Here is a 52,021-nt window from a genome sequence, read left to right as displayed (position 1 = left end):
GACGGCGTCGCAGAATCGACGACGCCAGCTAACCGCGCCGCCTGATCGGCCCCATCACCCAATTTCGGCCATAGCTCATTCCCGCATGACCTCCACCGCACCGGCTTCGCTGCGAAAGACAGGATCTCTCATCGCGAAAGTCCCAGTTGCAGCTCGATAAGCTCGAGCAGCCTTGCTGCATCGGACGGAGCAGCGATGAGCACGATCTTCAGATCGCCGCCGGTCGGATCAAAGGCCGTGTTGAAATGTAGCGGTCTGGTTTCGGCGTCGCCTCCCAGCGCCGCGGCGCCGAGAAAGGTCGCCATGCGCTCGGCCGCTTCGGTAGTTAGGGCCGGAATCTCAACAATAACCGTCGCACGGACATCGCGAGGAGGCCGGGTCCGCCCACTCGCCATACCGGCGAAAGCGTCAAGCTTGGCGCGGTCGATACGATAGGCCTTGCCAATCCGCGTGGCTTGGAGGCGGCCTTCGCGAATGTACCGGAGGACGGTTTTGGGATGGACTTTCAGCTCTTCGGCGGCCTGTTCGACCGTCAAAAGCATGTTTGACATGAAAATAGAGTCCACAATGTTCCCAAAAATTCTTATAGAAAGGAGCAATTAGGAGCAATAGGTTATATGAACGACGTTGTGACTGAGAACGCGGGCGAGGCGATGAAAGCCCAGCTTCGCCGCGACCTACGCGCCGCTATGAAGCGGGGCGACAAAGACGAGACTGCCGTGCTTCGGGAGCTAGTTGCGGCGCTCGACAACGCCGAAGCTGCGCCGCTTCGTCAGGAGCGTCCATCCGTCGATCGTCATTCCTTCAGCGACGGATCGGCTGAAGGTGTGCGTCGGGCGCTCACGCAGGAAGACGTGCACGCCGTGTTGCTGGGCGAGATGAAAGCGCGGGTGGAGTCCGCTGCCGAGTTCGCGCGATTGGGCGCAGAAGCGCGTTCCATCGCGCTCAACGCCGAGATCAGAATTCTGCGCCGCTATGTCCAACAATAGCGTCGCTACTTCTGGGGAGGACGATTGGCGCAGTGCTGGCCATCGAGGCCGCACGGCGTTACGGGACGTCTTGACCTCAAGGGCTTTCACGCCGGCCGCTAGCTAGGCCTGCCCAAAGCCTTCGTCGGCCGCACCCATTCGCAGGTCCAGGCCTCGCCATCCGCTGTCCCGGCGACATCACACGCGAAAGCACATCAGGCGTCGATGAACATTGTCTTCCGCCCTCATGGCTTTGTTGAGTGTAGGGCGGATCAGTTTTCCGTCGCTGCTCGCAGGGTCGATTAGCCGAAGGCGTAATCCATCGCCCTTGGTCAAGCGGCGCTGCCGGAGTGGCGGGTTACGCTTTCGTTAACCCGCCCCAGGGTTGCTCAATGTCCAAGCGGGATGTCCCGGCGAGCTTCTAGATGTTATTCACTAGTCCGCCAAAGCCCGGCCGGCGGGGTAGGATTCGAACAGCTTCCATACGCCTTCGATTACTGCTCCTTCTTGAACAAATCCTGGAAGATGAGCTGGCCCCAAACGCGGCCGCGTGCGTGCACCAGCGCGCCACCCTCGTTGAGCTTTCCCAGCTTGACGGGTGCAAAACCGAGTTGTTTGGCCAAAGCCATCACGGGAGCGATCGCGTCCTCGTCGTCACCACACAGAAAGACGACCCTGTGCCCGCCCTCGACGATCGGATCGGCAGCCAGCGTGGCCGCAATCAGGTGATTGAAGCCTTTCACGAGCTTGGCGCCGGTGAATGCCTTCGCAACGAAGGCGGAGGACGGGAGACCGTCCAGCTCCTCGGGAGGAAGCAACGCGTTCATCGCGTCGATGATCGTCTTGCCTTTCCAGCTCGGCAGGGCCTTCGCAACCTCGCGATGCTCCCCGAACGGGACCGCCAAGATGATCGTGTCGGCCTCGAGTGCTTCCCGCAGCGACTTGGCGACGACCGTGGGGCCAATCGCGCGAGCCTGCGGCGCCAACGCCTCGGGCGGCCGGCGGCTCGCGACGGTCACGTCGAGGTTCTTGCGGGCGAATGCATGGGCGAGGGCCTGGCCTATCTTGCCGAACCCTATAATTGCGTAGCTCATAACGCTTCTCCAGTTTTCAGATGGCCGAGAAGCCGCCGTCCACAGACAACTCCAGCCCATTCACGAAGCTGGAATCGTCAGACGCAAGAAACAGCGCGGCCGCCGCAATTTCCTCAGGACGACCCATCTTTCCTCGCGGGATCAGGGATTCGAACATGCGTTTCGCCTCCTCGGTGAGAACTTGGTCCTGCATCGGTGTGGCGATCGGCCCAGGGTGCAGCACGTTCACACGGATATTCCTGCCCTTCAGTTCGTTGAGCCATCCGCGTGCGAATGCGTGCAGCGCCGCCTTGCTCGCCGCATACACGCTGTAACCAGGAAAACCTTTGATCGAAGCAACGGACCCGGTCATGAAGATCGATCCGCCATCGTTGAACAGCGGCAACGCCTTTTGCACCGTAAACAGCGTGCCGCGCACATTCAGGCCGAAGGTCGAGTCGAAATGCTCCTCGGTAATCTCGCCCAGTGGGAGGGCTTCGCCCGTGCCGGCGCTCGCGTACAGGACGTCGATCTTGCCCTTTTCCCGTTTGACTGTGTCGAACAGGCGGTCGAGGTCGTCGAGATTGGCCGCGTCGCCGCGCACGCTGGTCACGTTCCGGCCAATCAGCCTGACGGCCTCGTTGAGCGCCTCCTGCCTCCGGCCCGTGATGAAAACATAGGCGCCTTCTTCAACGAACCGCTTGGCGCTCGCCAGCGCCATGCCGCTCGATCCACCCGTGATGACTGCAACCTTACCCTCAAGCTTTCCCATGACTTTCCTTCAGACTCCGTCTTTGGCTGATCGGGGAGGTTCCCCGAGAACTCCGAAATGGGTCTGCCCGTGTCAGGTGTTGAGTGCGGAAGCGCGCACATCCGTGGTGCGAAATCGCTCCGACTGGACGACTGACGCCAGCCGCGATCGGTGCGCGCCGTTCGGAATTGGCCGTGCTCGTCGGCATAGGCAGTGATCCCCCGACCGTGCTACCCCACGTTCGAGAGGATGTTCGATGGTGTTGGGCACGGACTTTCGAAGGCAAACCCCGCGGTGCAGGATTGCACCATGATCGACTGGGATGACGTTCGCTACTTTCTGGCCGTCGCGCGCGAAGGCTCGGTGCGGGCCGCCGCCGAGCGCCTCGGGGTGAACCACTCGACCGTGCTGCGACGCATCGCCCAGTTCGAGGAACACCTCGGGGCGCACATGTTCGAGAAGCTGCCTTCGGGCTATCGCCTGACGGCTGCTGGCGAGGAAGTCATCGAGCTCGCGCACCAGATGGAAGCGTCGTCGCACTTGCTGGAGACGCGCGTCTTCGGACGCGACCAGAGCGCGAGGGGGCTTCTGCGGGTGACGCTGCCGCCGTTCCTCGCGGCACACCTGCTCATGCCGGACTTCGCCGATTTCGCGCGCATGCATCCGGACATCGAGATGGAAATCCTGTCGTCCGGCGAGCCGGCCAATCTGACCAACCGAGAGGCCGATGTCGCGATCCGCATCGTCTCCGACCGCAAGACCCTGCCGCTCAATCTTCACGGTCTGATGGGACCGGAGCTGTTCGGCGGCGTCTACATGTCGCGCGATCGACTAGCCGCGTGGCGTGCGGGCGCGTCTGATCCCATCCGGTGGATCGTCATAAACAATCATGGACTCCCGGACTGGGCCCGCGAGGGAGAGGTTCGTACCACGGGGGTTCCGTTCAGGACCCCAGACGCCGAGGCGCAGATCGTTGCAGCACGGCAAGGGGTCGGGATGACGAAACTGCCGTGCTTCGTCGGAGATGCCGACCCCCTATTGGTGAGGGTGCCGGGCACTGACCTGCACATGTACGGAACGCTCTGGCTTCTCACCCAGGGGGAGACACGTAAGACGAAGCGCGTGCGGCTCTTCACTGAGTTCGTGTCCCGCAGGCTCGCCGCGTACGCCCCGCTTCTCGCGGGGCTGTCCGTATCGCGCGACTGACGCGCGGCCACGGATATTCTGGAAATATTGATTTCGCGCCACACAAACGATCTCGACGGAGTGCGATCCATAATCAACAAGACCGGCCTTGCGCTTGCGCCGCGCCGGATATCGGATCGCCCACATCCGCATTTTCTGAAGTGGCACCGCGAGCATTACTTTAAGCAACAGCAAGCGTAGAGCGGATTAGCTTTCCGTCGCGGCTCGAAGAGCTGCGGCGGAAAGCGTAATCCGCCGTTCCTCGCAGACGCGCGTCGTTCAGCAATAGAACTCGGATGGCGGTTTTCCAAAATGCCGCCGGAACATCGCGGTGAATGCGCTCTGGCTGGCATAGCCGCAATCGAATGCGACATCGATGACCCGCTCGCCATTTGCCAGCTTGCGGAGGGCAAAAAGAAGCCGCGCCTGTTCGCGCCATTGCGCAAATGTCATGCCGGTTTCTTTGACGAACAATCGATGTACGGTCTTGGCCGTCACGTTCAATCGCGCTGCCCACTGTTCCGCGGTCGAGATGTCGGATGGTTGATCGATCATTGCTTCGCAGATGAACTTGATGCGGGCGTCGCCCGGCAGAGGCAGATGCAGTGGCAACACGTCCGACACCGTGACCTCGTCGGCGAGCAGGCGCATCAGGCGTTCGTCCCGGCCGCCGTCCTGGTAGTCTGGCGGAATGCAAACCGCCGCAACGATGAGTTCGCGCAACAACGGTGACACGTCGATCACGCAGCTCTTCGTCGGCATATGTCGGATTGCCGTCGCATCGATGAAGACAGTGCGGATTTTGACGGCGCCCGACATCTTCACGTCATGCTCCAGCCCTGCGGGTAGCCAAAGCGCCCGGTTCGGCGGAACGACCCACGTTCCTTCCGCCGAGCGCACGATCATCACACCTTCGATCGCATAAAGCAGTTGCCCCTTGGGATGCGAATGCCATCCCGTCGAGGCGCCATCCGGATAGTTGACGTCCATCGCAGCCATGGCGCGGCGGGTGTCGTGAAAATCCAGATGTTTGCGGGTTGGATCGCTCTGCATGTCCCATTCTCTACAGCCACGTTCACTCTAGAGCGATACGGACAGTGGTGAAAGGTCGTAAGCGCGGGCTTCAACAATGAGCGCGTCATCGGCCATGAAGAACAAGTTCGCCTTTCTGTATCCCTTCTCCGCCATCGTCCTCTGGTCGGGAAACGTGATCGTTTCCAGGATGTCTGCCCACACGATCGGCCCGGAGGTGATCACATTCTATCGTCTGTTGCTTGCCGTGCTTTTGATGAGCACGTTCGTTGCAGGGGGAGCGTGGCGAGATCGCGCGGTGATCTGGCCTCATCTTGGTCAATTCGCCATTCTTGGCTTTCTGGCCATGTGCCTGTTCCAAAGCCTGTCCTACCTCGCGGCGGAAAGCACCACGGCAACCAACATGGCCGTGTTCACCGCGCTTACGCCGCTGCTCACCGTGGCATTGAGTGCGCTTCTGCTGAAGGACGCGCCGACCATCGGGATGGTCGGCGGCGGAATCCTGTCGCTTCTCGGGCTCGTCTATCTGGTCAGTGCGGGCGATCCGGCATCGCTCGCGCAGAGCGGCGTCCACCTCGGCGACCCCCTTATGTTTCTGGCGGCGCTGGTCTATGCGCTCTACGGCGTGCTGTTGAAGCGTTGGAGCCTTCCGGTCGCCGGGTGGCAATCGACCTACATGCAGGCGCTTTGCGCCTTGGCGATTATGTTTCCAGCCTTCCTGGCGACGCCCGCGCCGATGCGATCGCTGAACGCCGACACGCTGCCGCTGATCGCGTATGCAGGTAGACTGGCTTCAGTCGTTCTTCCGTTCTTGTGGGTCCGCGGCGTTCACATCCTTGGGCCGAACCGCTGTGCAGTCTTCATGAACCTGCTGCCGGTCCTCACCGCGCTCGGAGCCATCGTTCTGCTTGGAGAGCCGGTGCACGCTTATCACGTGATCGGCGGCGGCGCCGCTCTCGCCGGCGTAGCTTGTGCCGAGATATTCCGTCGCCCTTTACGCGGCGCGCCTGCTGCGATGCCCGAGATCGTCGATTGAGTAGGGACGGTAACCGCCACGAACGAACTGAGGTCGGAGCAACCCTGATGCAGGTCGCACTTGGATGGCTGCTGGCAAAAGGCGTCGTGCCCATTCTCGGCCCGCGCACCCGGTCGCTTGAAGCCAAAACCACCGCCGTCATTCCGGGCTCGTCCTTCGGGCGCCCCGGAATGACAAGCGTGGACTTGGCGCGCAGCGTGCGACAAATCAACCCGACGGGCAAATCACCAAAAGTCTGTCCATCCCTTCGCGCAGAAATAAATCGCTTAACCCGTCGGGCAAATCATCGCTATGACTCCGCGCGTCTCACCCGAGAAGAGGGGCGGGTCGCGATCGTCACGAACGTTGCGGTGAGATGCGGTGGACGCGGCTGTTGCGAAAGACGAACGCAACATCCGCGGACGGCGAAGTCGTGTGGTCCTGGCGCCCCGACGCTGGCGCTAAGTTTTTTGCGCGAAGAAGTTCGTGCGAGAGATGACGGTGGCAAAAGAGCCCGGTCACCGGGGAGAGCACGAAGTAAGCCGTAAACCATCGCGCAGGGAAAGCCGGAATGCTTCGGTTGAACCTGTGGTCCTACCCCCGTGCTTTTTGCTGCACGGGACCCATGGGTGCAACCGGCACCCGGCTTTCCCTGCGCCCTCTATTCGATGAGAGGGTGGAAAGTGACACAAAGCTCGGACGCAACGCGTCGCGAGAATGCGAACTCATATCCTCTCTCAACCGTCAAAAAAATCGCGAGACGATGTCGACCTACGAAGATCCCGTTCGTCGTTCCGATGCCAAGCCGATGAGGCCGGCTCGAACAACAAGGAGACAGGCGATGCGTGTGATGGTGCTCGTGAAGGCCACCGAAGACAGCGAAAAGGGCTTTGTCCGCACGCCCGAGACGACTGAGATGCTCGAGGCGATGGGCAGATTCAATGATGAGCTGCGTAAGGCCGGCATCATGCTCGCCGCCGACGGCCTCAAACCGTCCTCGCAGGGTAAGCGTATTGCGTTCGATGGTCACAGCCGGACGGTCGTCGACGGGCCTTTCGCCGCAACCCGCGAGCTGGTAGCCGGCTTCTGGCTCTGGGAAGTCAAGGACATGGACGAGGCGGTCGCCTGGGTAAAGCGTTGCCCCAATCCCATGCCCGGACCGAGCGAGATCGAAATCCGGCCGCTATACGAGATGGCTGATTTGCAATGAGCGAGCGAAGGGCGGATTGCGCCGCAGTTCGAAGAGCGGAGGCGGAGAGTGACCGCAGGGACGACATCTACGGCCTTCCGGAGTCGCGGGCGACTTGCGGAGTCTTGTCGGTCCACTCCGGCGGGGCGCCGATCTTGCCGGCGAGAAGTCCCGCCAGACCGGGCGCGCGGCCAAAATTGTCGCATGTCGCATATTTCGGTTCGCCGCCCAGCCACGACTGCACGCGCTGACCGGAGGGCAGCGAGATATCCAGGGCTCCCGGCTCCTTGCCGGTCGCGAGCATCCGCGAGAACTCGTTGCCGAACTTGGTTGCCAAGCCATAGGCGTCGCCGACTTCGGAAACGCGAGGGTTGTCCATGATCGAATTCGCACCGCGGGCCCATACCATCGCAGCGCGCTGCACGCCGCTCCGGTCGATGGCTTCGGCCTCGACGGCAAGGCCGCCCAGGCCAATGGGAAGACGCGGAACGCTGACCGGCAAGGCTGCGCCGGTGCCCAAGGTCACCGCTGTCGACACGCCGGCTGCGGCCTTGTCGGTCGGCAATACGTCGGTGACGACAGTTCGAACGGTCAGGTCGGCATGTTCACGTGACGAGACGATTTGAAACTTGTCGCTCAACGCGACACAAACCTCGCGATCAAGTGCGTTTGCGACCAGCGCGCGATCCTGCGCCGCCTTCACCTGCGCCAACGCGCCATGGGCAAACGTCGTCGGAACGATGCGTACGGTTTTCACCGACGCCATTGCGTTGGCGTCGACGTAATTTCTCGACTTCGAGAGCATGCCCTTCTGCTCTCCCAGATTGTTGTAGGTTGCCAGCGTGCCCGCCGTTTTCTGAGGCATGGAAGCGCATCCGGCAACCGTCAGAGCGAATGGCAGAGATATCGTTCGAAGCCACGAATGGGGCGTTCTTGTCACAGCGTGGCTCCGGGCATAAGATGCATTGATGCATCTAGTTGGAACCAGGATGCGGAGTCAAGATGCATTAATGCATCTTATTTAGAGTGAGCATAGTTATGGGCGAGCGGCGGCGCGGCGCGGAGTTGGAAGAGGCAATCCTGGAGGCCGCGTGGCTCGAACTGGCCGAGCGCGGTTATGCCGGGCTGACGATGGAGGCGGTCGCGGAAAGGGCGGGGACGAGCCGTCCCGTGCTTGCGCGCCGATGGGACGGGAAGGCGCCGCTTGCCGTCGCTGCCATTCGGCAGCAAATGGCGAAGCACCCGCTGGAGGTGCCGGATCGAGGCGATGTCCGGACGGAGCTGCTGGAGTTTCTGAAGCGTGCGGCTGATCGCGCCGCCGGAACGGCGGCGGCCTTCACCCTGTTTTCGAGCAATTATTTCTCGGAGAACTGGTCGACACCGAAGGATCTGCACGCCGCTCTCATCGAAGGTGGAGCACGACCTTTCTCGGCTATTCTGGAACGCGCCGTGAAGCGCGGCGAGATCGATGCAGCAAAGCTGACGCCTCCGGTGGCTTCTCTGCTCGGTGACCTGTTTCGGTACCACGTCATCATGAACTTTTCGGCGCCGCCGCCGGCCTTGCGAAAAGCTTGGGTCGACACCGTGTTCCTGCCGCTGGTCAAGCCGAGATAGGCGAGGGGGTGGTTGACCAATGAATCATCACGAACTATTTGAAGTTACATGAGACGAGATAGCCGACTATCTGGGGTGCTTCACGTGCTGCTGCACATGGCCGAGCACGGCGGGCCGGTGACATCGGAGGTGTTGGCGAAAGCGATGTGCACCAATCCGGTCGTGATCCGGCGGATCATGGCGGGGCTGCGCGACTGCGGCTACGTCCGATCCGAAAAGGGCCATGGCGGCGGATGGGTGCTCGCGCGCGATCTCGAAGAGGTGACGTTGCGCGATGTCTATGATGCGCTGGGCTGCCCGTCATTGCTTGCGATAGGCAATCGGACCGACGCGCCGGATTGCCTGGTCGAACAGGCCGTCAATGCAACGCTCGACAAGGCATTTCACGATGCGGAGGCGCTTCTGCTCGCGCGTCTTGGCGAAGTTACCCTGGCGGCGCTGAGCGCCGACTTTCACGCGCGGCTGACTGCCCGCAAAGGCTCGCGCCGAACGGAGATCGATCATGTCCACTGAAGACGGTGCCAGGTTCTTTCTGAGCGCCTTCTGCGACCTCGCAAAAAAGTGAGCCCCTGCATGTCGTCTTTGGCGCCTCGCGTTCGTCTTGGAGCCAGGGATAGCTGCAGTGGAGACAGGAAATGAAGGATGCTCACTATCGCTGGGTGATTGTCGGAGCCGGCGGGCTTCTGGGCTGCGTTGCCATCGGCGGGATGTTCTCGCTGCCGGTTTTTCTCCTGCCGATCACGCGGGACACCGGCTGGTCGGTCACCGGCGTGTCCAGCGCCATGACCATCGGCTTCCTCGCGATGGCGTTCACCAGCATGATCTGGGGGACCTTGTCCGACCGGCTCGGGCCGCTGCCGGTGGTGCTGACCGGCTCGATCGTGCTTGCGACAAGCCTTGGGCTGGCCAGCCTTGCCTCATCGCTGGTCGCGTTTCAATTCATCTTCGGCCTGATGGTGGGCGGCGCGGCCGCCGCGATCTTCGCGCCGATGATGGCCTGCGTCACCGGCTGGTTCGATACCCATCGCAGCCTTGCCGTGTCGCTGGTTTCGGCAGGCATGGGGATGGCGCCCATGACCATGTCGCCGCTCGCGGCCTGGCTCGTCTCGATCCATGACTGGAGAACCTCGCTTCAGATCCTTGCCGTTACTGTCGCCTGCATCATGATTCCCGTATCGCTGTTGGTGCGCCGCCCGCCGGCGCTCGAACGCGAACACGCCCCTGCCGCCGGCGAAGGCGAGCCGCAACCGGCGATGTCGCTGGCGCAAGCGCTGCGCTCGCCGCAGTTCATCGTGCTGCTTGCGACCAATTTCTTCTGTTGCGCCACGCATTCGGGACCGATCATCCACACCGTGAGCTATGCGATAAGCTGCGGGATACCGATGATCGCCGCAGTCACGATCTATAGCGTCGAGGGTCTGGCGGGGATGGGCGGCCGTATCGCGTTCGGCCTGCTCGGCGACCGCTTTGGCGCCAAGCGCGTGCTGGTTTCGGGACTGTTCGCGCAGGCCTTCGGCGCGCTCGCCTATGCCTTCGTGCGGGAGCTCTCCGCGTTCTACGCCGTTGCGGCGGTGTTCGGCTTCATCTATGCCGGCACCATGCCGCTCTATGCCGTGCTTGCGCGGGAGAATTTTCCGTTGCGGATGATGGGCACCGTGATTGGCGGAACGGCCATGGCCGGCAGCCTGGGCATGGCGACAGGGCCGGTGGCGGGAGGTCTGATCTACGACACCTTCGCCAGTTACGCTTGGCTCTACATCGGCTCCTGGGCGGTTGGACTTGGCGCGTTCCTGATCGCGCTGACGTTCAGGCCGTTTGCCAAGGTCAAGGCCGATGCGGCGCCAGTGCCGGCGTGAGGGATGACGCGACGGAGCATGTCATGGTGAAAGTCACTCTTCAGATCGTGGTCTGGACCGCGATCATGGGCGCTATGATCCTGTGGCCGGCCGGGACCCTGGCTTATCCCGGAGGCTGGGCGTTCCTCGCCATATTCGCGATCGGCGGCCTTGCGATTACCCTGTGGCTCGCCAAGCGCAATCCGCGGCTGTTGCGCGAGCGCATGAGCTCACCGGTGCAGCGCGACCAAAAGCCGTGGGACCGGATCTGGCTGACGCTCTTCATCGTGCTGTTCTGCGCCTGGATGATCTTCATGTCATGGGATGCCGCGCGCACCGGTTTTACCGCGGTGCCGGTCTGGCTGCAGCTGGTTGGCGGTGTCCTCACTGTGCTCTATCTGCTCGGCGTGTGGTGGACCTTTCGGGAAAATACCTTTGCCGCGCCCGTGGTGAAGATCCAGGACGATCAGCGGGTGATCGATACCGGACCGTACGCCATCGTCCGCCACCCGATGTATGCGAGTGCTTTGCTCCTTATCGTCGGCCTGCCGCTGTTGCTCGGTTCCTGGATCGGTCTTGCGATGTCGGTGGTGTTTATCCTCGGCATCGCCTGGCGGACCCTGCATGAGGAAAGCGCGCTGAGGGCGGAGCTGAAAGGTTACGAGGAGTATGCTTCGCACGTGCGCTATCGGTTCATCCCGTCGGTCTGGTAGCGGCGGCCCTCGCTGACCACGCAGGCGGGCCGCGATGATCTAACCGATGGCTTTGGAAAGCCCACGGGCCGACAACAGCTCTCGAATGGCGGTGAGAACCTCGGCTGGCGCTTCGCGCGGGATGAAATGTCCTACATCGGGAAGGACGCGTCTCTCGTAGCCATTCGCAAAGAACCGCTCCTTGCCCTCCGAGGTCTCCGCAAGATTATCTGAATCGTTCGCGCCGTGCAGCATCACGGTAGGAACTCGGATGAGTGGAGTCTCGCTCAGCCGCTCTTCAAGCCGCGCGTGCTCTGGCGCGCCTGGAACCTCTCCCCAGCGCTGCAAATAAGCATGTATGCTGATCGGCGCCCAGTCGTCGTTGTCCCAGGATACCGCGCTGCTTGAGAACTCGGCGTCGGTGAACCTCCAGCCTGGCGACCATGTCTGCCAGAGATAGCGACAGAGCCGGCGCCTGTCTTTGTCCATCGCTTCGCGGCCTTGCTTGGTCGCGACAAGCCACTCGTACCAATAGGCCTTGGCCAGATCGTAAGGCATATCGCGGATCGGCGTCGCCGTGGCATAGCCGGCCGACATGGCAAGCAAAGCTCGTACGCGGTTGCCAAACAGTGCGCCGACGACGTAACCGGCCCGGGCGCCCCAGTCGTAGCCGACGACGAGAGCGTCCCTAAGGTCCAGGCCTTCGATAAAGTCTGCGAGGTCTTGCCCTAAAGCCGCAATCGCTCCGCTTCTCAACGTCTCCTTGGAACGAAAAGTCGTAGGGGTGCAGCCGCGCAGATAGGGAGCGAGAACCCGGCAGCCTAAGCCGGCAAGCTCAGGCACGATTTTGTCCCAGCACCGCACGTCGTCGGGCCAACCATGAACGAGCACGATAGGTGGCCCTCGTTGATCTCCAGCTTCTTCGTAAGCGATGTTGAGGTACGGCGTCTCCATGTACTTTGTCATGGACGTCTCCGTCTGGTCGACCGTGCACCATGGGCCGACAGGTATCGGCCTTTGCGGTCAGAACCAGTGCTTGCGACAGAGGTTCCTGTTCGGCTCAGGAGTTGATCACTGACAAAGAGCCTCGCCGATCGCTGTCGAGAGCCGTGGCGGGATGTCATGCTTCAAGAGCACTGGTTGCTTACGAACCGGGAATATGATTGGTTCCCTGCACTCGAACTGACAGGAAATCCAATGGCACGCGTTCGCTGTATCACCGAGATGGGCATGGGCGTCGATGTTCACGGCAAGGATGCGACCAAGGCGGCGCGGCGCGCGGTCTCGGACGCGATCCGTCACTCGAGCCTCGGCTTCTTCCGCATGCTCGGCAAGACTGCCAACGACATGTTCGTCGATGTTACCATCGCCGTGCCGAACCCCGATGCGGTCGACACCGCTGTGGTCGCGAAGGAATTGCCTTACGGCACGGTGACCGTCACCGCGGTCAAGGGCGGGCTTGAGATTCCGGCCGAGCAGGGCAGCGATGCCATCATCATCGCCAACGCCGCTGTCATCGTCAGTCTCGACGACGGCAAACCGGCTTAGGCACCTCATGCCTCATAGTTAGGCTTGCCAATCTGTTTTCGCTGTGAAAAACAACAAGCAGACGGTCTGCTCGTCGAGCTTGCCGCGTAGGCGTTAACGTCAACCAACGCATGTCAGCACAACGGGAGTTTGTGCCATGCCTGGTTTGACCGAAATTCAGACGCCTTTCGTGCTCGGTGTTTTCCTCAGCGGCACGCACAGCTTCACCAAACATCGGCAAGACGTCGTCGTGCTGCGCAAGGGGCTCGGCATCGAAGGCGACGCGCATTGTGGGCCGCTGGTCAAGCATCGCTTCGATGCGGCGCGTGATCCGAGGTGACCGAACTTGCGGCAGGTTCATCTCATCCAGGCCGAGCTCATCGAGGATCTGACCAGCAAGGGCTTCGGCGTGCAGCCCGGCGACCTCGGCGAGAACATCTCTACGTGCGGGATCGACCTGATGGCGCTGCCCGTGGGCACGCGGCTGCACATCGGGCGCGATGCGGTCGTCGAGATCACCGGCTTGCGCAGTTGTTGCGTGCAGATCGATACGTTTCAGCCGGGGATGCTGCGCGAGATCATCGCGCGCGTCGATGGCAAACTGGTGCGTAAGGGCGGCGTGATGGGTATTGTCGTAGAGGGCGGCGAGGTGCGGCCGGACGATGCCATTGTCGTGCGGTTGCCGGATGGACCATTCGTGCCGCTCGAAGTGGTGTGACTGTAGCCATGTCCTTCGCGCCTGCGCGACGACGTCGGTGCGTTTATCGCTCCAGTCATGTTTCGTTAACCGTTCCTTCATCGGCGCGGGTAAAGCTGTCGCGTGATCGCAATGGCCGTTTGGCAGTCGACTTGCTTTCGCCATGACACGGCATCGCGCCCAGGAGGGGTAGCAAGAGATGAGTGTGATCAGCGCGACCAGTTCATCGGCCTATGGCTCCGTTGCATCCTTGCTCGTTGATGCCGCCTCGTCCGTGACAGACGATCTTCAGCCGGACAGCGCAGCCTCATCTGACACGAAGTCCTCGGGCGATCCGGCCGACATTGTCGATCTCTCCGATCGCGCGAAGCAGGTTTTGGCCCAGTCAAAAATAGATCAGGTCGCGGCCGACACGCTGTCGGCCCTGGTCCAATCGCTGAGAGCGGCGGGCAAGCCGCAGCCGCTGCATTCTTCGTTCGACAAGGCACAACCGTCCTCTTCAGGCGGCAAGCCAGTCAGCTTCGAAGAACTCGCAGGGATTTCGCTGACCAGCACCACCGAAGTGAAGGTGACTGCCGGCAACCCCAATGCGGCCTCGACCGACGCGAATGGCGACACGCCGCCGTCCGGGACGATTCTCCCGAAGCGCAGCTTCTCGGAGACGCTCTCCTTCAATGGCTTCCACGTCACCGCCACGGGCAACGCGCTGACCAACAACAGCGACGTCCAGATTTACGGCCCCGATGGCTCCAGCGCATCGTCGACGCTGTTCGGCGGCTCCGCCGGAGTTGGCAGCGGCGGCGCGGGAAAACAATACACGATGGTATCGAGCGCGAAGGTCGGCAACCGCCAGATATTCACCTTCGCCATGAACAGCGCCGCCGTGTCGGCAACCGCGGCGCAGAATGCGAGCGGAAGCGCGGTGCAGGCCACGGCGGCCGTGAAATCCAGTGTCGTGACATTCGTCGTCGACTTCAACACCGGCAAGATCTCGGCGATGGAATCGGATGCCTCCGCCGCTGCGACCTTGAGCGCAGTTCAGAGAACGGCGTGAGAAAGGCACGGCTACCCACGACAGGGGGCGAGAGGCTGGAACCGACCGCGATGGTACTCCTTTCCAAGCAAGTCTCGGCTCACCAAAATTTCTGTTGAAAAGAACCGGACCTTCGCAATGAACCGGCGCGGTGGGGCTCGGCCGCGCCAGGCAAATTTGCACCACGACTTCGGCGCATTACTATGACCAAGCTGTTCGGGCGGGCGTGATTGCGAAAAGTCACGGATCCCGCCAGTTATTGCCGGATCATAGCAAATGTCTGTAGTCGAGGATTTCGGTCAGGTGCTCCCGGATGTCGTGAAGACCAAGGACATCTACAGCTTCTTCAGCCGTTCTGCATTTGAGAAGGGCTACGCCTATCAGGCCCAAGGGCGCGTCACGGGATTGGAAATCAGCGACGACCTCACGCGCATTCGCAGCAAGGTACGTGGAGGTGAGCCCAGCCCTTATCGTGTCGACATCGAGCTCGAATTCGACCATGGGCGTCTAATCGACCTCGACGGCACGTGCAGTTGTCCGATCGGAGCCAATTGCAAGCATGTCGTGGCGACGATGCTCCAGGCGCTGAGCGGTGTATTGCCGTCCGAGCGGAAAACGGACATCGGCAAGACGCCCGTCCGCTCCGTGTCGATTCTGCCTTACGATGTCACCGCATGGCTCGACAGTATCGGCGCCGCCATGCGCGGCGACGATTATCCCGTCGATGTGACGCATCGGTTGCTCTACTGCCTGCAGCCTGCTCAAGCAGGCACGCAAATGCCGTTGCTGGGAGTGTCGCTGCTCTCGGTCCAGATGCGCAAGGACGGGACGTTCGGGAGCAGTCCCACGCGTCCGAACATTTCCGGTTTCTCGGCCGAACGTGCACCGAAGTATTTTCGCGATACCGACATCGACATTCTGATGCGGCTCACGAGAGAGGGATGGGCGTACTATCACCCACCTCGGTTGCAATCCCTCGCGCTCCTGCAGCAAATCATCGCGACCCGACGTGCGTTCTGGCGCGATCACAAGGGGCGGCCGCTACAGTGGGGCGAGGCGCGCGAGGGGCGCATCGATTGGCAGCAGGCCAGCAAGCAAGGAGTTTCCCCGCAACTGACCGTGCCGGGAGCGACGGCCCTCAACGCCGAGCCGCCGGTTTATATAGATGAGGCCGCAGGCGTGATCGGCCCGGTCCAACTGGCCCTGCCGCCTCGACTTTCCTATCAGCTCTTGTCGGCGCCCGTCATCCCGCGCGCGCAAGTTGCGGAAGTGGCGCGCCGCCTCGGCGAGAGATTGCCGCAGCTTCATCGTGGCCTGTTGCCGGGACCGCCGGCAGCGGCGGTGAAGATCGACGACGATCCGATTCCGATCCTGCGGCTTAAGCGGGGACGCGAGGGCCCAAGTGCCCACTTTTTCCACGACAGGCCCGAACGGACCGCGGTTGCCCATCTCAGTTTCCGCTACGGCCCGATCGAGATCGAGCCCAGGGAAAGGGAAAATCCGCTCGAAGCATTTCAGGCCGGCGAGGTCTACACGATCACACGGCGGCGGTCGAAGGAGAAAGGCACGCGCAAGCGGCTGTCAGAGTTCGATTTCCGCGAAGCGAAATTGATCCACCCGTTTCTCGATGCCGGTCATGTCGACGATCTGACATTCGGGGAGCCTCACGCCTGGCTCGATTTTCTCGAGTTCGGCGTTTCCGAATTGCGCGCGGAAGGCTTCGATGTGCTGGTCGATGATGATTTTCCGTATCGGCTGGTGCAGTCGCAGGGCGTCTTCGATGCCGAATTGGAATCCAGCGGTATCGACTGGTTCGAGTTGGCGCTCGGCGTCGAAATCGACGGCGAGCGACGCGATCTGGCGCCGGTCCTGGCCGCCCTGGTTGCGACACCGAATTTCACGCCCGATCGGATCAAGCAGCTCGCCGAGGCAGGGGACCACTTCTATCTTCCGCTTGCCGACGGCCGCCACCTGTCGCTCGCGGCAGATCGCTTCCTGCCGCTCGTGCTTGCGCTTCATAGCCTCAGTTTGAGCGGGCTTTTCGGTGACACATCCGGAAAGATTAGGCTCTCGCGCGCGGATGTCGTGCCGCTGCTGGCGCTTGAAAATGACGAATTTGCTTTCCGCGGCGCCGACAGTCTTCGGCGCCTCGCCAATCTGCTTCGGGATCGCGAATTGTCGAATCCGCCGTTGCCCGCAAATTTTCGCGCTGAACTGCGGACGTACCAGGCGCAGGGGTTGGGCTGGCTCGACTTGCTGCGCGAGAGCGGTCTTGGCGGTGTGCTGGCCGACGACATGGGGCTCGGCAAGACCGTCCAGATACTGGCGCTGTTGTCGCTGGAGAAGGCGCGCGGTCATCTCAGCGAGCCCGCCCTTGTCGTTGCGCCGACCAGCCTGATGACGAACTGGTTCAACGAAGCGCAGAAGTTCGCGCCGGATTTGAGGGTGCTCGTGCTTCACGGTTCGGATCGCAAGCAGAGCTTCGCCGCCATTGCGGACCATGATCTTGTCCTGACTACCTATCCGCTGATTGCGCGGGATCACGAAGTCCTATTGTCTCGCGATTGGCACATGGCCGTGCTGGACGAGGCGCAGACGATCAAGAATCCCAATGCCGCGACCACCCGCTGGTTGCGCGGCGTCAAAGCGCGGCATCGCTTCTGCCTGACCGGGACGCCGGTGGAAAATCATCTCGGCGAGCTCTGGTCCATCATGAGCTTTGCCAATCCGGGATATCTTGGCGACAAGGCGGATTTCAGCCGGCGCTGGCGCATCCCGATCGAGAAGCGCACGGATACGCGACGCGCAGCAGCGCTGGCGCAGCGCGTGAAACCATTTCTCTTGCGCCGGACCAAGGCGGAGGTGGTTAAGGAATTGCCGGCCAAGAGCGAGATCGTCGAGCGCATCGCATTGGAAGGCAGTCAGCGTGACCTCTACGATTCCATTCGCCTGTCGATGTCGGACAAGGTCCGTAAGGCGATCCAGGAGCGCGGCCTGGCCAAGAGCCACATCATCGTTCTCGAAGCGCTGCTCAGGCTGCGCCAGGCCTGCTGCGATCCGGCGCTGCTGAAGCTCGACGATCGCGCCAAGCGTCCATCGGCCAAGCTTGAGCGGCTGATGGAAATGGTTGTCGAACTCCTGAGCGAGGGCCGGAAGATCATCGTCTTCTCGCAGTTCACCTCGATGATCGACCTGATCAGGGGCAGGTTCGATGCGGAAGCTATCCGCTACAGCGTCCTGACCGGACAAACGACCAATCGCAAGCGCGCGATCGAAGCGTTCCAGGACGGCAACAGCGATGTCTTCCTCATCAGCCTGAAGGCCGGAGGCGTCGGGCTCAACCTTACGGCGGCAGATACGGCGGTCATCTTCGATCCCTGGTGGAATCCGGCGGTCGAGGAACAGGCGATCGATCGCGCTCATCGTATCGGCCAGGACAAGCCAGTTTTCATCTATCGGCTGGTGGCATCGGGTACGATCGAGGAGAAGATGGACGAGCTCAAGGCGCGGAAGCGCGCCTTGGCCGACAGTCTGTTCGATCGCGAGGGACGCATCGGCGCGGCACTCACCGAAGAGGACGTGCGCGCGCTGTTCGAGGAATAGCGAAACGGGGCGGGTGCAAGGCCGAACAGGAAAGACTGTCTGACGACGACGCGGTCGCGTCAGCTCGCGTATTGAGCGATGCCGTTGCCGAACGACCAGTTTTCCTTCTTGACCTCGACGAGGTTGATGAAGATGTCTTCACGGCGTAGCCCGAGCGCGGTGTGCAGGCCGTCGGCGATCGCCTTGTAGAGCGCCTGCTTCTGCGCGGTGGTACGGCCTTCGTTCCAGGTGATCTGGATGATCACGAGATCGTTGGTGCGGTGGATGCCGAGATAATCGGGATCGAACAGGAAGCCATCTGCGTCATGCTCGTTGATGACCTGGAACCGGTCTTTCTCCGGCACGCTCACGCTGACGAGTGCGTCATATACGACGCGGCCGATCTCGCGCCGGAAAGCCGCGTCCTTGCCCTTGCGAAGATCGATGCGAACGAGGGGCATGGTCCGTCTCCTGTCTTCCAATGCGACTTCGTCGCGACCGCCGCGGCGATTGTCTGCATATGCTCTCAACGTTAGCTGCATATGCTGATATTGAAGGTCAAGACGTGCATCGTAGAATATAGCCGTAGAAAAAGGAGCGGACGTGTCCTGCTATCTCGGTCTCGATGGCTTTCGCGGTGGCTGGGTAGTGGCCTGGATCGACGATCAGGGCACTCACGGCTTCGATTATTCGCCGCGCCTGGATCGGCTTCTTGCGGCTGCGTATAAGCGCGCCATGATCGACATGCCGATCGGCCTGACGATGAGGGGGCACCGGACCTGCGATCTGCGTGCCCGCGAATTGGTCGGCGCTTCCGTGTTTCTCGGCGCGCGGCGCAATCTTTGGGAGTTTTCCGACCAGGCTGCGGCGAACCGCTACTATTGGCAGCACGAGGGCCCGGGCATGGGCGTGTCCTGCCAACTCTGGAACATCAGGGACAAGATCAGGGAGGTCGACGATTTCATCACGCCGGAGCGTCAGGCGACCATCGGCGAGGCACATCCGGAGCTGATCTTCCGAAATCTCGGCAAGCAGAACCGCCTCGAAGGTAAGAAGTCGGAGCGAGGCCGCGAGCAGCGCTTGAAACTGTTGGCCGAGCGGGGCTTCGTCAAGCTTTCAAGTTGGCTGGCGCAACGTCGCGGCACCGGGATCGGACGCGACGATCTGATCGATGCCTGTGCCTGCGCGGCGGCGGCCCGCGACAGCAACGCGCGGCTCGGCGGCGATGAGATCGACGTTCGCGGCTTGCGGATGGAGATCAACTACTGAGAAACCAAGCGCTTCACTTCCGCGTAACTTCCGGGAAGATCCACATCGCGATCACCATGAATGGCGCGAGCACCATGATCGCGATCTGCGGACCATGCTGCCCGATCGAGTCCTGGTAGAAATAGGCAGCGCAAGCGACGAGCAGCACGATGATCGATAGGGCTGTCTTGATCGGGAAGGGCATCGGCACACTCCTCTATGAGGCGGTAAACCCCTGCAGCGGGGAGAGCATCAGCGCGAGCGCGGCGATCTGGACCAGGCCAAGGACGGCGAGCCCGCTGCGGCTGTCGCGCCACGCACCCGGAATGACCTGAAACACCGCGGGAATGAACAGGAAGATCAGGCCGCCGAACACCACGACGGAGGTCCAGCGCAGCATCTCGTGTGCGAACAAGATCACACCCGCGAGCAGGATCACGAGTAACGCGAGATTGGCGAGCACGAGCACCCCGCCGGCGGCGCCCGCGATCGATTGCGGCCTGGCGCTTGGCGGAAACATGCCGACCAGCGTGAAGAAGCTGAGGCAGCAGGCTGCGAAGGCTGCCGCGAACAGCACCAGCGCGAGGCCATTCGGCTCGATGCCGGCCATGGTGGTCACTCCGCCGGCACGGAGCTTACGGCCGGATCGATCCGCGGGGTACGCGCGGTCTTGCGCATGTTGCGCTTGACGAAGCGCGTCTCGTAGCCGTTGAAGAGATGACCGAGCAGGCCGCGATCGAGATCGGACGTGCCGAACAGCCAGTCCATGATCGGGAAGGTGAGGTTCATGTTACGCTCCATCATGATCGATTGGTCGTGATGGGCGGTGTGATGACGGCGGATGGTGTTCACCATCGGCACGTTGCGGACGAACCAGTTCTCCTCGACATGGCAGCAGAAATGCATGAACTCATAGATCAGGTACATCGACGTCGTCGTCGCGATCAGGAGCCATCCGACATTGGCCGAGATGAGATAGCCGGCGACAATCGCGAGCGGGATCGACATCAGGGTGAAGGTCGCGAGGGCGTAAGGCGGGAAGAAGGTCACGCGCCAATCATGATGGTCGGCGAAGCGCATCTCCTGATCGGTGAAGAACTGGTGATGCATCAAGGTGTGGCGGTTATAGATCGCGCGGAACGCCTTGATCTGCGAGGGGCGGTGCATCACGTAGCGGTGGATCCACCACTCGAAGAAATTCGCGCCCAGGAAAGTCACGGGGACGATCAGCAATTCCCATGCGCGCAGGTCGCGGACATTGGCGAGGTAGATGTAGAGCGCGGTGAAGCCGATCACGTAGATGATGAAGACGTGCAGCCAGCCATTGTACCAGCCGGCGACCCGCTCGCGGTAAGTTTCACGGTAGCGGCGCTGCCGATCCGACATGGCGGTTGATGCGAGTTCCATGGCCGACCTCCCGATGTCGAACTTGGATGACATTTGAATTTGCGTGTGATATATCACTAATCTATCAATACTGCAAGATGGCGAGTAACGCCTTGAGATGTCGGGAGGAACCACGCATGAAAAGATTTTGCGGAGACCGCACCATCGACGGAGTCGTGGTCACGGTGGATGGCCGGCCGCTCGATCAGAGGCTTGATCTGCACCGCTACACCGCGAACGGTTTTGAATGGAGCTACGAGGGGGAGGAGCCGCGACAACTGGCGCTGGCGATCCTGGCCGAGCACTTGAACGATGACGCCACGGCAAAATCGCTGGTCGAGCCGTTCATGAAGGCGGTGGTTGCCAATTTCGGCAACGAGTGGGAAATGAGTTCCGCCGATATCGACGCGGCGCTGGCGGCGCTGCGGAAAAACAGTGGTGCTTTTCGGGCCGCATCCTGAAACAGGGCGGGGCGGGAGATCTGGAAGTGGGGCTCAAATACAAGGCGGCGGTGCTGCACGCGCCGAAATCGCCGCTCGTCATCGAGACGGTCGAGGCGGGCGAACTCGCGGCCGAGGACGTGCTCGTCCGCGTCAAGGCGGTGGGGCTTTGCCATACAGATCTCGAAGTAATCGAAGGCAGCCTGCGCAATCCGATGCCGATGCTGCTCGGTCATGAAGCGTCCGGCGTCGTTGAGCAGGTCGGGCCGAATGCGCGCGGCGTCGCGGTCGGCGACCACGTCGTCCTCTCCTGGAATCCGCATTGCGGGCATTGCTTCTATTGCGATCGCGACCTGCCGATCCTCTGCGAATCCTACCTGGGACAGGCGCCGCTCGCGGTGCAATTCGACGGACGCAGTCGCGCTAGGCTGGGCGACGGGCGTGAGCTCAAGCATTTGATGTATCTCGGCGCGCTCGCTGAATACTGCATCGTGCCGGCGCAACAGGCGATCGTGGTGCCGAAGGAGCTTGCCTTCGATCAAGCCTGCCTGATCGGTTGCGGCGTCATGACCGGCGTGGGCGCCGCGCTCAATGTCGCGTCCATCCACTACGGCGACAGCGTGATGGTGATCGGATGCGGCGCGGTCGGCCTTGCGGCCGTGCAAGGCGCGCGTATGGCCGGCGCCGGCATCGTCATTGCCGTCGATCTCGACGACAACAAACTCGATCTGGCCAAGCAGCTTGGGGCAACGCACGCGATCAACGCCGCCAAAGAGGACGTGATCGATCTCTCGCGTCAATTGACCGATGGCCGCGGCGTCGACGTCGTTCTGGAGTCGGCCGGCAGTGCGCGTGCATTTCGGATGACGAGTGAGGCGGTGCGGCCGAGCGGCGAGGTCATCTGGCTCGGCAAGATCGATGTCGCGCAGGACGTCGCGTTTCGATGGGGTTCCTTGATGCAGGAAAAGCGCATCCGGCGCTCGAGCTATGGCGGCGCGCGGCCGCTGCGCGACTTTCCGATGCTGGCGCAGGCCGCACTCGACGGCCGCCTCAAGCTGGATCAGTTGATCACCGCGCGCATCTCGCTCGAAGATGTCAACGCGGGTTTCGAGGCGCTGCGACGCGGCGCTGCGATCCGCAGCGTCGTGATGTTGTGATCACGTCTCGATGGTCTTGCGGGTGAAGCTTTCGATGTAGTCGAGCAGGCGATCGGACGCTTTCGCTGCGGCTTCCGGATCGCGTGCGGCGATCCGCTCGGCGACGTCGGCGTGCAGGCGCGCCGACAGCGGCAGGTCGCCGACTTCCCGGTAGTGCTGGTACCAGAAGCGTCGGGACAGGCCGTGCATCAGGCCCATGGCGCGGGAGGCGAACTCGTTTCTCGCGGCCTGGCTGACCAGCTCGTTGAAGGCGCGATCGAGCCGCATGAAGGTCATGTCGTCGGCCTCATCCGAGGCGCGACGCATGTCCCCGGCAATGGTCGTAAACTGAGCGATTTCCTCCGGCGTTGCGCGCTCGGCAGCGCCGCGCGCCATCAGCCGCTCGAGCTCGCGGCGTACCTCCAGCAGACGCATCTGAGTCCTGAGGTTGATCTGCGACACCAGGATGCCCCGTCGCGGCAGGATGACGACGAGGCCGTCGCGGGCCAGCCGCTGCAGCGCCTCCCGGATCGGGGTGCGGCCGATGCCCAGTTTCGCCGCCAGCGACTGTTCCGACAGGATGGTCTCGGGCGGCAAGGCAAGGGTAACGATCAGTTCCTCGAGTTGCCGATAGGCGCGGTCGGTCAACGTCGCCTGATCGCGCTCGTCGCGTTCGAGGTCGACGCTACGCGGCACGTCGCGCGAGTCTGGCTCGCTCTTCCTGGACTTGGCAGTCTTGCTGGTGCGGGCTCGTGGGGTTCGCCTGTCCGCGGCCATCTGCCGTGATTCTCCCTTTGCTCGTCACGACGATATTTCACGCGTGACGAAGAGGGTCAATCGGGCGTCGGTGTGGCCATCGTGGCCGCGATGCGTTCGATCAATGCGAGATGCTTTCGAGCGTTCGACCGTTGGCTTTCTGGCCCAGCGGGAGCACGACAGGGGCGATCGCTGATGTCTATGAGGTCGATGTCGCGACGTCCGCGCGTGGAGGGTGGATTGCTTCGCGGCGCTCTCAATGACGACGGAGAAGGCGCGCGCTCACATCTATCCCTCAGCCTGAGGAGGCCGCTCCGCGGCCGTCTCGAAGGCCGAGGCCACCGGCGGGGCCTCATCCTTCGAGACGGCACGAAGGCGCGCTCCTCAGGATGAGGGTCTGGCAGCAGTGCCGTCGCGGCCTTTCGGGTTTTCTTGAAAGATTGTGCTCGCGCAACGTGCTAGGCTAGCGAGGTTAGGGTCGATTATTCCGCAAAGCAGCATGAACAGGAACGTGCATTGTTCGCGGCGCTACCTCATTCCAGGATGGCGCCATCCTGATCCCTCCATCCGGCAGAGCTATCATGACAGCAGAAGCGATCCGCCCCGCCGCCCATCACCATCCCTGGTACAAGGTCCTCTACATCCAGGTCCTGATCGCGATCGCGCTTGGCATCCTGCTCGGCCATTTCTATCCCTCGCTCGGCAAGGAGATGAAGCCGCTCGGTGACGGCTTCATCGCGCTGATCAAGATGATGATTGCGCCGGTGATCTTCTGCACCGTCGTGCACGGCATCTCCTCGATGGGCGACCTCAAGCGCGTCGGTCGCGTCGGCTTGAAGGCTCTGATCTATTTCGAGACCGTCTCGACCGTGGCGCTGGCGGTCGGCCTCATCGTCGGCAGGACCCTGCAGCCCGGGAGCGGCTTCAACATCGATCCGTCCTCAATCGATGCCAAATCGGTCGCGACCTACGTGACCAAGGCGAAAGAGGAGGGGATCGTTGCCCATCTGATGGCGATCATTCCCGACAGCTTCTTCGGCGCGCTGGCGCGCGGCGACCTCCTGCAGGTGCTGTTGATCTCGATTCTATCAGGCTTTGCCATCGCCTTCATGGGCAAGGCCGGCGAGCCGATCGCGTATGTGATCGACCAGGCCGCCAAAGTGTTCTTCGGTGTGATCCGCATCATCGTGCGCGTCGCGCCGCTCGGCGCGTTCGGTGCGATGGCGTTCACCGTCGGCGCCTACGGGCTGGGCTCGCTCTGGAATCTGGTGGCGCTGATCGGCACCTTCTATTTGACCAGCGCGCTGTTCGTCCTGATCGTGCTCGGCTCGATCGCGCGGCTCTCGGGATTCTCGATCATCCGCTTCATCGGCTACATCAAGGACGAGCTGTTGATCGTGCTCGGCACCTCGTCGTCGGAGACGGTGTTGCCGCAGATGATCCAGAAGATGGAGCATCTCGGTGCCTCGCGCCCGGTGGTCGGCCTCGTCATCCCGACCGGCTACAGCTTCAATCTCGACGGCACCAACATCTACATGACGCTGGCGACGCTGTTCCTGGCACAGGCGACCAACACACCTCTGACCATCTGGCAGGAACTCGGCATTCTGGGCATCGCCATGATCACCTCAAAGGGGGCGTCCGGCGTCACCGGGGCGGGCTTCATTACGCTGGCGGCAACCTTGTCCATCGTGCCTGACATCCCGATCCAGTCGCTCGCCATCCTCGTCGGCATCGACAAGTTCATGAGCGAGTGCCGCGCGCTCACCAATTTGATCGGCAACGGCGTCGCCTGCGTCGTCATCAGTCTCTCGGAGGGCGAGCTCGACAAGGCGAAGCTGCACGAGACCATGGCAAACCCCCTCGAACTCGGCGAGGCGCTCGAGCCGGGCGGGGGCTCGTAGCGACGCCATAATGCATAACCAGCCGGGTATAGCAAAAAGCGTGTGGCACGCTTGCTATGGCCGGTGGGCGCCGCTCCACGTGCCCGCTTGACTGACGCATATCTCGCCGGTTATAGATCGATCAATAGCCAACGGGTTATCGATCCCAAATGCCAAACGCTCACGATGAGCTCTTCAGGGCGCTCGCCGATCCGACCCGGCGGGCCATCTTTGAGCGATTGTGCCGCGAAGGAGAGCAGACGGTCGGGGCTCTGACGGCTCTGGCCGGGGTCTCGCAACCGGCCGTCTCGAAGCACCTTGTCGTTCTGAAGCATGCGGGACTCGTGCGCGACCGCCACGAAGGCCGCCAGACGCACTACAGCGCGCAGCTCGGCGCGTTAGCCCCGCTGATCGACTGGACCAGCCAGATGGCCGGCTTCTGGCAAAGCCGGTTCGACCATCTCGAAGATCTGCTCAAAAGGATGGACCAATGACCAACATTGCGACCGAAACGCGCTCCGTCATTGTCGAACGCGAGATACCTCATCCGCCGGAAAAGATCTGGCGCGCGCTCACGCAACCGCATCTGATCGAGGAATGGCTGATGAAGAACGACTTCAAGGCAGTCGTGGGTCACCGTTTCAATCTTCGCGGCGAGTGGGGCGGCGTGCTCGACTGCGAGGTCCTCGCGATCGAGCCGAACAAGGCGCTTTCCTACACCTGGAATTTTGCGCACGACGATGCCGCCTTCAATCTGAAGAGCGTGGTGACCTTTACCCTCACGCCAACGAGCACTGGCACTCATCTGCGTATGGAGCAGTCGGGCTTCCGTCCCGATCAGAAGCAGGCCTACGGCGGCGCCAACGCCGGGTGGCAGCAGTTCTTTGCGAATCTGGAGCAGGTCTTGGGACGGACAGAGTGAGCTCTGCGGGTGAACACAATGGCCAACAGGACGTCCAGCAAGTCAACGAAAGTTGCGAGAAAGGCGGCCAAGCCGGGCGCGGCGAAAGCGGCCAAACCGCGCAAGGCGGCGGCCCCGACGTTGCAGTCCGGCAAGGACGCAAAGCCTGTTCTCCTCACAGGAGGCAACCCACAGATCGCGAAGGCGGACGGCGACGCCCCGGTGCAGGCCTACATCGCCGCCATGCCGGGGTGGAAAAGCGATGTCGGACGCCGCCTCGATGCGTTGATCGTGCGCACCGTCCCCGGCGTGCGTAAGGCGGTCAAATGGAACTCTCCGTTTTATGGCGTCGAGGGCCAGGGCTGGTTCCTCGGCATCCATTGCTTCACGAAGTAGGTCAAGGTGGCTTTCTTTCGCGGCAGGTCATTGCGTCCTGTTCCGCCCGGCGAGTCCAAGAGCAAGGACACGCGCTACCTCGACATTCATGAAGACGACGAACTCGACGAAGCGCAGTTCGCCGCCTGGGTGAAGCAAGCCAGCGAAATGCCCGGCGAATGGATGTGAGCGGCGGGTGCGAGGACGAGCGATAGCGGATAAGAAGGCTACAGCCACCATGAAGAAAAGCGGCTCGAAGGAAGCAGACTCTCCTTCTCGGCTGATAGATGCGAGGATCGAGGAGCTAGGTGACTGGCGGGGCGAGACGCTCGCTCGCGTCCGAAATCTCATCAAGCAGGCCGACCCCGAAGTGATCGAGGAGTGGAAGTGGAGAGGGGTCCCGGTGTGGGAGCACGGTGGGATCATCTGCACCGGCGAGACCTATAAGAGCGTCGTCAAGATGACCTTCGCCAAGGGCGCGTCATTGGAGGACCCTTCAGGCCTCTTCAACTCCAGCCTCGAAGGCAACACCAGGCGTGCGATCGACATCCATGAGGGCGACAAGATCAACGAAGCGGCGTTGAAGGCGCTCATTCGCGCCGCCGTGGCGCTGAACCTCTCTAAGAAACCAAAGAGGGCTTGAGGAGTCAGCGAAGACGCATCATTCCGGCACGCCGGCCGCCCGCAGCGCCTCGGCATAGGTTTGCGCCATGGGCTCGACCGGGAAGGGGATTCGGGACAGGAATCCCGCGATCGAAAATTCCGGTTCGACCTTCAGCAATTCCCGAGCGACCTGCGCTGCGCGGTCGCGCTCGCCGGTCTTCACCAGCGCCACGGTGAGGACGCGCAGCGCCACCGCAAAGCGGCGGTTCTGCGCCAGCGCTTTTTCCGCCCAGGTAATCGCTTCGGGGAAATTCTCGTCCAAAACGGCGCAGATCGCGAGCGCTCCGGCGGCGAACCAGCCGCGCGGGTCGCGGGGATTGAGCCGCTGCGCCCGCTCGATCATGGCGCGGCCGGCGCCCTGATTGCCGCGCATCGCCTCGATCCAGCCGCCGAGCGTGAGCGCCATCGCGGAATTCGGGTTGATCGCGAGCGAGCGGCCGAACAATTCGCGCGCCGGCTCAATGTCGTCGGCCATGTTCCAGATCGCGAACGCGGCCATCCACAACACCTGCGCATCGTTCGGCGCCAGCTCGACCGCGCGCCAGGCCAGCGTGACGGCCTTGCTGCGATATTGCTCGTCCGGCCCGATCCAGCCCTGGAAATGGCGCAGCGCATGGCAATAGGCGGATGCCGCCATTGCCGGCGCGTAGGCGGGATCAATCGCCAGCGCCTGGTCGAGGCAATCGATCGCCGCCGCAATGCTGTCAGCGGTGAACTCATAACGCAGACTGTAGGCGCGCAGCAGCAGGTCGTAGGCGTCGAGCTGGCTTGGGGGAGAGGACCTGCGGCGCTCCGCTTCGGCAAGGTGCAGCGTCGGCTCGATCGCGGCCACCACGCTTTCCGTGATGCGGTCCTGCAGGTCGAACACTTCGCTGGCGTCGCCGTCGAAGCGGTCGGCCCAGAGATGGACGGCCGAATTCGCATCGATGAGCTGGCCCGTGATCCGCAACCGATCGCCACCGCGGCGAACGCTGCCTTCCAGCACGTAGCCGACGCCGAGCTCGCGGCCGACCTGGCGGATATCGACCGCCTTGCCCTTGTAGGTGAAGGAGGAGTTTCTTGCGATCACGGATAGTCCGCTGCAGCGCGACAGCGCCGTGATGATGTCCTCGGCGACCCCGTCGGCAAAATACTCCTGTTCGGGATCGCCGCTCATATTGGTGAACGGGAGCACCGCGATCGACGGGCCTTCGAAGGCGGCAACCGGCAGGCTCGTGCTCTCGTCGGCGGCTTGCTCGCGGACCTCGCCGACGAAACGAATGCCCTTGCGGGGGAGCGTGCGGATCAGCCGCTGCTCATCGCCATTGTCGCCGATCGCCGCGCGTGCGGCGTTCAGCCGGCTACTCAGCGTTGCCTCCGAGACGATCCGTCCGTGCCAGACGGCGGCTAGCAGGTCGTCGCGGCTGACGACACGCTCGCGTGAACGGATCAGGAATTCCAACAGATCGAACACCTGCGGCTCGACGGCGACGAGCCCATCGCCCCGGCGCAGCTCGCGGCGGTCGGTATCCAGAGCGAAGTCGTTGAAATGATAGAGCAATTTATAGGGCCTGCCGGCTGTGACGGGAGTCGCAGCGAACCTAGCACAAGGCGGCTGGGGCAAAAATCAAAGCCATCTGAAGGATAAATCCAGATAGTCTCCAAGCGCTCACGGTCGGGAGGGGGCAAAAGGTCGCCAGTTCGAAACGGAGATCGCCATGTCCCAGGATATCAACCAGAGCCGCCGCCGCTTCTTCGGCGTTGCCGCCGGAACCTTCGCCGCCGCTCAGTTCGGCCTGATCGGATCCGCCTATGCGCAGGGCGCCAAGAAGGTGGCGCTGCCCGCGCGGCCGGGGGCGCATACGTCGTTCGGCCCGTTGAAGCAGATCGACGCCGGCCTCCTCAATGTCAGCTATGCCGAGGCAGGGCCTGCTGGTGGTCCCGTGGTGATCCTGCTGCACGGCTGGCCTTACGACATCTACAGCTATGTCGACGTCGCGCCGCTACTGGCATCCGCCGGCTATCGCGTGATCATCCCTTATCTGCGCGGCTACGGCCCCACGCGTTTCCTGTCCGATGCGACGTTGCGAAACGGCCAGCCGGCGGCGCTCGCGGTCGACATCGTCGCGCTGATGGATGCGCTCAAGATCGAGAAGGCGACGCTTGCCGGCTACGACTGGGGCGCGCGCACGGCCAACATCATCGCCGCGCTCTGGCCCGAGCGCTGCAAGGCGATGGTCTCCGTCAGCGGCTACCTGATCGGCAGCCAGGAGGCCGGCAAGATGCCGCTGCCGCCGAATGCTGAACTGCAATGGTGGTACCAGTTCTATTTTGCCACCGAGCGCGGGCAGCAGGGCTACGACAAGTACCGGCACGACTTCGCCAGGCTGATCTGGCAGCTCGCTTCGCCGAAGTGGAATTTCGACGGCGCCACCTTCGAGCGTAGCGCGGCCGCCTTCGACAATTCCGATCACGTCCGCATCGTCATCCATAACTACCGCTGGCGGCTCGACCTCGCCCAAGGCGAAGCGAAATACGACGATCTGGAGAAGAAGCTCGCGACATTCCCGGTTATCACGGTGCCGACCATCACCATGGAAGGCGATGCCAACGGCGCGCCGCATCCGGAGCCGAGCGCCTACGCCAAAAAATTCTCCGGCAAGTACGAGCACCGCCTCATCACCGGCGGCATCGGCCACAATCTGCCGCAGGAGGCCCCGCAGGCCTTCGCGCAGGCCGTCATCGATGTCGATAACGCCTGATCGAACAGCAACACGGTATCAAACTGATGCGACAGAATCTGAAATGGGCCCTGGCGGCCCTCATGGTGGCGTGCGCCACGACGGCGGTGCCCTTCGCCGTCAGCCTTGCCGACGATGGGGCGTCGCCGATCTTCGGTGTCAGGATTCCCGAAGGCTATCGCGACTGGAAGCTGATCGCGGTCGGACAGGAGGTCGGCCTCGATGAACTGCGGGGCGTCCTCGGCAATGCCACCGCGGTCAAGGCCAGCAAGGGTGGCACGCTGCCGTTTCCGGACGGCACGACCTTCGTCAAGCTAGCCTGGAAGCATGTCCCGGTCGAAGGCCTCGACGGCGCCTTCATCACCGGCTCGCCCACGACCGTCCAGATCATGGTCAAGGACTCCGCCAAATACGCCTCCACCGGCGGCTGGGGCTTTGGCCGGTTCATCGACGGCAAGCCCGTGGACGAGGCCCAGCACAGGACCTGCTTCGCCTGCCACGAAGCCCATGCGAAGGATCACGATTTCGTCTTCACGCGATATGGACGCTAGAGCATGATCCGGAAAAGTGGAATCCGGTTTTCCCTCGCGACAAACCCGCAGCGTTTGCGCGGAGATCATGTTCCAAACAAAGACTCCCGGGAATTCACAGGAGGGGTGGGTACCTAATCTGGCGCAACAGCCATTGCGAAGCTACTTTCTCGCGGCAACGCATGCGAGGAATGGCTTTGAGCATCACCATCTACGGCATCAAGAACTGCGACACCATGAAGAAGGCGCGCGCCTGGCTCGACGGCCATGGCGTTGCCTATGATTTCCACGACTACAAGGCGGCCGGCATCGCCAAGGACAAGCTGAAGCAATGGAGCGACGAGGTCGGCTGGGAAACGCTGCTCAACCGGGCGGGCACCACATTCAAGAAATTGCCCGACGACGACAAGGAAGGCCTGAACGAGCGCAAGGCCCTGGCGCTGATGGCGGCGCAGCCGTCGATGATCAAACGGCCGGTGCTGGACCTCGGCGGCAGGCTCCTAGTCGGCTTCAAGGAGGAGGTCTACGCCAAGGAAGTGAAGTCGCGCGGCCGCAAGGGGTAGGGCGGGGGCGATTTTCCGGAACCTCTGCGCCTCGGCCGCATCTAATTCTGGTATCCGCTGGAATGAAGGCGAGAACGCCATGCAATCGGCCACCACACCCAAGTCTGCGCCGGCTGCGTCCGGCGATGTCGAACTCGTCAAGCGCGCATTGGCGCGCGACGAGGCCGCCGTTCGCGCCATCCTTAAAGCCAACAATCGCAGGCTCTATCGGCTGGCGCGCGGCATCCTGCGCAACGACAGCGAGGCCGAGGACGTCGTCCAGGAAACCTATGTCCGGGCCTTCACGCATCTTGCCGATTTCCGCGGCGAGTCCAGCCTGTCAACATGGCTGTCGCGGATCACGATGAACGAGGCGCTGGGACGGCTGCGCCGCGAGCGGCCCGGGGTCGAAATTTCGTCACTGCCGCAAGGCGCGCTGGAAGCGCAGATCATCCAGTTCCCCCTGATGTCCACTGCAGACGATCCTGAAAAATCCATGGCTCAGCGCGAAATCCACAGAGTTGTCGAGGCCGCCATCGACGAACTGCCGGAGGCGTTTCGCCTCGTCTTCATCACGCGCGTGGTTGAGGGCATGAATGTCGAGGAGACCGCCGAGCTTCTTGACCTGAGGCCTGAGACGGTGAAGACGCGGCTGCACCGCGCCCGCGCCATGCTGCGCGACAATGTCGAGAAGAAGATTGGTCCTGTCATCATGGAGATGTTCCCGTTCGCCGGCCGCCGCTGCGACCGGCTGACCGAAGCCGTGCTGCAACGGCTCGACTACATCTGAAGAATTTTGGGAACCTCGCCCACCGATCGCCATCCAACTCCTGTGCAAGCGAAATGCGCCGTCGGGAACCCGAGGCGCCACAGGAGGACCAGATATGTTCGCTCAATTGGGAGCGGCGATCGCCGCGGTGATGTTGTTGAGCAGCCCAGCGCTTGCCGAAAGCAAGCTCACCGATCCACAGATCGCCCACATCGCGTACACCGCCGGCAATATCGACATCGCGGCGGCCAAGCAGGCGCTGACGAAGGCCAGCAACAAGGACGTCAAGGCGTTCGCGGAAGACATGGTGCGCGACCATGAGGCCGTGAACAAGCAAGCGCTCGACCTCGTCAAGAAGCTCAAGGTCACGCCCGAAGACAACGACACCAGCAAGGCATTGTCGAAGCAGGCGGCCGACAAGCTCGCCGAGCTCGGCAAGCTCCACGGCGCCGCCTTCGACAAGGCCTACATCGCCAACGAGGTCGCCTATCACAAGACCGTCGACAGCGCGCTGGAAACAAAGTTGATCCCATCGGCCAGCAACCCCGAACTGAAGAGCTTGCTGCAGACCGGCCTGAAGATCTTTCAGGGCCACGAGCAGCACGCCGAGCATGTCGCCGCAGAGCTGAAATAACCTTGTAGGGGAGCTGCCCATGCAGCCCGGACGCCTCTGTCTGATCGCCGGCGTGCTTTCCCTTGCGGCGATGGCGGTCCCAGCGCATGCCGCGACGATCACGATCGTGATGGAGAATCTGGTGGTCTCGCCGGCCGAGGCCACGGCCAAGCTCGGCGATACCATCGAATGGGTGAACAAGGACGTGGTCGCGCACACCGCGACCGCGAAGAACGGCGATTTCGACGTGACGATACCGTCGAGGAAGGCCGTGACTTACGTCCTGAAGAAGGCGGGCACGGTCGACTACTACTGCCGCTTCCATCCCAACATGAAGGCGATACTGAAGATTGCCAGTGAGCCGTCGCCTTGATCGGCAGGAGGCTCATGGAACCTTGCTGCAGGTCTCCGTTCCAGGGTAGATATACTTCCGGACGTCAACCGGCCTCGATCATCAACCCTTGAGGGAGAGAGCAGTGGGACTGTCCTGGCAACAAGGTCCGCTCTCAACGGGAGCATTTGGCCGGTTCCTCGTGCCCGAACCGCTGCCGAAGCGATTGTTATACGTAGAGCGTTTGCGCCGGCGCATGCGCGTGCGCTTCGGGGAAATCTGGATCGCTGACAGCGAGCATGTCCTCTTGCTCTTCGAACCGGGCCGCTATCCGGTCGCCTACTTCCCGGAGAGCGATGTTTCTCCACACGTCCTGGAGCGCACCGAGCATACCACGGAGCATCCCGATCTGGGGCCCACGTCCTGGTACAGCGTCCGGGCGGACGAAGAACACATTGCACCGCGAGGGGCGTGGCAGCACACTGGTCTGCCCGCTTATGCGGGCGAACTGCAGGCGCGCGTCGCATTCGCCTGGCGGGCCATGGATGCATTCTACGAAGAAGACGAAAGAATCCTCGGCCATGCCGCTGACCCCTACCACCGCATCGACATTCGCCAGGCCTCGCGTAACCTCGTGGTCCGCCATGGTGAACGGATCATCGCCGACACCAAGCGGCCGCTGGTCCTCTACGAGTCCGGCTTCGCGCCGCGCTGGTACGTTCCACGCGCTGATATCGATGAGGCCGCTCTCGCTCCGGTGAAACTCCAGACCTTCTGCCCGTACAAAGGACTGTGCAGCTACTACAGCATCGGTGACGCACGCCAGGCGGCCTGGTTCTATCCTGATGCCTATCCCGAGGTGCGCCGCATCTCCAACCTGGTGTCGTTCGAACCTGATCTCGTCACGGTCCTTCTCGATGGCACCCAGCTCCATCTTGAGCCGGGTCAGACGGTGGTCCCGCATGGCCCCGATCGCAACCTCGACCTCGCCGAGGTGGTTCGCCCTGCAAATGGGCATCAGCGGTCACCCGATAGCGGCCCCGCGGCTGAGAGCGGCTAGGAAACTTCCGGTCCCCACAAAAGCGGAGCAGGACATGGCGCGGTTGCTATCGGTGAACGTCGGGCTTCCGCGCGATATCGCGTGGAAGGGGCGCACTGTACACACCGGGATCTGGAAAAATTCGGTGCGCGGCCGCTGTCGGGCAGGCCGGATGAATCTGGACGGAGACGGTCAAGGGGACCTGGCCGGCCACGGAGGTGAGCAGCGAGCCGTCTTCGTCTACCAGATCGAGTCGTATCGCCATTGGCAGGATCAACTGAACCGGACCGACTTCGTCCACGGACAGTTCGGCGAGAATTTCACGATCGACGGGTTGCCTGACGACGCCGTGTGCATCGGCGATCGCTATCAGATCGGCACTGCGCTGTTCGAGGTCACACAGCCTCGCGTGACCTGTTATCGCGTGGGCATTCGGATGAACGAGCCACGGATGCCGGCATTGCTGACATCCAGCGGACGGCCGGGGTTCTATTTCCGCGTCCTAAGGGAAGGGGAGGTGGGCGCCGGCGACGAAATCGTGAAGGTGGGCGAGGCGAACGAGCGAATGACCGTCGCCGAGATCAATGCGCTGCTCTATTCGCCCGATCACGCGCGTGACCGATTGGAGCGCGCCTTGCGCATCGAGGCGCTTTCGCCTGGATGGCGATCGTCGTTTGAGGCATTGCTGCAGAACCAAACGACTGCTGCGGGGAGCGGAAACGCGGGGCTCGCGCCGGCAGCAGCTTTGCATCCGGTTGCACCAGGATTTCGGCCACTCGCCGTGGCGGCGATCGACCAGGAGTCCGCGGACGTCCTCTCGCTGTCGATGCAGGATCCGGATGGTCAGCCGCTGCAACCGGCCTTGCCAGGTCAGTACCTCGTCTTACGTCTCCGACCGACCGACGGCCCGCCACTCTTTCGCAGCTACTCCCTCTCGGGTCCTCTCTCGACGGAGTGCTATCGGATCAGCGTAAAGATCGAGCCGAATGGGGTGGCCGGAACCTACCTGCGGAAGCATCTCCAGGTGGGCGATGTTCTCGACGTCAGCTCGCCGCGTGGAAGCTTCATTCTGCAGTCCGGGGAGCGGCCCGTGGTGTTGCTCAGTGCGGGAATCGGAGCGACGCCTGTTCTGGCGATGCTGCACGCGCTGGCGGAGGCCCGCTCGACACGGCAAGTCGTGTGGCTGCACGCGGCTCGCGACCGACAGCATCATCCATTTGCCGCCGAAGTCCGTCGCCTCATGCTCGGGCTCACCCGCGGCCGCAGCTATGTCTGCTACAGCAGGCCGGACTCGGGCGATAAGATCGGCGAGGACTTCGACGCGACCGGTCATCTGTCGCAATCGGTCTTTGACGAGGTCGGCGTTCCGCGAGAGGCGGATGTCTACCTCTGCGGCCCGACCCGCTTCATGGCGGACATGAAAACCGCGCTCGCGTCGTTTGGCGTGCCGCCGGAGCGCCTTCACGTCGAAATTTTCAATGGCAGCGAGTCGATGACTCCCGGCATCGTCGGCGCACCGATGCGTGCACCTCATCCACCGGAGGACGACGCCAACACCGGTCCGCTGGTATCGTTCGCGCGAAGCGGCGTTGCCGCACACTGGAAAGCGTCGGCGTATCAGAGCATCTTGGAGCTGGCCGAGGCGTGCAACGTGCCGGTTCGTTGGTCGTGCCGGACCGGTGTTTGTCATAACTGTGAAAGCGGCCTGGTTTCAGGCGCGGTCGCCTATGGACCGGAACCGCTCGATAAGCCTGCTGACGGCAACGTTCTGGTTTGCTGCTCACGACCGATCGGCGATGTCGTTGTCGATTTGTGAGTCCGCGGTTCCATCGCGCTGCTGCTGAGCCCAAGGCGGTTCTGGACTGAGATAACCGATGAGGCAGCAGATGCAGAGTCCAAGGCCGACGAGCGGATATCTCAACGCCACAACGGTCGCCACACCGAAGAGGCACAATGTCGCCAGCGACCGCACGAGCATGATCCTGCGTACCTTTGGCGGGATCTTCCCGTCGGGCGTTCGATCGATCAGCTCCCAGATCAGCGCGATATAGGTCGCGTTCACCACGAAGAACACGGCCGCGTAGAAGGCCACCGGCTGCGGCGCGAGTTTGCTCACTGCCATCCAGGCAGTGGAGAGGGGAAGCAGCGACATCGAAAACAGGTGCGCGAAATTGAACCACAATAGGCTCGGCGTGGCCTCATCGGCGTAGCGCATCAGGTAGTGGTGATTGGCCCAGACAATGGCGATGAAGAGGTAACTGACGGCATAGCTTAGCCACGTCGGCCAGAGAGCCAGCAACGCCTCGAAAGTGGGCCGCTCTGGCGGTCTCAATTCCAAGACCAGCACTGTGATGAGCACGGCGAACACGCCGTCCGAGAACGTGCTCAGTCGCTCCGGTGTCGCTCTACGCAGCACGCTCGCGCCCTCCGATCTCGCGAAGGGGGCGAGGTTTGCAGAGCGAAGTATTTGCGTCAATCGGCCGGCGGACGCTAGGGCGCTGGTATTCGAGCTTGTGTTCGAAAAACCTCTCGGATCGCTCAAACCTTGAAGTAACCCGGCTGGCCGATGTCGGCGATCAAGTTAGCCCCCGTGGGCGTCCAGCCCAACCGTTGCTGCGTCAACGCGCTGGAGGCCGGCATGTCCAAACCGGCGAACATTGCCAGTGGCCCGTAATAATCGGCCGCCTCTTCTTTCTTGATCGAAACAACCGGCACATTCAACGCGCGGCCGATCACTTCGATGACTTGGCGCATGGGTACGCCTTCTTCGCCAACAGCGTGGTAAATTCCGTCTACCGCGCCCTTCTCCAGCGCAAGCCGGTATAAGCGGGCGACATCCTGCCTATGCGCCGCAGCCCAGCGTTCGGCGCCTTCGCCGACATAGGCGGCGGCGCCTTTTTGACGCGCGAGCTCGAGCAGATAAGTGATCAGCCCAGCTTTTCCGTCGGCGCCATGCACTTGCGGCAGGCGTATCGCCATCGCGCGCACGCCGCGCGACGCATAGGCCAAACCGGCCTGCTCGGACACGCGCGGAACATGCGGGCTGGAATCGCGCCGCATATCTTCGGTGATCACCACACCTGGCGCGATGAGGCCCGTTCCCGAGGTCACGATGAAAGGCTTGTTCGTCCCTGCCAGTACGTCGCCCATTGCTTCGATGGCGGCCTTGTCGATTGCGCCATTCTCCGCGAATTTCGTGAAATCATGGATGAAGGCCAGATGGATCACGCCGTCCGAATCCCTTGCGCCGCGCTTCAGGCTTTCGTGGTCCTGCAGCGAGCCGCGATGAACTTCCGCGCCTAGTTTCTCGAGCGTCCCGACGTTCGCTTCGGAGCGCGCGAGGCCGACAACCTGGTGCCCGTTTGCGATGAGTTCTTTTGTAGTTTCGGTGCCGATAAATCCGGCGGCGCCGGTGACAAATACGCGCATGAGAGGCACTCCCTGTTCAGAATGCCGGGATATTGCTAAGCTGATCATTCGGGTAAAGTAGTGAGATTATACAGGTATAATCGCTAACAGGATGACAGACGCGAACTCGCTCGGGGCTTATCTCAAGGATCGTCGCGCTAAGCTCGATCCTACGGCATTCGGCTTTCCGCTAAAGCGGCGGCGAACGCCGGGACTTCGGCGCGAAGAAGTGGCGCAGCGGGCGAATGTGAGCGCCACATGGTACACTTGGCTGGAGCAGGGGCGCGGCGGCGCGCCTTCCGCTGATGTGCTGGATCGCATTGCTCGCGCCATGATGCTGACCGACGTCGAGCGCGAACATCTGTTTCTGCTCGGCCTGGGCCGGCCACCCGAAGTCCGCTATCATGCGCCCGAAGGTATCTCACCCCGTCTGCAACGCGTGCTCGACACGCTGGAATGCAGTCCCGCTTTCATTCGCACGGCGACATGGGATTTGATCGCGTGGAACAGGGCCGCCGCGACGGTCCTCACCGACTACAGCAAACTGCCGGATGGGCAGCGCAATGTCCTGCGCTTGATGTTCCGCGATAGCCGCGTGCGCGCAGCGCAGTCCAACTGGCAAAGTGTTGCGCGCTATGTTGTGGCGTCCTTCCGCGCGGATGTGGCGCGCGCCGGTGCCGCGCGCAATGTGCAATCGCTGATCGATGAACTCTCCGCGACAAGCCCCGAATTCGCGGCAATGTGGCGTGACAACGACGTGCAGGGGCATGGCGATGGCGTGAAAGTCCTGCATCATCCCATCGCCGGACCGCTCTCGATGGAGTTTTCTGCTTTCGCCGTCGATGGCCGGCCCGACCTCAATATGGTGATCTACAATCCTGCAACGCCCGCGGACGCTGACAAGATCCGCGCGCTTCTGAAGTCTCCGCCTCAGTAGGCGCGCCCCCGACGGACTCGATCTCAGCGGTAGCGAAAGCTGCGCGTTGGCTGGTTGAACAAGCGATTCGATAGGCGACGGTGTGACTTCCGTTTCGCGTCAAAGCGGCAAGGTTCAGAGCGAGCGAACGGTTTCCGGTTTGCGTCTCAAAGCAGACGCCGGCGTTTATGCGTGCCGCCCTAATCGAATTCGAGCACGTCGGCGGCTGCGAGGCGGCCGGGGGTGCGGTGGAAGAGATCGCGATCGATGACCGCGCACAGCTTTGGCGCCGGCAGCTTGTCGCCGCCGCGCATCAGGTTCTTGATCTCGAAATGGCCGTCTTCGCAGATCGTCTTGAGCGAGGCGATGATGCGGCTGATCCGGCCGCCTTCCCCAAATGGCAGGAGCAGCCGCTCATAGGCGACCGGCCGTCCATAGATGTCGTCGACATGTGCGATCGTGTAGACCGGCAGGCCGCGGGCGATGCATTCGTGGTAGACTGGCATAATGATCGGTGCGAGGCGCGGGCCCAGATAGTCGTCGAGAGCGCGGCCCTTTCCGGTGTGCCCGTAGGCATGCGCCATCCGCGTGCCCTCGCTCTGGATCGTCAATCGCGGCGGCTGCGGTTCGGCTTCGACCGCGTAGTGGACGAGGTCGAGCCTCTCATCCTCTAATCGTTCCGGCTCATATTCATCGACGCGGGGCGTCGATTGGTCACGGGCATAAAGCCTGAGCCAGGTGTTCAGCAGATCGCGCTGCCGGATCGATTTAATGATCGATGAATTGGCGCTCTCGAATTCCAAGGTCGAAAATCCGTCCCAGGACCAGATGGCCGGAGCATCGGCTTGACCGGGAAATATTCTATGAAGGCTTGGCTGCGCACCAAAACACCGTTAATGGCGACTTTCCGAAGCGATAAATCGGGCGTGGCCGCAATTGGACTATTGGAGCAGGCGGAACCGGTACGGGTGCGTCCACAGTGCTCTGCTTTCCACCTTGCCTAACCCTTGTCGCATCGGCATATTCCGCCGCCGGAGGCGGCGGTCCGGGATGGTTTTCCGGGGTCGCGGAAAACCAACCGGATCAGGAAAAGATTGGCCGCGCTCACAATCGCAGCGAGGCCGACGGGGGAAATTGTTTGGCCGACGAGTTCATCCTCGAGACCCACGGATTGACCAAGGAATTCGCGGGTTTCTTTGCCGTACGCGACGTCGCATTGAAAGTGCGTCGCGGCAGCATCCATGCGTTGATCGGGCCCAACGGGGCCGGCAAGACGACGTGCTTCAACCTCCTGACAAAATTCCTAAAGCCGTCTGCCGGCCGGATTGCATATAAGGGGCAGGACATCACCGCGATGCCACCGGCCGATGTCGCGCGTCTCGGATTGGTGCGCTCGTTTCAGATTTCAGCGGTTTTCCCGCATCTGACGGCGCTGGAGAATGTTCGCGTCGCTTTGCAGCGCCAACACGGCAATTCCTTCGATTTCTGGCGCTCGAAAAGCGTGCTCGACCGCTACAACGCCCGCGCGCTGGAGCTGCTCGACGATGTCGGCCTGAGCGAGTTCGCCAACATTCCCGCCGTCGAGATGCCCTATGGCCGCAAGCGCGCCCTGGAGATTGCAACGACGATCGCGCTCGACCCGGAGATGATGTTGCTGGACGAGCCGATGGCCGGCATGGGCCATGAGGACATCGACAAGATTGCCGCCTTGATCAAGCGCATCTCCGCGAAATACACCATCCTGATGGTCGAACATAACCTATCGGTGGTGGCGAATCTTTCCGACATCATCACCGTGTTGACGCGAGGGCAGGTGCTCGCGGAGGGCCATTATGCCGACCTCTCCAAGGACGAGCGCGTGAAGGAAGCCTATCTGGGAGCCGGTCATGCCTGAGCTGAAAATGGCTGAAGCTCCGGCCGCAAAGCCTGCGGCCGCGCCGGTGTTGGCTGTGAAGGACCTCCAGGCCTGGTACGGCGAGTCCCACATCCTGCACGGCATCAATTTTCAAGTGAATGCCGGTGAGGTGGTCACGCTGCTCGGGCGCAACGGCGCCGGCAAGACCACCACGCTGAAGTCGGTGATGGGAATCATCGGCAAGCGCTCCGGTTCGATCCGCTTCGAGAATCAGGAGATCATCCGCGCGTCCTCCGACAGGATCGCGCGGATGGGCATCGCTTTCTGTCCGGAGGAGCGTGGCATTTTCTCGAGCCTGGACGTGCGCGAAAACCTGCTGCTGCCGCCGACCGTGCGCCCCGGGGGCCTGTCGCTCGACCAGATCTTCGATCTGTTTCCGAATTTGAAGGAGCGCCTTACCAGCCAGGGCACCAAGCTGTCCGGCGGCGAGCAGCAGATGCTCGCGATCGCGCGCATCCTGCGCACCGGCGCACGTTTCCTGATGCTGGATGAACCGACCGAGGGGCTCGCGCCGGTCATCATCCAGCAGATCGGCCACACTATTGCGCGGCTCAAATCGGAAGGCTTTACCATTCTGCTGGTCGAGCAGAATTTCCGTTTCGCATCGACGGTCGCTGACCGCTATTACATCGTCGAGCACGGCAAGGTGATCGACGGCTTTGCCAATTCGGAGCTCTCCGCCAACATGGACAAGCTCCACACTTATCTCGGCGTCTGAATTGCCGACCTCAAGAAAAGCAAGAAGGACCACAATAATATGAAGAACAGGATTTCGGCGTTGCTGCTTGGCACCGCCCTGACGTTCGCTACGGCTGGCCTCGCGCTTGCGCAGGACAAGACCGTCAAGATCGGTGCGCTCTCCGACCAGTCCGGGCTCTATTCAGATCTCGGCGGGCCCGGCTCGACGCTTGCGGCGCAGATGGCGGTTGAGGACTCCGGGCTTCTCGCCAAGGGCTGGAAGATCGACGTCATTTCCGGGGATCACCAGAACAAGCCCGACATCGGCTCCACCATTGCGCGGCAGTGGTTCGACGTCGACAAGGTCGACATCATCGTCGACGTGCCCAATTCCGGCGTGGCGCTTGCCGTCAACAATGTCGTCAAGGAGAAGAACGGCGTCTACATCAACTCCGGCGCGGCGACCTCGGACCTGACCAACGCGCAGTGCACGCCGAACACGGTGCATTGGACCTACGACACTTACATGCTGGCGCATTCCACCGGACAGGCGCTGGTGAAATCCGGCGGTGACACCTGGTTCTTCCTCACCGCCGACTACGCCTTCGGCGCCGCGCTGGAGCGCGACACGACGGCCGTCATCACCGCCAATGGCGGCAAGGTGCTCGGCAGCGTCAAGCATCCGCTCAACACCTCGGACTTCTCGTCCTTCCTGCTGCAGGCGCAATCGTCCAAGGCCAAGATCATCGGCCTTGCCAATGCGGGCGGCGACACCACCAACTCGATCAAGCAGGCGGCTGAGTTCGGCATCGTCTCCGGCGGCCAGAAGCTGGCGGCGCTGCTGTTGTTCCTCACCGACGTCAAGGCGCTCGGGCTCGATGTCGCGCAAGGCCTGAACTTCACCGAGACCTTCTATTGGGACATGAACGACCAGACCCGGACGTTCGCCAAGCGTTTCGGCGAGCGTTCGAAGAACCACGCCATGCCGTCCATGGTCCAGGCCGGCGTCTATGCGGGCCTGCGTCACTATTTCAAGGCGCTCGAGGCGCTTGGCGGGAATCCGCATGACGGCGCCAAGGTCGTGGAGAAGATGAAGTCGATCCCGACCGAGGACGATCTGTTTGGCAAGGGCGAAATCCAGCCGAACGGCCGCGCCATCCATCCGGCGTACCTGTTCGAGGTGAAGAAGCCTTCGGAATCCAAGGGGCCCTGGGATTTCTACAAGCTGGTCGCCACCGTTCCGGCCGACCAGGCGTTCACGCCGCTTTCCGAAAGCAAGTGCGCGCTGCTCAAGAAGTAACTATCATCGCCCGCCGGCGGTGAAGCCGGCGGGCTCCATTTGGGGGGAGGGGGGCGAAGGCCAACGCGATGCAGGCTCTCTACGCACAGCTACTTGTGGGACTGATCAACGGCTCGTTTTACGCGCTGCTCAGCCTGGGGCTTGCCGTGATCTTCGGCATGCTCAACATCATCAATTTCGCCCATGGCGCGCTCTACATGATGGGCGCCTTCTGCGCCTATTTCCTGCTCAACATCGCCGGCATCAACTATTGGTGGGCGCTGCTCATCGCGCCCATCGTGGTCGGCATCTTCGGCATGATCCTGGAGCGGACCATGCTGCAATGGCTCTCCGGGCTCGACCATGTCTATGGCCTGCTCTTGACCTTCGGCATCGCGCTGATCATCCAGGGCATCTTCCAGAACTATTTCGGCTCCTCCGGCCTGCCGTACCAGATTCCCGACGCGCTCCGCGGCGGCATCAATCTCGGCTTCATGTTCCTGCCGATCTATCGCGGCTGGGTGGTCGTGTTCTCGCTGGTGATATGCCTGGCCACCTGGTTCCTGATCGAGAAGACGCAGCTCGGCGCCTACTTGCGCGCTGCGACCGAAAATCCGACGCTGGTACGCGCGTTCGGCATCAACGTGCCGAGGATGATCACGCTCACCTACGGCCTCGGCGTCGGGCTTGCGGCGCTCGCGGGCGTGCTGTCGGCACCGATTAACCAGGTCCGGCCGCTGATGGGCGCCGACCTCATCATTGTCGTGTTCGCGGTGGTGGTGATCGGCGGTATGGGATCGATCATGGGATCGATCATCACCGGTTTTGCGCTCGGCGTGATCGAGGGACTGACCAAGTATTTCTACCCCGAGGCTTCCAACACCGTCGTGTTCGTTTTGATGGTGCTGGTCCTGCTTGTGAAGCCGACGGGACTGACTGGACGGGCGGCCTGATATGTCAGCACTTACCGACGATACCCTGCCGGTGACGCCGCGCGCGATGCGTGACGAGATGGTCGCCTTCGCCGTGATGGCGGTGTTGCTGGCCATCGTGCCGCTCACCGGCATCTATCCGTTCTTCGTGATGCAGGCGCTGTGCTTTGCGCTGCTCGCCTGCGCCTTCAACCTCTTGGTCGGCTATGGCGGCCTGCTGTCGTTCGGCCACGCGATGTTCCTGGGCACCGCCGGCTACGTCTCGGCGCATGCGCTGAAGGTGTGGGCGCTGCCGCCGGAGCTCGGCATCATCATCGGCACGGCCGCGGCCTGCGGGCTTGCCGTCGTCACCGGGTACATCTCGATCCGCCGGCAGGGCATCTACTTCTCGATGATCACGCTGGCGCTGTCCCAGCTCCTCTACTTCATCTACCTGCAGGCGCCGTTCACCCATGGCGAAGACGGCATCCAGGGCATTCCGCAGGGCTTTCTGTTCGGCGTCTTCAACCTCGCCAAGCCGACGGTGCTTTATTACGTCGTGCTCGCCGGCTTCCTCGGCGGCTTCCTCCTGATCTACCGCACCATCAACTCGCCCTTCGGCGAGGTGCTGAAGTCGATCCGCGAGAACGAGCCGCGTGCGATCTCACTCGGCTACAAGACCGACCAGTACAAGCTGCTCGCCTTCATCCTGTCTGGCACGCTGGCGGGCTTTGCCGGCTCGCTCAAGGTGTTCGTGGCCCAGAACGCCTCGCTGACCGACGTGCATTGGTCGATGTCCGGCGAGATCGTGCTGATGACGCTGGTCGGCGGCCTCGGCACCATCTTTGGTCCCGTGGTCGGCGCCTTCATCATCATTGCCATGCAGCAATATCTGGCCGGTTACGGCCAGTGGGTGACCGTGATCCAGGGCGTCATCTTCGTCGCCTGCGTGCTGACCTTCCGCCGCGGCATCATCGGCGAGGTCGCGCGTTTGCTCAGGCGGTCGCTGTAGGACCATCGGCCGGCCCGCTCGATTGGAGCCCAACGCCATACCGTTGCGTTGGGCCGTCGGAAACACCGGGGCCACTACCTACAAAGCGGTGGATGACCCGGTTCCGTCGGCGGAGCGCTGGCCGTCCCTGCACAAAATGTTCTATGACAGTTTTGTGACAGGTGATCCCGGAGCGTCCTCCGGAAGGATGGATTTTGAGCCTATGCTGCGCTGGTTTCGAAGCTTTTTGCCCAAGGAGGAGCGGTTTTTCGACCTGTTCGCCCGGCATGCCAAGACCGCGGTCCAGTGCGCGATGGCGCTGCAGGACATGCTGAAGGGTGGGGACGAGACGCCGGTCCACTGCCAGCGCGTCAACCAGTTCGAGAACGACGCCGACAACATCACCCGCGAGGTTCTGACGGCCGTCCGCCGCACCTTCATCACCCCGTTCGACCGCGGCGACATCAAGAACCTGATCACGGCCATGGACGATGCCGTCGACCAGATGCAGCAGACCGCCAAGGCGGTGGTGCTGTTTGAGGTGCGCGCGTTCGAGCCGCCGATGCGCGAAATGGGTACTCTGATCGTCGAATGCGCCGACCTGGTCGGGCGCGCGCTGCCGCTGTTGCAGTCGATCGGCAGCAACGTCGCGATGCTGACGCAGATCACCGAGGAACTGACCAAGCTCGAGGGCCGGGTCGACGATCTCCACGACATCGGGCTGAAGGAGCTCTATCTCAAGCACCGCGACGCCAACACGATGGATTTCATCGTCGGTGCCGAGATCTACGATCACCTCGAAAAAGTCGCCGACCGCTTCGACGACGTCGCCAACGAGATCAACTCGATCGTGATCGAACAGGTCTGAGCATGATCCCGAAAAGTGGGCACCGGTTTTCTCCGCGACAAACGCGCAGCGTTTGCGCGCAGATCATGCTCAAGAAAATAAAGTAGGGCGGTTCAGTGGACGCCACGCTTGGTCTTCCGATCCTGGTGATCCTGATCGCGGTCGCCCTGCTGTTCGATTTCCTGAACGGCCTGCACGATGCCGCGAATTCGATCGCGACCATCGTCTCGACGCGCGTGCTGCGGCCGCAGTACGCGGTGTTCTGGGCGGCGTTCTTCAACTTCGTCGCCTTCACCGTATTCGGACTGCATGTCGCCAACACCATCGGCACCGGGATCATCGAGCCCGAGGTCGTCGATGTGACCGTGATCTTCGCCGCGCTGGTCGGCGCCATCGTCTGGAACGTGATCACCTGGGCGCTCGGCATTCCCTCGTCGAGCTCGCATGCCCTGATCGGCGGCCTGATTGGTGGCGGCATGGCGAAGGCGGGGATCTCGGCGGCGGTGTGGAGCGGGCTCTCCAAGACGCTGCTCGCAATCGTGCTGTCGCCGCTGATCGGCTTCCTGCTGGCCTTGGTGCTGGTTGCGATCGTGTCCTGGCTCTCGGTGCGGTCGACGCCGTTCGCCGTCGACCGCGCCTTCCGTACCCTGCAATTCGTCTCCGCCTCGCTCTATTCGCTCGGCCATGGCGGCAACGACGCGCAGAAGACCATGGGCATCATCGGCGTGCTGCTGTATTCGCAGGGGCATCTTGGCGAGGAGTTTCACATTCCATTTTGGGTGGTGGTGGCCTGTCAGGCGGCGATGGCGATGGGCACCCTGATGGGCGGCTGGCGCATCGTCCGTACCATGGGCCTGCGCATCACGAAGCTGACGCCGATGCAGGGTTTCTGCGCGGAGACCGGCGGGGCGGCGACCCTGTTCATGGCGACCTTCCTCGGCGTTCCCGTTTCCACCACCCACACCATCACCGGCGCCATCGTCGGCGTCGGTGCGGCGCGCCGGATGTCGGCGGTGCGCTGGAATGTCGCAAGCTCGATCGTCTATGCCTGGGTCATCACCATCCCGGCCGCGGCGGCGGTTGCGGCCGTTACCTATTGGGTGGTGTTGGCGCTGCGCTGATCAGGTCACAAGCTTGAGGCCGACAATGCCGGCCACGATCAGCCCGATGCTCGACAGCCGAAGCGCGGTGGCCGGTTCGCCGAACAGGACGATGCCGAGCATCGCCGTTCCGACCGCGCCGATGCCGGTCCACACAGCATAGGCGGTTCCGATCGGCAGCGTCTTCAGCGCGAGCCCGAGCAGGACGATGCTGCCGACCATGCTCAAAAGCGTCAGCGCCGATGGAACGAGCCTTGTGAAACCTTCGGTATATTTGAGCCCGATCGCCCAACCGATCTCCATCAGACCGGCGATGAGCAAGATAGTCCAGGCCATGACGACCCTCCTTGATAAGGCAGGGTCGTCCCCGCGGCTATTATCGCGAACAAGAAGGTCGTCCTTCCCGTACGCGAATATGGGGCTGGCTTTGGCGCTCCGCAATCACCATATAGGCTTGATTGACACTGGTTTCCCTGCCAAACGCTCCCGCCATGTCCGACCTTGCCCTGACAGCCGAATCGCCGTCTCGTTCCCCGCTTGCCGATGAAGTGGCGCGGCGGCGTACGTTTGCGATCATCTCGCACCCGGACGCCGGCAAGACCACGCTGACCGAAAAGCTCCTCTTGTTCGGCGGCGCCATCAATCTCGCCGGCCAGGTCAAGGCCAAGGGCGAACGGCGGAACACGCGTTCCGACTGGATGAAGATCGAGCGCGAGCGCGGCATCTCGGTGGTCACCTCGGTGATGACCTTCGAGTTCCAGGACCACGTGTTCAACCTCCTGGACACGCCGGGCCATGAGGACTTTTCGGAAGACACCTATCGGACGCTGACCGCAGTCGACTCCGCGGTGATGGTGATCGACGCCGCCAAGGGTATCGAAGCCCGCACGCGAAAACTGTTCGAAGTGTGCCGTCTGCGCGACATCCCGATCATCACCTTCATCAACAAGATGGACCGCGAGAGCCGCGACACTTTCGACCTCCTGGACGAGATCGAAAAGACGCTGGCGCTTGACACCACGCCGATGACCTGGCCGGTCGGTCGCGGCCGCGATTTTATGGGCACCTATGACGTCAGGAACGGCGGCGTGCGGCTGCTCGAGGGCGGCGGCGCCAAGACCGGGCAGGCCGAGCAGATCGACATCGCCGATCTCGCCAGCCGCAATCCCAACCTCGACGTCGCCGAGATCAAGGACGAGCTCGCGCTGGTGTCGGAAGCCTGCAAGCCGTTCGAGCTCGACGCGTTCCGCGAGGGCCATCTGACGCCGGTCTATTTCGGCAGCGCGCTGCGCAATTTCGGCGTCGGCGACCTCCTGGAAGGTCTCGGTCAGTTCGCGCCGGCGCCTCGCGCGCAGGATTCCGACCTGCGCAAGGTCGAGGCATCGGAGCCGCGCATGAGCGCCTTCGTGTTCAAGATCCAGGCCAACATGGATCCGAACCACCGCGACCGCATCGCGTTCGCGCGGCTCTGTTCGGGCAAGCTCAGCCGCGGCATGAAGGCCAAGCTGGTGCGCACCGGCAAGAATATGAGCCTGTCGAGCCCGCAATTCTTCTTCGCCCAGGACCGTTCGGTGGCGGACGAAGCTTTCGCCGGCGACGTCGTCGGCATTCCCAATCACGGCACGCTGCGGATCGGCGATACGCTCACCGAAGGCGAGGAATTGACCTTCGTCGGCGTGCCGAGCTTCGCGCCGGAAATCGTCCGCCGCGTGCGGCTGACGGACGCGATGAAGGCGAAGAAATTGAAGGAAGCCTTGCAGCAGATGTCGGAGGAGGGCGTCGTGCAGGTGTTCCGCCCGCGCGACGGCGCTCCGGCCCTGGTCGGCGTGGTCGGTCCGCTGCAGCTCGACGTGCTGAAGGCACGGCTGGATGCCGAATACTCGCTGCCCGTGGAATTCGAAGTGTCCGAATTCCAGCTCGCGCGCTGGATCTCCTCCGACGACCGCAAGAAGCTGGACACCTTCGTCGCCGCCAACAATTCCGCCATCGCCGACGATGTCGACGGCGATCCCGTGTTCATGGCCAGGAACGAGTTCTATCTCGGCTACACCCAGGAACGCGCCGAGGGCATCACCTTCTCCAACGTCAAGGACGTCAAGCGGAAGGGGTAGGGGCGGCGTCGCATCCTTCATCCGCAACAACGCATACCGGCGTCGTCCCCGCGAACGCGGGCACCCATAACCACAGGGCGCAGTTGTTGAGATGAAGCTACCACCCTTCACGCCACACAACTATGGCCTGTGGTTATGGGTCCCGGCTCGAGGCCGGGACGACGGCGGTATGTGTGGAACCAGGCCGCGCACGCAAGGAAGTGAACGCGTGCCAGCTTGATGACGTCCCTCGCGCCCCTCATTTTCATCGAGGCGGCATCCAAAGGGCTTCTCTCATGCTGCGACGCGTCGTGATCTGCATCGCCCTCGTCGTCTTCGGAATTTCCGCTGGCCATGCCGCCGAGCGGCTTCGGCACCAGATCAACCCCGTGCCGTTCGCGCATACGCCCTGCAGCGTGTTGGAGGAAGGACCCTGCACGCCGTCCTATTGCGGCGTGTTTAGCACTTGGCCGTGCATCCCCGAGATGAACTACCCCTATGGCGAGAACCTGCAGCTCACGATCATGACGGTGCCGCCGCAGGATCAGGCGGCCAAATACAAGAAGCCTGATCACGATCTCGATACCATCGGCGATCTCTTCCAGGCGCTGCGCTCCTGTTGGACGCCGCCGCCGGCCGATGACGGGCGTGAGGGCATGCAGATGTCGGTCCGTTTCAGCTTCAAGCGATCCGGCGAGATGATCGGAGCGCCGCGCATGACGTTCGCCACCTCAGGCGTTCCCGCGGATACCCGCACCACCTACCTGAACGCGATCGACGCCTCGCTGAAAGGCTGCCTGCCGCTCAAATTCACTAGCGGCCTCGGCGGCGCGCTCGCCGGCCGCCCGATCGCGATCCGCTATGTCGACAACCGCGAATTGGGCAAGCAGGCGGAGAAGCCGTAAGCCCCTGACCGTCGTCATTGCCGGGCTTGACCGGGCAATCCATCCCTCAAGAGAATCATCATTGTCCGCTGCGCGGAAGATGGATACGCGGGTCAAGCCCGCGTATGACGCGCGGAGGGTCGATGCCAAGGGCTCGCCCATTTTGGCGCATTGCACTCCATGCGGCTAAAATGATACGCGAGGCTCAATAACCGCACCACGCCGAGGGAGGGACATCGTGGGACTGCTGGTGATGATCCTGGGACTGATCCTGTTCTTCGCCGTCCACGCGCTCACGACCCAGCGCGGCTTGCGCGCGCGCTGCATCGATGCGATGGGCGAAGGGGGCTACAAGATCGCCTATTCGGTGGTCTCCGCGGTCGGGCTCGCGCTGATCATCTGGGGATTTGCCCGTTATCGCGCGACGGGTTGGATTGACGTCTGGTATCCGCCGACATTCCTGAAGCACATCACGATCGCGCTGATGCTGCCCGCCGTGATCCTGGTGGTGGCCTCCTACATCCGCGGCCGCATCTACGCGACGCTGAAACATCCGATGCTCGCCGGCATCAAATTATGGGCGGCGGCGCATCTGCTCGCCAATGGCGATCTCGGCTCGATCATCCTGTTCGGCTCGTTCCTGGCCTGGGCGGTGTTTGACCGGATCTCGCTGAAACATCGCACTGACGCCGGCGGCCCGCCGATTCCGGTCGGCGGTGCCGGCAATGATGCGATCGCGGTCGCAGTCGGCGTCATTGCCTATGTCGCACTGGCCTTCGCGTTCCATCCGGTCGTGATTGGCGTTCCCGTCGTTGGAGCTTAACAATGTCCGTACAATCAGCCATCAAGCGCAAGACCGCACCCGATATCCGTGCCCGCAAGAACGGCGAGCCGATTGTGATGCTGACGTCGTATCACGCGCATACCGCGGCGCTGGTCGACCGCTACTGCGACGTCATCCTGGTCGGCGATTCTCTCGGCAACGTCATGCATGGGCTCGAGACTACTGTGCCCGTCACGCTGGAGATGATGATCCTGCAGGGGCGCGCTGTGATGCGCGGCTCCGAGCGCGCGCTTGTCGTGGTGGACATGCCGTTCGGCTCCTATGAGGCGTCAAAGGAGCAGGCGTTTCATTCCGCGGTGCGGATCTTGAAGGAGACCGAGTGCGGCGCGGTGAAGCTCGAAGGCGGCGCCCGCATGGCCGAGATCGTGGCGTTCCTGACCGAGCGCGGCATTCCCGTGATGGGCCATATCGGGCTGACGCCGCAATCGATCAACACGCTCGGCTCGTTTCGCGCGCAGGGGCGTGACGAGAAAGGCTGGGCGCCAATCGAGAACGACGCCAAGGCGATCGCGGAAGCCGGTGCGTTCTCGGTCGTGATCGAGGCAGTGGCCGAGCCCCTCGCGCGCAAGATCACGCAGGAGATCGCCATTCCCACCATCGGCATCGGCGCAAGCGCCGCCTGCGACGGCCAGGTGCTGGTGCTCGAGGACATGCTCGGACTGTCGCCGCGCACCCCGAAATTCGTCCGCCGCTACGGCAATCTCGGGCCCTCGATCGAAGCGGCCATCGAAGGCTATGCCGCCGACGTCCGCACGCGCAAATTCCCCGGGCCCGAGCATGTCTACGACATGAAAAAGAGCTAGCCAGATGGACTGGTCGGGGCATCCGATTCCGGACATGCGGCTTGAGGCGCGCTTCGGCGACCGCGTCGTGCCGGTGTTTTGCGAGCGCCCGAACAGCATCTGGGCAATGATATCGGACGCCGCCGCAAGAAACCCTGACGGCGAGGCGCTGATCTGCGGCGACAGGCGGATGAGCTGGCGCGAGGTCGTGCAGCAATCCGCGCAGGTCGCGGCCGGATTGCACAAGCTCGGCCTGCGCGCCGGCGATCGTGTCGCGGTGGCGCTCGGCAATCGCATCGAATTCGTACTGACGCTGTTCGCCGCCGCGCATGCGGGCCTGGTGACCGTGCTGCTCTCGACGCGGCAGCAGAAGCCCGAGATCGCCTATGTCTTGAGTGACTGTGGCGCCAGGCTCCTGATCCACGAGGCGAGCCTTGCCGCGCGTGCGCCCGAGGCGGCCGATGTCCCCGCGCTGGAGCATCGGATTTCGGTCAGCGATGACAGCACCTCGCAATTCGCGGCACTGCTGGACAATGCGCCATCCGAAGCGCCCGCCATGGTCGGCGAAGAGGATACGGCGATGATCCTCTACACATCAGGCACTACGGGGCGGCCGAAAGGCGCGATGCTCGCGCATTGCAACGTCATCCATTCCTCGATGGTTTTCGTGTCCGCCCTGAAGCTCACAGCAGTGGATCGCTCGATCGCGGCCGTGCCGCTGGCGCATGTCACCGGCGCGGTCGCCAATATCACGACCATGGCTTGCTGCGGCGGCGCGCTGATCATCATGCCCGAGTTCAAGGCGGCGGAATATCTGAAGGTCGCCTCCCGCGAGCGCGTCACCTACACCGTGATGGTGCCGGCGATGTACAATCTCTGCCTGCTGCAGCCGGACTTCGACAGTTGCGATCTCTCGAGTTGGCGCATCGGCGGCTTCGGCGGCGCCCCGATGCCGGTCGCGACGATCGAGCGATTGGACGCGAAATCGCCCGGACTGAAGCTCGCGAACTGCTACGGCGCCACCGAGACCACATCGCCCTCGACCCTGATGCCCGGCGAATTGACGGCTGCGCATATCGACAGCGTCGGCCTGCCGTGCCCCGGCGCGGAGATCATCGTGATGGACGGCAATCACCGCGAGCTGCCGCGCGGCGAGATCGGCGAGATCTGGATCCGCAGCGGCTCGGTCATCAAAGGCTACTGGAACAATCCGCAGGCGACCGCGGAGAGCTTCACCGCCGGCTTCTGGCACTCCGGCGATCTCGGCTCAATCGACGAGCGCGATTTTGTCCGTGTGCTCGATCGCGCCAAGGACATGATCAACCGCGGCGGCCTGAAGATCTATTCCGCCGAAGTCGAGTCGGTGCTGGCAGGCCATCCCGCAGTCGTGGAGAGCGCGATCATCGCCAAGCCCTGTCCGGTGCTGGGCGAGCGCGTCCATGCGGTGGTGGTGACCCGCGACGAGGTTGGCGTAGAAGTTTTGCGCGCCTGGTGCGCCGAGCGGTTGTCCGACTACAAGGTGCCGGAAACAATGGCGATCACGCGCGACCCGTTGCCGCGCAACGCCAACGGCAAGGTGATCAAGCGACAGTTACGCGAAGCGCTGGCGGGGCTATAGGGTGGGCAAAGCCAACGGGTCGCGCGAACGCGCGCCCCATGACAGGCTCCGCGTGCCCACCTCTTCTTGCATCGCTCTTGATGGTGGGCACGCTGCGCTTTGCCCACCCTACGCGACTGTAACAACGCCCACCGGTGTCGTCCCCGCGAAGGCGTTGGGCATGCACGGATCTCTGAGGCTCCATCCGACTGCGACGGCATGGAAGTATTCAAGGCCGGTTTTGAAGGTGATCG

The 52,021-nt window shown here is 62.6% G+C and carries 57 protein-coding genes and 1 pseudogene; 42 read left to right on the top strand and 16 right to left on the bottom strand.

Going from position 1 to position 52,021, the window contains the following annotated elements; all coding sequences use genetic code 11:
• Positions 1-128 precede the first annotated feature (128 nt).
• Positions 129-551 (bottom strand): helix-turn-helix domain-containing protein, encoded by a 423-nt coding sequence (locus ACZXDY_RS30260; protein ID WP_464348027.1) that lies wholly within the window; start codon positions 549-551, stop codon positions 129-131.
• Positions 552-617: 66 nt separating this feature from the next.
• Here ACZXDY_RS30260 and ACZXDY_RS30255 point away from each other — a divergent pair, with 66 nt between their 5' ends.
• A complete protein-coding gene (locus tag ACZXDY_RS30255) occupies positions 618-989 on the top strand; it encodes a GatB/YqeY domain-containing protein (protein WP_130224769.1) in 372 nt (123 codons plus the stop codon).
• 473 nt (positions 990-1,462) lie between these two features.
• Here ACZXDY_RS30255 and ACZXDY_RS30250 read toward each other — a convergent pair whose 3' ends face one another.
• A complete protein-coding gene (locus tag ACZXDY_RS30250) occupies positions 1,463-2,062 on the bottom strand; it encodes an NADPH-dependent F420 reductase (protein WP_464348026.1) in 600 nt (199 codons plus the stop codon).
• A 16-nt stretch (positions 2,063-2,078) separates the two neighbouring features.
• Positions 2,079-2,813, bottom strand: a complete 735-nt coding sequence (locus ACZXDY_RS30245) for an SDR family NAD(P)-dependent oxidoreductase (protein WP_028165974.1) — start codon at positions 2,811-2,813, stop codon at positions 2,079-2,081.
• A 288-nt stretch (positions 2,814-3,101) separates the two neighbouring features.
• Between ACZXDY_RS30245 and ACZXDY_RS30240 the strand changes: the two genes are divergently transcribed.
• Positions 3,102-3,998: a LysR family transcriptional regulator gene (locus ACZXDY_RS30240; RefSeq protein ID WP_464348025.1), complete on the top strand. Its 897-nt coding sequence runs from the start codon at positions 3,102-3,104 to the stop codon at positions 3,996-3,998.
• A gap of 258 nt (positions 3,999-4,256) precedes the next feature.
• Here the strand turns inward: ACZXDY_RS30240 and ACZXDY_RS30235 are convergent, their stop codons facing one another.
• Positions 4,257-5,030: an AraC family transcriptional regulator gene (locus ACZXDY_RS30235; RefSeq protein ID WP_464348024.1), complete on the bottom strand. Its 774-nt coding sequence runs from the start codon at positions 5,028-5,030 to the stop codon at positions 4,257-4,259.
• Between the two features lie 76 nt (positions 5,031-5,106).
• Here ACZXDY_RS30235 and ACZXDY_RS30230 point away from each other — a divergent pair, with 76 nt between their 5' ends.
• Positions 5,107-6,045, top strand: coding sequence for a DMT family transporter (locus ACZXDY_RS30230; RefSeq protein WP_464348023.1), 939 nt, complete (start codon positions 5,107-5,109; stop codon positions 6,043-6,045).
• An 820-nt stretch (positions 6,046-6,865) separates the two neighbouring features.
• On the top strand, positions 6,866-7,234 hold the full coding sequence (locus tag ACZXDY_RS30225; protein WP_464348022.1) for a YciI family protein: 369 nt from the start codon (positions 6,866-6,868) through the stop codon (positions 7,232-7,234).
• A 67-nt stretch (positions 7,235-7,301) separates the two neighbouring features.
• On the opposite strand, the gene ACZXDY_RS30220 is transcribed toward ACZXDY_RS30225, so the two are convergent.
• A complete protein-coding gene (locus ACZXDY_RS30220; RefSeq protein ID WP_051396963.1) occupies positions 7,302-8,078 on the bottom strand; it encodes a DUF3313 domain-containing protein in 777 nt (258 codons plus the stop codon).
• 173 nt (positions 8,079-8,251) lie between these two features.
• Between ACZXDY_RS30220 and ACZXDY_RS30215 the strand changes: the two genes are divergently transcribed.
• From ACZXDY_RS30215 to ACZXDY_RS30200, 4 genes are all read left to right on the top strand, one after another.
• On the top strand, positions 8,252-8,827 hold the full coding sequence (locus ACZXDY_RS30215; RefSeq protein ID WP_130226795.1) for a TetR/AcrR family transcriptional regulator: 576 nt from the start codon (positions 8,252-8,254) through the stop codon (positions 8,825-8,827).
• 48 nt (positions 8,828-8,875) lie between these two features.
• The gene (locus ACZXDY_RS30210) at positions 8,876-9,340 is read left to right on the top strand and encodes an RrF2 family transcriptional regulator (protein WP_464348021.1); all 465 of its coding nucleotides are present in this window, start codon (positions 8,876-8,878) and stop codon (positions 9,338-9,340) included.
• Positions 9,341-9,462: 122 nt separating this feature from the next.
• Positions 9,463-10,683 (top strand): MFS transporter, encoded by a 1,221-nt coding sequence (locus ACZXDY_RS30205; protein WP_464348020.1) that lies wholly within the window; start codon positions 9,463-9,465, stop codon positions 10,681-10,683.
• Between the two features lie 23 nt (positions 10,684-10,706).
• Positions 10,707-11,375, top strand: coding sequence for a methyltransferase (locus ACZXDY_RS30200; RefSeq protein ID WP_464348019.1), 669 nt, complete (start codon positions 10,707-10,709; stop codon positions 11,373-11,375).
• Between the two features lie 39 nt (positions 11,376-11,414).
• Here the strand turns inward: ACZXDY_RS30200 and ACZXDY_RS30195 are convergent, their stop codons facing one another.
• Positions 11,415-12,320, bottom strand: coding sequence for an alpha/beta fold hydrolase (locus ACZXDY_RS30195; RefSeq protein WP_464348018.1), 906 nt, complete (start codon positions 12,318-12,320; stop codon positions 11,415-11,417).
• A 231-nt stretch (positions 12,321-12,551) separates the two neighbouring features.
• Here ACZXDY_RS30195 and ACZXDY_RS30190 point away from each other — a divergent pair, with 231 nt between their 5' ends.
• From ACZXDY_RS30190 to ACZXDY_RS30170, 5 genes are all read left to right on the top strand, one after another.
• On the top strand, positions 12,552-12,902 hold the full coding sequence (locus tag ACZXDY_RS30190; RefSeq protein ID WP_130226787.1) for a Lin0512 family protein: 351 nt from the start codon (positions 12,552-12,554) through the stop codon (positions 12,900-12,902).
• A 136-nt stretch (positions 12,903-13,038) separates the two neighbouring features.
• The gene (locus ACZXDY_RS30185; protein WP_464348017.1) at positions 13,039-13,221 is read left to right on the top strand and encodes a hypothetical protein; all 183 of its coding nucleotides are present in this window, start codon (positions 13,039-13,041) and stop codon (positions 13,219-13,221) included.
• A gap of 6 nt (positions 13,222-13,227) precedes the next feature.
• Complete coding sequence (locus ACZXDY_RS30180) at positions 13,228-13,599, top strand: MOSC domain-containing protein (protein WP_464348016.1); 372 nt, start codon at positions 13,228-13,230, stop codon at positions 13,597-13,599.
• A 178-nt stretch (positions 13,600-13,777) separates the two neighbouring features.
• A complete protein-coding gene (locus ACZXDY_RS30175) occupies positions 13,778-14,632 on the top strand; it encodes a hypothetical protein (protein WP_464348015.1) in 855 nt (284 codons plus the stop codon).
• A gap of 255 nt (positions 14,633-14,887) precedes the next feature.
• Entirely contained in the window at positions 14,888-18,214 is a 3,327-nt protein-coding gene (locus tag ACZXDY_RS30170) for a DEAD/DEAH box helicase (protein WP_464348014.1), read from the top strand.
• A gap of 59 nt (positions 18,215-18,273) precedes the next feature.
• Here ACZXDY_RS30170 and ACZXDY_RS30165 read toward each other — a convergent pair whose 3' ends face one another.
• On the bottom strand, positions 18,274-18,654 hold the full coding sequence (locus tag ACZXDY_RS30165) for a tautomerase family protein (RefSeq protein ID WP_464348013.1): 381 nt from the start codon (positions 18,652-18,654) through the stop codon (positions 18,274-18,276).
• Between the two features lie 142 nt (positions 18,655-18,796).
• Between ACZXDY_RS30165 and ACZXDY_RS30160 the strand changes: the two genes are divergently transcribed.
• Entirely contained in the window at positions 18,797-19,462 is a 666-nt protein-coding gene (locus tag ACZXDY_RS30160; protein ID WP_464348012.1) for a DUF429 domain-containing protein, read from the top strand.
• Between the two features lie 13 nt (positions 19,463-19,475).
• Here the strand turns inward: ACZXDY_RS30160 and ACZXDY_RS30155 are convergent, their stop codons facing one another.
• Genes ACZXDY_RS30155 through ACZXDY_RS30145 form a run of 3 tightly spaced genes read right to left on the bottom strand, consistent with a single transcriptional unit; the run spans position 19,476 to position 20,848 of the window.
• Entirely contained in the window at positions 19,476-19,646 is a 171-nt protein-coding gene (locus ACZXDY_RS30155) for a hypothetical protein (protein WP_464348011.1), read from the bottom strand.
• A gap of 12 nt (positions 19,647-19,658) precedes the next feature.
• On the bottom strand, positions 19,659-20,051 hold the full coding sequence (locus tag ACZXDY_RS30150; RefSeq protein WP_028166009.1) for a hypothetical protein: 393 nt from the start codon (positions 20,049-20,051) through the stop codon (positions 19,659-19,661).
• A gap of 5 nt (positions 20,052-20,056) precedes the next feature.
• The gene (locus ACZXDY_RS30145; protein WP_028166010.1) at positions 20,057-20,848 is read right to left on the bottom strand and encodes a sterol desaturase family protein; all 792 of its coding nucleotides are present in this window, start codon (positions 20,846-20,848) and stop codon (positions 20,057-20,059) included.
• Between the two features lie 116 nt (positions 20,849-20,964).
• Between ACZXDY_RS30145 and ACZXDY_RS30140 the strand changes: the two genes are divergently transcribed.
• The gene (locus ACZXDY_RS30140; RefSeq protein ID WP_028166011.1) at positions 20,965-21,288 is read left to right on the top strand and encodes a DUF6166 domain-containing protein; all 324 of its coding nucleotides are present in this window, start codon (positions 20,965-20,967) and stop codon (positions 21,286-21,288) included.
• A 26-nt stretch (positions 21,289-21,314) separates the two neighbouring features.
• Positions 21,315-22,424 (top strand): Zn-dependent alcohol dehydrogenase, encoded by a 1,110-nt coding sequence (locus ACZXDY_RS30135; RefSeq protein WP_464348010.1) that lies wholly within the window; start codon positions 21,315-21,317, stop codon positions 22,422-22,424.
• Here ACZXDY_RS30135 and ACZXDY_RS30130 read toward each other — a convergent pair whose 3' ends face one another.
• Entirely contained in the window at positions 22,425-23,180 is a 756-nt protein-coding gene (locus tag ACZXDY_RS30130) for a GntR family transcriptional regulator (RefSeq protein WP_464348009.1), read from the bottom strand.
• Between the two features lie 560 nt (positions 23,181-23,740).
• Here ACZXDY_RS30130 and ACZXDY_RS30125 point away from each other — a divergent pair.
• From ACZXDY_RS30125 to ACZXDY_RS30105, 5 genes and pseudogenes are all read left to right on the top strand, one after another.
• The gene (locus ACZXDY_RS30125; RefSeq protein ID WP_464348008.1) at positions 23,741-25,063 is read left to right on the top strand and encodes a dicarboxylate/amino acid:cation symporter; all 1,323 of its coding nucleotides are present in this window, start codon (positions 23,741-23,743) and stop codon (positions 25,061-25,063) included.
• A 149-nt stretch (positions 25,064-25,212) separates the two neighbouring features.
• Positions 25,213-25,536, top strand: coding sequence for an ArsR/SmtB family transcription factor (locus ACZXDY_RS30120; protein WP_028166015.1), 324 nt, complete (start codon positions 25,213-25,215; stop codon positions 25,534-25,536).
• Positions 25,533-25,964 (top strand): SRPBCC family protein, encoded by a 432-nt coding sequence (locus tag ACZXDY_RS30115; RefSeq protein ID WP_464348007.1) that lies wholly within the window; start codon positions 25,533-25,535, stop codon positions 25,962-25,964. Before ACZXDY_RS30120 ends, ACZXDY_RS30115 begins: the two co-directional genes overlap by 4 nt.
• Before the next feature lie 18 nt (positions 25,965-25,982).
• Positions 25,983-26,507 (top strand): annotated as a pseudogene (locus tag ACZXDY_RS30110) (DUF1801 domain-containing protein).
• Positions 26,508-26,556: 49 nt separating this feature from the next.
• Positions 26,557-26,961, top strand: coding sequence for a DUF1801 domain-containing protein (locus ACZXDY_RS30105; protein WP_456641722.1), 405 nt, complete (start codon positions 26,557-26,559; stop codon positions 26,959-26,961).
• Between the two features lie 18 nt (positions 26,962-26,979).
• On the opposite strand, the gene ACZXDY_RS30100 is transcribed toward ACZXDY_RS30105, so the two are convergent.
• On the bottom strand, positions 26,980-28,521 hold the full coding sequence (locus tag ACZXDY_RS30100) for a winged helix-turn-helix domain-containing protein (protein WP_464348006.1): 1,542 nt from the start codon (positions 28,519-28,521) through the stop codon (positions 26,980-26,982).
• Positions 28,522-28,678: 157 nt separating this feature from the next.
• Between ACZXDY_RS30100 and ACZXDY_RS30095 the strand changes: the two genes are divergently transcribed.
• The 8 genes from ACZXDY_RS30095 (at position 28,679) to ACZXDY_RS30060 (ending at position 35,341) form a co-directional block, all read left to right on the top strand.
• Positions 28,679-29,722: an alpha/beta fold hydrolase gene (locus ACZXDY_RS30095; protein WP_464348005.1), complete on the top strand. Its 1,044-nt coding sequence runs from the start codon at positions 28,679-28,681 to the stop codon at positions 29,720-29,722.
• A gap of 26 nt (positions 29,723-29,748) precedes the next feature.
• The gene (locus tag ACZXDY_RS30090; RefSeq protein WP_464348004.1) at positions 29,749-30,252 is read left to right on the top strand and encodes a cytochrome P460 family protein; all 504 of its coding nucleotides are present in this window, start codon (positions 29,749-29,751) and stop codon (positions 30,250-30,252) included.
• Between the two features lie 170 nt (positions 30,253-30,422).
• Entirely contained in the window at positions 30,423-30,794 is a 372-nt protein-coding gene (locus tag ACZXDY_RS30085) for an ArsC family reductase (protein WP_464348003.1), read from the top strand.
• Between the two features lie 79 nt (positions 30,795-30,873).
• On the top strand, positions 30,874-31,563 hold the full coding sequence (locus ACZXDY_RS30080) for an RNA polymerase sigma factor (protein WP_464348002.1): 690 nt from the start codon (positions 30,874-30,876) through the stop codon (positions 31,561-31,563).
• Positions 31,564-31,657: 94 nt separating this feature from the next.
• Positions 31,658-32,176 (top strand): DUF4142 domain-containing protein, encoded by a 519-nt coding sequence (locus tag ACZXDY_RS30075; protein WP_464348001.1) that lies wholly within the window; start codon positions 31,658-31,660, stop codon positions 32,174-32,176.
• A 19-nt stretch (positions 32,177-32,195) separates the two neighbouring features.
• Positions 32,196-32,528, top strand: a complete 333-nt coding sequence (locus ACZXDY_RS30070; protein WP_464348000.1) for a cupredoxin domain-containing protein — start codon at positions 32,196-32,198, stop codon at positions 32,526-32,528.
• Positions 32,529-32,631: 103 nt separating this feature from the next.
• Positions 32,632-33,546 carry a DUF427 domain-containing protein gene (locus ACZXDY_RS30065; protein WP_464347999.1) on the top strand — a complete coding sequence of 305 codons (915 nt, stop codon included), beginning with the start codon at positions 32,632-32,634 and terminating at the stop codon, positions 33,544-33,546.
• 34 nt (positions 33,547-33,580) lie between these two features.
• Positions 33,581-35,341 (top strand): MOSC domain-containing protein, encoded by a 1,761-nt coding sequence (locus tag ACZXDY_RS30060; RefSeq protein ID WP_464347998.1) that lies wholly within the window; start codon positions 33,581-33,583, stop codon positions 35,339-35,341.
• On the opposite strand, the gene ACZXDY_RS30055 is transcribed toward ACZXDY_RS30060, so the two are convergent.
• On the bottom strand, positions 35,306-35,941 hold the full coding sequence (locus ACZXDY_RS30055) for a TMEM175 family protein (protein ID WP_063623405.1): 636 nt from the start codon (positions 35,939-35,941) through the stop codon (positions 35,306-35,308). The genes ACZXDY_RS30060 and ACZXDY_RS30055 overlap by 36 nt on opposite strands.
• Before the next feature lie 122 nt (positions 35,942-36,063).
• A complete protein-coding gene (locus ACZXDY_RS30050) occupies positions 36,064-36,954 on the bottom strand; it encodes an SDR family oxidoreductase (protein ID WP_464347997.1) in 891 nt (296 codons plus the stop codon).
• Positions 36,955-37,045: 91 nt separating this feature from the next.
• Between ACZXDY_RS30050 and ACZXDY_RS30045 the strand changes: the two genes are divergently transcribed.
• Positions 37,046-37,870, top strand: a complete 825-nt coding sequence (locus tag ACZXDY_RS30045; RefSeq protein ID WP_035691062.1) for a helix-turn-helix transcriptional regulator — start codon at positions 37,046-37,048, stop codon at positions 37,868-37,870.
• A gap of 179 nt (positions 37,871-38,049) precedes the next feature.
• On the opposite strand, the gene ACZXDY_RS30040 is transcribed toward ACZXDY_RS30045, so the two are convergent.
• Complete coding sequence (locus tag ACZXDY_RS30040) at positions 38,050-38,652, bottom strand: PAS domain-containing protein (protein WP_028166029.1); 603 nt, start codon at positions 38,650-38,652, stop codon at positions 38,050-38,052.
• 335 nt (positions 38,653-38,987) lie between these two features.
• On the opposite strand from ACZXDY_RS30040, the gene ACZXDY_RS30035 reads away from it, so the two are divergent.
• From ACZXDY_RS30035 to ACZXDY_RS30005, 7 genes are all read left to right on the top strand, one after another.
• A complete protein-coding gene (locus ACZXDY_RS30035) occupies positions 38,988-39,743 on the top strand; it encodes an ABC transporter ATP-binding protein (RefSeq protein ID WP_028166030.1) in 756 nt (251 codons plus the stop codon).
• Positions 39,736-40,482 carry an ABC transporter ATP-binding protein gene (locus ACZXDY_RS30030; RefSeq protein WP_028166031.1) on the top strand — a complete coding sequence of 249 codons (747 nt, stop codon included), beginning with the start codon at positions 39,736-39,738 and terminating at the stop codon, positions 40,480-40,482. The genes ACZXDY_RS30035 and ACZXDY_RS30030 overlap by 8 nt, the downstream gene beginning before the upstream one ends.
• A gap of 39 nt (positions 40,483-40,521) precedes the next feature.
• Positions 40,522-41,742: an ABC transporter substrate-binding protein gene (locus ACZXDY_RS30025; protein ID WP_464347996.1), complete on the top strand. Its 1,221-nt coding sequence runs from the start codon at positions 40,522-40,524 to the stop codon at positions 41,740-41,742.
• A gap of 68 nt (positions 41,743-41,810) precedes the next feature.
• Positions 41,811-42,674 (top strand): branched-chain amino acid ABC transporter permease, encoded by an 864-nt coding sequence (locus ACZXDY_RS30020; RefSeq protein ID WP_028166033.1) that lies wholly within the window; start codon positions 41,811-41,813, stop codon positions 42,672-42,674.
• A gap of 1 nt (position 42,675) precedes the next feature.
• Positions 42,676-43,644, top strand: a complete 969-nt coding sequence (locus tag ACZXDY_RS30015) for a branched-chain amino acid ABC transporter permease (protein ID WP_464347995.1) — start codon at positions 42,676-42,678, stop codon at positions 43,642-43,644.
• 202 nt (positions 43,645-43,846) lie between these two features.
• Positions 43,847-44,491 (top strand): DUF47 domain-containing protein, encoded by a 645-nt coding sequence (locus tag ACZXDY_RS30010; protein WP_028166035.1) that lies wholly within the window; start codon positions 43,847-43,849, stop codon positions 44,489-44,491.
• 95 nt (positions 44,492-44,586) lie between these two features.
• A complete protein-coding gene (locus ACZXDY_RS30005) occupies positions 44,587-45,591 on the top strand; it encodes an anion permease (protein WP_464347994.1) in 1,005 nt (334 codons plus the stop codon).
• Here ACZXDY_RS30005 and sugE read toward each other — a convergent pair whose 3' ends face one another.
• Positions 45,592-45,906, bottom strand: coding sequence for a quaternary ammonium compound efflux SMR transporter SugE (gene sugE, locus ACZXDY_RS30000; protein WP_028166037.1), 315 nt, complete (start codon positions 45,904-45,906; stop codon positions 45,592-45,594).
• A 155-nt stretch (positions 45,907-46,061) separates the two neighbouring features.
• On the opposite strand from sugE, the gene ACZXDY_RS29995 reads away from it, so the two are divergent.
• The 5 genes from ACZXDY_RS29995 (at position 46,062) to ACZXDY_RS29975 (ending at position 51,788) form a co-directional block, all read left to right on the top strand.
• Positions 46,062-47,681 (top strand): peptide chain release factor 3, encoded by a 1,620-nt coding sequence (locus tag ACZXDY_RS29995; RefSeq protein WP_028166038.1) that lies wholly within the window; start codon positions 46,062-46,064, stop codon positions 47,679-47,681.
• Between the two features lie 275 nt (positions 47,682-47,956).
• Positions 47,957-48,565 carry a hypothetical protein gene (locus ACZXDY_RS29990; RefSeq protein WP_464347993.1) on the top strand — a complete coding sequence of 203 codons (609 nt, stop codon included), beginning with the start codon at positions 47,957-47,959 and terminating at the stop codon, positions 48,563-48,565.
• Between the two features lie 217 nt (positions 48,566-48,782).
• Positions 48,783-49,367 (top strand): NnrU family protein, encoded by a 585-nt coding sequence (locus tag ACZXDY_RS29985; protein WP_464347992.1) that lies wholly within the window; start codon positions 48,783-48,785, stop codon positions 49,365-49,367.
• A 2-nt stretch (positions 49,368-49,369) separates the two neighbouring features.
• Entirely contained in the window at positions 49,370-50,191 is an 822-nt protein-coding gene (gene panB, locus ACZXDY_RS29980; protein ID WP_464347991.1) for a 3-methyl-2-oxobutanoate hydroxymethyltransferase, read from the top strand.
• A gap of 4 nt (positions 50,192-50,195) precedes the next feature.
• A complete protein-coding gene (locus ACZXDY_RS29975) occupies positions 50,196-51,788 on the top strand; it encodes a class I adenylate-forming enzyme family protein (RefSeq protein ID WP_464347990.1) in 1,593 nt (530 codons plus the stop codon).
• Positions 51,789-52,021: the final 233 nt, after the last annotated feature.

It is taken from the genome of Bradyrhizobium sp. LeoB3, from assembly GCF_055456055.1.
Note: the sequence above shows the minus strand (reverse complement) of the source record. Positions and strands in the feature narration are given on the sequence as shown.

What these genes read in the sequence shown, in the direction of transcription:
- ACZXDY_RS30260 (WP_464348027.1), bottom strand. Translation starts at nt 551, where the DNA reads ATGTCAAACATGCTTTTGACGGTCGAACAGGCCGCCGAAGAGCTGAAA.
- ACZXDY_RS30255 (WP_130224769.1), top strand. Translation starts at nt 618, where the DNA reads ATGAACGACGTTGTGACTGAGAACGCGGGCGAGGCGATGAAAGCCCAG.
- ACZXDY_RS30250 (WP_464348026.1), bottom strand. Translation starts at nt 2,062, where the DNA reads ATGAGCTACGCAATTATAGGGTTCGGCAAGATAGGCCAGGCCCTCGCC.
- ACZXDY_RS30245 (WP_028165974.1), bottom strand. Translation starts at nt 2,813, where the DNA reads ATGGGAAAGCTTGAGGGTAAGGTTGCAGTCATCACGGGTGGATCGAGC.
- ACZXDY_RS30240 (WP_464348025.1), top strand. Translation starts at nt 3,102, where the DNA reads ATGATCGACTGGGATGACGTTCGCTACTTTCTGGCCGTCGCGCGCGAA.
- ACZXDY_RS30235 (WP_464348024.1), bottom strand. Translation starts at nt 5,030, where the DNA reads ATGCAGAGCGATCCAACCCGCAAACATCTGGATTTTCACGACACCCGC.
- ACZXDY_RS30230 (WP_464348023.1), top strand. Translation starts at nt 5,107, where the DNA reads ATGAGCGCGTCATCGGCCATGAAGAACAAGTTCGCCTTTCTGTATCCC.
- ACZXDY_RS30225 (WP_464348022.1), top strand. Translation starts at nt 6,866, where the DNA reads ATGCGTGTGATGGTGCTCGTGAAGGCCACCGAAGACAGCGAAAAGGGC.
- ACZXDY_RS30220 (WP_051396963.1), bottom strand. Translation starts at nt 8,078, where the DNA reads ATGCCTCAGAAAACGGCGGGCACGCTGGCAACCTACAACAATCTGGGA.
- ACZXDY_RS30215 (WP_130226795.1), top strand. Translation starts at nt 8,252, where the DNA reads ATGGGCGAGCGGCGGCGCGGCGCGGAGTTGGAAGAGGCAATCCTGGAG.
- ACZXDY_RS30210 (WP_464348021.1), top strand. Translation starts at nt 8,876, where the DNA reads ATGAGACGAGATAGCCGACTATCTGGGGTGCTTCACGTGCTGCTGCAC.
- ACZXDY_RS30205 (WP_464348020.1), top strand. Translation starts at nt 9,463, where the DNA reads ATGAAGGATGCTCACTATCGCTGGGTGATTGTCGGAGCCGGCGGGCTT.
- ACZXDY_RS30200 (WP_464348019.1), top strand. Translation starts at nt 10,707, where the DNA reads ATGGTGAAAGTCACTCTTCAGATCGTGGTCTGGACCGCGATCATGGGC.
- ACZXDY_RS30195 (WP_464348018.1), bottom strand. Translation starts at nt 12,320, where the DNA reads ATGACAAAGTACATGGAGACGCCGTACCTCAACATCGCTTACGAAGAA.
- ACZXDY_RS30190 (WP_130226787.1), top strand. Translation starts at nt 12,552, where the DNA reads ATGGCACGCGTTCGCTGTATCACCGAGATGGGCATGGGCGTCGATGTT.
- ACZXDY_RS30185 (WP_464348017.1), top strand. Translation starts at nt 13,039, where the DNA reads ATGCCTGGTTTGACCGAAATTCAGACGCCTTTCGTGCTCGGTGTTTTC.
- ACZXDY_RS30175 (WP_464348015.1), top strand. Translation starts at nt 13,778, where the DNA reads ATGAGTGTGATCAGCGCGACCAGTTCATCGGCCTATGGCTCCGTTGCA.
- ACZXDY_RS30170 (WP_464348014.1), top strand. Translation starts at nt 14,888, where the DNA reads ATGTCTGTAGTCGAGGATTTCGGTCAGGTGCTCCCGGATGTCGTGAAG.
- ACZXDY_RS30165 (WP_464348013.1), bottom strand. Translation starts at nt 18,654, where the DNA reads ATGCCCCTCGTTCGCATCGATCTTCGCAAGGGCAAGGACGCGGCTTTC.
- ACZXDY_RS30155 (WP_464348011.1), bottom strand. Translation starts at nt 19,646, where the DNA reads ATGCCCTTCCCGATCAAGACAGCCCTATCGATCATCGTGCTGCTCGTC.
- ACZXDY_RS30150 (WP_028166009.1), bottom strand. Translation starts at nt 20,051, where the DNA reads ATGGCCGGCATCGAGCCGAATGGCCTCGCGCTGGTGCTGTTCGCGGCA.
- ACZXDY_RS30145 (WP_028166010.1), bottom strand. Translation starts at nt 20,848, where the DNA reads ATGGAACTCGCATCAACCGCCATGTCGGATCGGCAGCGCCGCTACCGT.
- ACZXDY_RS30140 (WP_028166011.1), top strand. Translation starts at nt 20,965, where the DNA reads ATGAAAAGATTTTGCGGAGACCGCACCATCGACGGAGTCGTGGTCACG.
- ACZXDY_RS30130 (WP_464348009.1), bottom strand. Translation starts at nt 23,180, where the DNA reads ATGGCCGCGGACAGGCGAACCCCACGAGCCCGCACCAGCAAGACTGCC.
- ACZXDY_RS30125 (WP_464348008.1), top strand. Translation starts at nt 23,741, where the DNA reads ATGACAGCAGAAGCGATCCGCCCCGCCGCCCATCACCATCCCTGGTAC.
- ACZXDY_RS30120 (WP_028166015.1), top strand. Translation starts at nt 25,213, where the DNA reads ATGCCAAACGCTCACGATGAGCTCTTCAGGGCGCTCGCCGATCCGACC.
- ACZXDY_RS30115 (WP_464348007.1), top strand. Translation starts at nt 25,533, where the DNA reads ATGACCAACATTGCGACCGAAACGCGCTCCGTCATTGTCGAACGCGAG.
- ACZXDY_RS30105 (WP_456641722.1), top strand. Translation starts at nt 26,557, where the DNA reads ATGAAGAAAAGCGGCTCGAAGGAAGCAGACTCTCCTTCTCGGCTGATA.
- ACZXDY_RS30095 (WP_464348005.1), top strand. Translation starts at nt 28,679, where the DNA reads ATGTCCCAGGATATCAACCAGAGCCGCCGCCGCTTCTTCGGCGTTGCC.
- ACZXDY_RS30090 (WP_464348004.1), top strand. Translation starts at nt 29,749, where the DNA reads ATGCGACAGAATCTGAAATGGGCCCTGGCGGCCCTCATGGTGGCGTGC.
- ACZXDY_RS30085 (WP_464348003.1), top strand. Translation starts at nt 30,423, where the DNA reads ATGGCTTTGAGCATCACCATCTACGGCATCAAGAACTGCGACACCATG.
- ACZXDY_RS30080 (WP_464348002.1), top strand. Translation starts at nt 30,874, where the DNA reads ATGCAATCGGCCACCACACCCAAGTCTGCGCCGGCTGCGTCCGGCGAT.
- ACZXDY_RS30075 (WP_464348001.1), top strand. Translation starts at nt 31,658, where the DNA reads ATGTTCGCTCAATTGGGAGCGGCGATCGCCGCGGTGATGTTGTTGAGC.
- ACZXDY_RS30070 (WP_464348000.1), top strand. Translation starts at nt 32,196, where the DNA reads ATGCAGCCCGGACGCCTCTGTCTGATCGCCGGCGTGCTTTCCCTTGCG.
- ACZXDY_RS30060 (WP_464347998.1), top strand. Translation starts at nt 33,581, where the DNA reads ATGGCGCGGTTGCTATCGGTGAACGTCGGGCTTCCGCGCGATATCGCG.
- ACZXDY_RS30050 (WP_464347997.1), bottom strand. Translation starts at nt 36,954, where the DNA reads ATGCGCGTATTTGTCACCGGCGCCGCCGGATTTATCGGCACCGAAACT.
- ACZXDY_RS30045 (WP_035691062.1), top strand. Translation starts at nt 37,046, where the DNA reads ATGACAGACGCGAACTCGCTCGGGGCTTATCTCAAGGATCGTCGCGCT.
- ACZXDY_RS30030 (WP_028166031.1), top strand. Translation starts at nt 39,736, where the DNA reads ATGCCTGAGCTGAAAATGGCTGAAGCTCCGGCCGCAAAGCCTGCGGCC.
- ACZXDY_RS30025 (WP_464347996.1), top strand. Translation starts at nt 40,522, where the DNA reads ATGAAGAACAGGATTTCGGCGTTGCTGCTTGGCACCGCCCTGACGTTC.
- ACZXDY_RS30020 (WP_028166033.1), top strand. Translation starts at nt 41,811, where the DNA reads ATGCAGGCTCTCTACGCACAGCTACTTGTGGGACTGATCAACGGCTCG.
- ACZXDY_RS30015 (WP_464347995.1), top strand. Translation starts at nt 42,676, where the DNA reads ATGTCAGCACTTACCGACGATACCCTGCCGGTGACGCCGCGCGCGATG.
- ACZXDY_RS30010 (WP_028166035.1), top strand. Translation starts at nt 43,847, where the DNA reads ATGCTGCGCTGGTTTCGAAGCTTTTTGCCCAAGGAGGAGCGGTTTTTC.
- sugE (WP_028166037.1), bottom strand. Translation starts at nt 45,906, where the DNA reads ATGGCCTGGACTATCTTGCTCATCGCCGGTCTGATGGAGATCGGTTGG.
- ACZXDY_RS29995 (WP_028166038.1), top strand. Translation starts at nt 46,062, where the DNA reads ATGTCCGACCTTGCCCTGACAGCCGAATCGCCGTCTCGTTCCCCGCTT.
- ACZXDY_RS29990 (WP_464347993.1), top strand. Translation starts at nt 47,957, where the DNA reads ATGCTGCGACGCGTCGTGATCTGCATCGCCCTCGTCGTCTTCGGAATT.
- panB (WP_464347991.1), top strand. Translation starts at nt 49,370, where the DNA reads ATGTCCGTACAATCAGCCATCAAGCGCAAGACCGCACCCGATATCCGT.
- ACZXDY_RS29975 (WP_464347990.1), top strand. Translation starts at nt 50,196, where the DNA reads ATGGACTGGTCGGGGCATCCGATTCCGGACATGCGGCTTGAGGCGCGC.